Source organism: Streptosporangiales bacterium (assembly GCA_009379955.1).
Lineage (GTDB): Bacteria > Actinomycetota > Actinomycetes > Streptosporangiales > WHST01 > WHST01.
Genome location: WHST01000033.1, coordinates 1 through 54,370 on the forward strand (window position 1 = coordinate 1; position 54,370 = coordinate 54,370).

Annotated in this window: 51 protein-coding genes and 1 tRNA gene; 33 read left to right on the plus strand and 19 right to left on the minus strand. The window is 71.5% G+C overall.

Annotation, left to right across the window (positions count from 1 at the left end):
- Positions 1 to 136: 136 nt before the first annotated feature.
- Positions 137 to 862, minus strand: coding sequence for a hypothetical protein (locus GEV10_12265; protein MQA79230.1), 726 nt, complete (start codon positions 860 to 862; stop codon positions 137 to 139).
- Between the two features lie 207 nt (positions 863 to 1,069).
- Between GEV10_12265 and GEV10_12270 the strand changes: the two genes are divergently transcribed.
- Genes GEV10_12270 through GEV10_12280 form a run of 3 tightly spaced genes read left to right on the plus strand, consistent with a single transcriptional unit; the run spans position 1,070 to position 2,781 of the window.
- The gene (locus GEV10_12270; GenBank protein ID MQA79231.1) at positions 1,070 to 1,552 is read left to right on the plus strand and encodes a CarD family transcriptional regulator; all 483 of its coding nucleotides are present in this window, start codon (positions 1,070 to 1,072) and stop codon (positions 1,550 to 1,552) included.
- A 43-nt stretch (positions 1,553 to 1,595) separates the two neighbouring features.
- Positions 1,596 to 2,297, plus strand: a complete 702-nt coding sequence (locus GEV10_12275; GenBank protein MQA79232.1) for a 2-C-methyl-D-erythritol 4-phosphate cytidylyltransferase — start codon at positions 1,596 to 1,598, stop codon at positions 2,295 to 2,297.
- Complete coding sequence (locus tag GEV10_12280; protein MQA79233.1) at positions 2,287 to 2,781, plus strand: 2-C-methyl-D-erythritol 2,4-cyclodiphosphate synthase; 495 nt, start codon at positions 2,287 to 2,289, stop codon at positions 2,779 to 2,781. The genes GEV10_12275 and GEV10_12280 overlap by 11 nt, the downstream gene beginning before the upstream one ends.
- Positions 2,782 to 2,897: 116 nt before the next feature.
- On the opposite strand, the gene GEV10_12285 is transcribed toward GEV10_12280, so the two are convergent.
- Positions 2,898 to 4,271 carry a flavoprotein oxidoreductase gene (locus GEV10_12285; protein ID MQA79234.1) on the minus strand — a complete coding sequence of 458 codons (1,374 nt, stop codon included), beginning with the start codon at positions 4,269 to 4,271 and terminating at the stop codon, positions 2,898 to 2,900.
- 151 nt (positions 4,272 to 4,422) lie between these two features.
- Between GEV10_12285 and GEV10_12290 the strand changes: the two genes are divergently transcribed.
- Entirely contained in the window at positions 4,423 to 5,718 is a 1,296-nt protein-coding gene (locus tag GEV10_12290; protein ID MQA79235.1) for a tetratricopeptide repeat protein, read from the plus strand.
- On the plus strand, positions 5,715 to 6,791 hold the full coding sequence (locus GEV10_12295; protein ID MQA79236.1) for a tetratricopeptide repeat protein: 1,077 nt from the start codon (positions 5,715 to 5,717) through the stop codon (positions 6,789 to 6,791). The genes GEV10_12290 and GEV10_12295 overlap by 4 nt, the downstream gene beginning before the upstream one ends.
- A gap of 9 nt (positions 6,792 to 6,800) precedes the next feature.
- Here the strand turns inward: GEV10_12295 and GEV10_12300 are convergent, their stop codons facing one another.
- On the minus strand, positions 6,801 to 8,000 hold the full coding sequence (locus tag GEV10_12300; protein MQA79237.1) for an S-adenosylmethionine:tRNA ribosyltransferase-isomerase: 1,200 nt from the start codon (positions 7,998 to 8,000) through the stop codon (positions 6,801 to 6,803).
- Positions 7,997 to 8,710, minus strand: a complete 714-nt coding sequence (locus GEV10_12305) for an SDR family NAD(P)-dependent oxidoreductase (GenBank protein MQA79238.1) — start codon at positions 8,708 to 8,710, stop codon at positions 7,997 to 7,999. Before GEV10_12305 ends, GEV10_12300 begins: the two co-directional genes overlap by 4 nt.
- A gap of 152 nt (positions 8,711 to 8,862) precedes the next feature.
- Here GEV10_12305 and GEV10_12310 point away from each other — a divergent pair, with 152 nt between their 5' ends.
- Together GEV10_12310 and GEV10_12315 are read left to right on the plus strand one after the other, a co-directional pair.
- Positions 8,863 to 10,005 (plus strand): GAF domain-containing protein, encoded by a 1,143-nt coding sequence (locus tag GEV10_12310; protein MQA79239.1) that lies wholly within the window; start codon positions 8,863 to 8,865, stop codon positions 10,003 to 10,005.
- Positions 9,998 to 10,636, plus strand: coding sequence for a response regulator (locus tag GEV10_12315; protein ID MQA79240.1), 639 nt, complete (start codon positions 9,998 to 10,000; stop codon positions 10,634 to 10,636). Before GEV10_12310 ends, GEV10_12315 begins: the two co-directional genes overlap by 8 nt.
- A gap of 10 nt (positions 10,637 to 10,646) precedes the next feature.
- On the opposite strand, the gene GEV10_12320 is transcribed toward GEV10_12315, so the two are convergent.
- Positions 10,647 to 11,657, minus strand: a complete 1,011-nt coding sequence (locus GEV10_12320; GenBank protein MQA79241.1) for a hypothetical protein — start codon at positions 11,655 to 11,657, stop codon at positions 10,647 to 10,649.
- A 240-nt stretch (positions 11,658 to 11,897) separates the two neighbouring features.
- Here GEV10_12320 and GEV10_12325 point away from each other — a divergent pair, with 240 nt between their 5' ends.
- Both GEV10_12325 and GEV10_12330 read left to right on the plus strand, forming a co-directional pair.
- The gene (locus tag GEV10_12325; GenBank protein MQA79242.1) at positions 11,898 to 13,010 is read left to right on the plus strand and encodes a DUF222 domain-containing protein; all 1,113 of its coding nucleotides are present in this window, start codon (positions 11,898 to 11,900) and stop codon (positions 13,008 to 13,010) included.
- The gene (locus tag GEV10_12330; GenBank protein ID MQA79243.1) at positions 12,985 to 13,236 is read left to right on the plus strand and encodes a hypothetical protein; all 252 of its coding nucleotides are present in this window, start codon (positions 12,985 to 12,987) and stop codon (positions 13,234 to 13,236) included. Before GEV10_12325 ends, GEV10_12330 begins: the two co-directional genes overlap by 26 nt.
- Positions 13,237 to 13,271: 35 nt before the next feature.
- Here the strand turns inward: GEV10_12330 and GEV10_12335 are convergent, their stop codons facing one another.
- Both GEV10_12335 and GEV10_12340 read right to left on the minus strand, forming a co-directional pair.
- Positions 13,272 to 14,555, minus strand: coding sequence for a hypothetical protein (locus tag GEV10_12335; protein ID MQA79244.1), 1,284 nt, complete (start codon positions 14,553 to 14,555; stop codon positions 13,272 to 13,274).
- 170 nt (positions 14,556 to 14,725) lie between these two features.
- A complete protein-coding gene (locus GEV10_12340; protein MQA79245.1) occupies positions 14,726 to 15,118 on the minus strand; it encodes a hypothetical protein in 393 nt (130 codons plus the stop codon).
- Positions 15,119 to 15,296: 178 nt separating this feature from the next.
- On the opposite strand from GEV10_12340, the gene GEV10_12345 reads away from it, so the two are divergent.
- From GEV10_12345 to GEV10_12355, 3 genes are read left to right on the plus strand one after another with little or no spacing between them, the layout of a single operon-like run.
- The gene (locus tag GEV10_12345) at positions 15,297 to 17,018 is read left to right on the plus strand and encodes an ATP-binding cassette domain-containing protein (GenBank protein MQA79246.1); all 1,722 of its coding nucleotides are present in this window, start codon (positions 15,297 to 15,299) and stop codon (positions 17,016 to 17,018) included.
- Complete coding sequence (locus GEV10_12350; GenBank protein ID MQA79247.1) at positions 17,015 to 18,772, plus strand: ATP-binding cassette domain-containing protein; 1,758 nt, start codon at positions 17,015 to 17,017, stop codon at positions 18,770 to 18,772. Before GEV10_12345 ends, GEV10_12350 begins: the two co-directional genes overlap by 4 nt.
- 23 nt (positions 18,773 to 18,795) lie before the next feature.
- On the plus strand, positions 18,796 to 19,725 hold the full coding sequence (locus GEV10_12355) for a TIGR03560 family F420-dependent LLM class oxidoreductase (protein MQA79248.1): 930 nt from the start codon (positions 18,796 to 18,798) through the stop codon (positions 19,723 to 19,725).
- 111 nt (positions 19,726 to 19,836) lie between these two features.
- Here GEV10_12355 and GEV10_12360 read toward each other — a convergent pair whose 3' ends face one another.
- Together GEV10_12360 and GEV10_12365 are read right to left on the minus strand one after the other, a co-directional pair.
- Positions 19,837 to 21,063, minus strand: a complete 1,227-nt coding sequence (locus GEV10_12360; GenBank protein ID MQA79249.1) for an aminotransferase class I/II-fold pyridoxal phosphate-dependent enzyme — start codon at positions 21,061 to 21,063, stop codon at positions 19,837 to 19,839.
- A 12-nt stretch (positions 21,064 to 21,075) separates the two neighbouring features.
- A complete protein-coding gene (locus GEV10_12365) occupies positions 21,076 to 21,888 on the minus strand; it encodes an FCD domain-containing protein (GenBank protein ID MQA79250.1) in 813 nt (270 codons plus the stop codon).
- Between the two features lie 112 nt (positions 21,889 to 22,000).
- Between GEV10_12365 and GEV10_12370 the strand changes: the two genes are divergently transcribed.
- From GEV10_12370 to GEV10_12385, 4 genes are read left to right on the plus strand one after another with little or no spacing between them, the layout of a single operon-like run.
- The gene (locus GEV10_12370; protein MQA79251.1) at positions 22,001 to 22,804 is read left to right on the plus strand and encodes a putative hydro-lyase; all 804 of its coding nucleotides are present in this window, start codon (positions 22,001 to 22,003) and stop codon (positions 22,802 to 22,804) included.
- Positions 22,801 to 23,799 carry a DUF4392 domain-containing protein gene (locus GEV10_12375; GenBank protein MQA79252.1) on the plus strand — a complete coding sequence of 333 codons (999 nt, stop codon included), beginning with the start codon at positions 22,801 to 22,803 and terminating at the stop codon, positions 23,797 to 23,799. Before GEV10_12370 ends, GEV10_12375 begins: the two co-directional genes overlap by 4 nt.
- A 4-nt stretch (positions 23,800 to 23,803) precedes the next feature.
- Positions 23,804 to 24,997 (plus strand): M20/M25/M40 family metallo-hydrolase, encoded by a 1,194-nt coding sequence (locus tag GEV10_12380; protein ID MQA79253.1) that lies wholly within the window; start codon positions 23,804 to 23,806, stop codon positions 24,995 to 24,997.
- Positions 24,998 to 25,040: 43 nt separating this feature from the next.
- Positions 25,041 to 26,342: an MFS transporter gene (locus tag GEV10_12385; protein ID MQA79254.1), complete on the plus strand. Its 1,302-nt coding sequence runs from the start codon at positions 25,041 to 25,043 to the stop codon at positions 26,340 to 26,342.
- 13 nt (positions 26,343 to 26,355) lie between these two features.
- Here GEV10_12385 and GEV10_12390 read toward each other — a convergent pair whose 3' ends face one another.
- Positions 26,356 to 28,029 carry a transposase gene (locus GEV10_12390; GenBank protein MQA79255.1) on the minus strand — a complete coding sequence of 558 codons (1,674 nt, stop codon included), beginning with the start codon at positions 28,027 to 28,029 and terminating at the stop codon, positions 26,356 to 26,358.
- 155 nt (positions 28,030 to 28,184) lie between these two features.
- Between GEV10_12390 and GEV10_12395 the strand changes: the two genes are divergently transcribed.
- Both GEV10_12395 and GEV10_12400 read left to right on the plus strand, forming a co-directional pair.
- Positions 28,185 to 30,794, plus strand: coding sequence for a 7,8-didemethyl-8-hydroxy-5-deazariboflavin synthase (locus tag GEV10_12395; GenBank protein MQA79256.1), 2,610 nt, complete (start codon positions 28,185 to 28,187; stop codon positions 30,792 to 30,794).
- Between the two features lie 113 nt (positions 30,795 to 30,907).
- Positions 30,908 to 31,573, plus strand: coding sequence for a hypothetical protein (locus GEV10_12400; protein MQA79257.1), 666 nt, complete (start codon positions 30,908 to 30,910; stop codon positions 31,571 to 31,573).
- Positions 31,574 to 31,630: 57 nt separating this feature from the next.
- Here GEV10_12400 and GEV10_12405 read toward each other — a convergent pair whose 3' ends face one another.
- Positions 31,631 to 32,440, minus strand: coding sequence for a hypothetical protein (locus tag GEV10_12405; protein ID MQA79258.1), 810 nt, complete (start codon positions 32,438 to 32,440; stop codon positions 31,631 to 31,633).
- A 119-nt stretch (positions 32,441 to 32,559) separates the two neighbouring features.
- Between GEV10_12405 and GEV10_12410 the strand changes: the two genes are divergently transcribed.
- Positions 32,560 to 33,771: a homogentisate 1,2-dioxygenase gene (locus GEV10_12410; protein MQA79259.1), complete on the plus strand. Its 1,212-nt coding sequence runs from the start codon at positions 32,560 to 32,562 to the stop codon at positions 33,769 to 33,771.
- Between the two features lie 155 nt (positions 33,772 to 33,926).
- A complete protein-coding gene (locus tag GEV10_12415; GenBank protein ID MQA79260.1) occupies positions 33,927 to 34,625 on the plus strand; it encodes an FCD domain-containing protein in 699 nt (232 codons plus the stop codon).
- A gap of 24 nt (positions 34,626 to 34,649) precedes the next feature.
- Here GEV10_12415 and GEV10_12420 read toward each other — a convergent pair whose 3' ends face one another.
- The 4 genes from GEV10_12420 to GEV10_12435 are packed head-to-tail and all read right to left on the minus strand — an operon-like array spanning position 34,650 to position 38,695.
- A complete protein-coding gene (locus GEV10_12420; GenBank protein ID MQA79261.1) occupies positions 34,650 to 35,633 on the minus strand; it encodes a hypothetical protein in 984 nt (327 codons plus the stop codon).
- Positions 35,630 to 37,186, minus strand: coding sequence for a tripartite tricarboxylate transporter permease (locus GEV10_12425; protein MQA79262.1), 1,557 nt, complete (start codon positions 37,184 to 37,186; stop codon positions 35,630 to 35,632). Before GEV10_12425 ends, GEV10_12420 begins: the two co-directional genes overlap by 4 nt.
- Positions 37,183 to 37,764, minus strand: a complete 582-nt coding sequence (locus GEV10_12430) for a hypothetical protein (GenBank protein MQA79263.1) — start codon at positions 37,762 to 37,764, stop codon at positions 37,183 to 37,185. The genes GEV10_12425 and GEV10_12430 overlap by 4 nt, the downstream gene beginning before the upstream one ends.
- 16 nt (positions 37,765 to 37,780) lie before the next feature.
- Entirely contained in the window at positions 37,781 to 38,695 is a 915-nt protein-coding gene (locus GEV10_12435) for a hypothetical protein (protein MQA79264.1), read from the minus strand.
- A 66-nt stretch (positions 38,696 to 38,761) separates the two neighbouring features.
- Between GEV10_12435 and GEV10_12440 the strand changes: the two genes are divergently transcribed.
- From GEV10_12440 to rlmB, 3 genes are read left to right on the plus strand one after another with little or no spacing between them, the layout of a single operon-like run.
- Complete coding sequence (locus GEV10_12440; GenBank protein ID MQA79265.1) at positions 38,762 to 39,514, plus strand: SDR family oxidoreductase; 753 nt, start codon at positions 38,762 to 38,764, stop codon at positions 39,512 to 39,514.
- A gap of 47 nt (positions 39,515 to 39,561) precedes the next feature.
- Positions 39,562 to 40,962, plus strand: coding sequence for a cysteine--tRNA ligase (locus GEV10_12445; GenBank protein MQA79266.1), 1,401 nt, complete (start codon positions 39,562 to 39,564; stop codon positions 40,960 to 40,962).
- 4 nt (positions 40,963 to 40,966) lie between these two features.
- Positions 40,967 to 41,743, plus strand: coding sequence for a 23S rRNA (guanosine(2251)-2'-O)-methyltransferase RlmB (gene rlmB, locus GEV10_12450; GenBank protein ID MQA79267.1), 777 nt, complete (start codon positions 40,967 to 40,969; stop codon positions 41,741 to 41,743).
- A 111-nt stretch (positions 41,744 to 41,854) separates the two neighbouring features.
- Here rlmB and GEV10_12455 read toward each other — a convergent pair whose 3' ends face one another.
- Positions 41,855 to 43,069: a DUF4032 domain-containing protein gene (locus GEV10_12455; GenBank protein MQA79268.1), complete on the minus strand. Its 1,215-nt coding sequence runs from the start codon at positions 43,067 to 43,069 to the stop codon at positions 41,855 to 41,857.
- Positions 43,070 to 43,134: 65 nt separating this feature from the next.
- Positions 43,135 to 44,133, minus strand: a complete 999-nt coding sequence (locus tag GEV10_12460) for a protein kinase (protein MQA79269.1) — start codon at positions 44,131 to 44,133, stop codon at positions 43,135 to 43,137.
- A 117-nt stretch (positions 44,134 to 44,250) separates the two neighbouring features.
- Here GEV10_12460 and GEV10_12465 point away from each other — a divergent pair, with 117 nt between their 5' ends.
- The 10 genes from GEV10_12465 (at position 44,251) to GEV10_12510 (ending at position 53,234) form a co-directional block, all read left to right on the plus strand.
- The gene (locus GEV10_12465) at positions 44,251 to 45,234 is read left to right on the plus strand and encodes a PhnD/SsuA/transferrin family substrate-binding protein (protein MQA79270.1); all 984 of its coding nucleotides are present in this window, start codon (positions 44,251 to 44,253) and stop codon (positions 45,232 to 45,234) included.
- Position 45,235: 1 nt separating this feature from the next.
- Positions 45,236 to 46,006 carry an ATP-binding cassette domain-containing protein gene (locus tag GEV10_12470; protein ID MQA79271.1) on the plus strand — a complete coding sequence of 257 codons (771 nt, stop codon included), beginning with the start codon at positions 45,236 to 45,238 and terminating at the stop codon, positions 46,004 to 46,006.
- Positions 46,007 to 46,009: 3 nt separating this feature from the next.
- Entirely contained in the window at positions 46,010 to 46,837 is an 828-nt protein-coding gene (locus tag GEV10_12475) for an ABC transporter permease subunit (GenBank protein ID MQA79272.1), read from the plus strand.
- Positions 46,810 to 47,562, plus strand: a complete 753-nt coding sequence (locus tag GEV10_12480) for an FCD domain-containing protein (GenBank protein MQA79273.1) — start codon at positions 46,810 to 46,812, stop codon at positions 47,560 to 47,562. The genes GEV10_12475 and GEV10_12480 overlap by 28 nt, the downstream gene beginning before the upstream one ends.
- Positions 47,559 to 49,913 (plus strand): molybdopterin-dependent oxidoreductase, encoded by a 2,355-nt coding sequence (locus GEV10_12485; protein MQA79274.1) that lies wholly within the window; start codon positions 47,559 to 47,561, stop codon positions 49,911 to 49,913. Before GEV10_12480 ends, GEV10_12485 begins: the two co-directional genes overlap by 4 nt.
- Complete coding sequence (locus tag GEV10_12490; protein MQA79275.1) at positions 49,910 to 50,761, plus strand: xanthine dehydrogenase family protein subunit M; 852 nt, start codon at positions 49,910 to 49,912, stop codon at positions 50,759 to 50,761. Before GEV10_12485 ends, GEV10_12490 begins: the two co-directional genes overlap by 4 nt.
- The gene (locus GEV10_12495; protein ID MQA79276.1) at positions 50,758 to 51,414 is read left to right on the plus strand and encodes a 2Fe-2S iron-sulfur cluster binding domain-containing protein; all 657 of its coding nucleotides are present in this window, start codon (positions 50,758 to 50,760) and stop codon (positions 51,412 to 51,414) included. Before GEV10_12490 ends, GEV10_12495 begins: the two co-directional genes overlap by 4 nt.
- Complete coding sequence (locus tag GEV10_12500; protein ID MQA79277.1) at positions 51,415 to 52,497, plus strand: alpha/beta fold hydrolase; 1,083 nt, start codon at positions 51,415 to 51,417, stop codon at positions 52,495 to 52,497.
- Positions 52,498 to 52,530: 33 nt separating this feature from the next.
- Complete coding sequence (locus GEV10_12505) at positions 52,531 to 53,136, plus strand: hypothetical protein (GenBank protein ID MQA79278.1); 606 nt, start codon at positions 52,531 to 52,533, stop codon at positions 53,134 to 53,136.
- A gap of 25 nt (positions 53,137 to 53,161) precedes the next feature.
- Positions 53,162 to 53,234 (plus strand) — tRNA-Thr (locus tag GEV10_12510).
- Positions 53,235 to 53,257: 23 nt separating this feature from the next.
- Here the strand turns inward: GEV10_12510 and GEV10_12515 are convergent.
- Complete coding sequence (locus GEV10_12515) at positions 53,258 to 54,172, minus strand: aldo/keto reductase (protein MQA79279.1); 915 nt, start codon at positions 54,170 to 54,172, stop codon at positions 53,258 to 53,260.
- Positions 54,173 to 54,231: 59 nt separating this feature from the next.
- A partial coding sequence (locus GEV10_12520; GenBank protein MQA79280.1) for an IS630 family transposase occupies positions 54,232 to 54,370 on the minus strand: 139 nt, incomplete at its 5' end.

Consider the following 54,370-nt stretch of genomic DNA (forward strand, 5'->3'; position numbering starts at 1 on the left):
CGGCGGGAGACCCGTCGACGGTTGCCGTACTCGACATCGGTGAAACTGGCCTGATCGCTGCGCACACCTCATCATTCCGCGATCCCCAGCACCCAGCCAGACGGCACCCCGGACGAACCAGAAAATCAGCGCATCCCTAGGACGCGAGCTCGGTCAGGCGTTGCCGGGACAGGCCGGCGCCGTCCTGCAGGCCGCGGACGACGTCGACGACCGTGCCGTCGCCGGTGACGAGCACGGCGGACAGTCCGGTCGGCCGGTAGCGCTTGGCCAGGGGATCCTGGGCGCCGTCGAGGACGCGTGGGTAGCGCCCGCCGCGGTCGGCGAGCGCGTCGACCTCGCGGTGGTCGCCGCTGAGGTACACGGCGACGCCCGCCGCGCGTGCGGTCGAGGTGAGGTCGTCGACGCTCGTCGTGCAGCGGCAGTCGGCGGGCACCGCGACGACGACGGCGGTGCGGACCGAGGCCAGGTTGCGGCGCGTGCCGTCGACCGTGACGGTGGTGTCGGGCAACGGCCGGCCGACGCCGGTGCCTCCGGTCGACACCGCGCCGTCGCGCGGGGTGTCGCCGACGCGGGCCGGGTTGGCCGACCGCGGGCCGAGCAGGCTCATCACGCCGCCGAGCACGGCCGTGACGATGAGGGCGATCGCGATGACCGGGGCGAGGACGCCGTACGGGCCGAGCCGGCGGAAGCCGGGGACGTAGCGCTGGAGGCGGTCCTGGCGGCGTTGCCTACGTATCTCGCGGCGGTACGCCTGGACCTCGCGGTCGAGCTCACGCAGGTCGTCCGGGACGACGACGTCGACATCGGGCAGACCGTCGTCGTTCCACTCGGACCCACGCCCGAGATCCTCACCGGTCGCCATCGTCCCAGTATGCGCCGTCCGATCCGGGCCCGCACGGCCGGACCCCGCGGGCGGACGGACGGTCGCCGCCGTGGAAGTGGAACCGCGCGCGTGCCATGTGACGCGCTGTTTGTCAAGGCGGCAAACCCGCTCTGACCTGCGGAAACGCAACGAGTACGCGATCCGCGCCGTGGTAGTATTAGAGGCAGCGGAAGGGGAACTTCACACATGACGTTCAAGGTTGGCGATACCGTCGTCTACCCCCATCACGGGGCTGCCCTCATCGAATCCATCGAGAACCGCGTCGTCGCCGGCGAGAACAAGGACTACCTCGTCCTGAAGATCACGCAAGGTGACCTGACGGTCATGGTTCCTGCCGACAACGCGGAGATCGTGGGCGTTCGCGACGTCGTGGGCCGGGACGGGCTGGAGAAGGTGTTCGACGTGCTGCGCGCGCCGCACACCGAGGAGCCGACGAACTGGTCCCGCAGATACAAGGCCAACCTGGAGAAGCTCGCCTCCGGTGACGTCAACAAGGTCGCCGAGGTCGTCCGCGACCTCTGGCGCCGCGACCGGGAGCGCGGTCTCTCCGCCGGAGAGAAGCGCATGCTCGCCAAGGCCAGGCAGATCCTCGTGAGCGAGCTCGCCCTCGCCGAGAACACCAACGAGGACAAGGCCGAGGCCCTGCTCGACGAGGTACTCGCTTCCTGATCAGGTCCACCGTCGTGATCCCGCCCGCTAGCGGCGGGATCTCGTGACTGTCGCCGCCATCGTCCCGGCCGCCGGCCGGGGCGAGCGGCTGGGTCCCGGTGCCCCCAAGGCGTTGCGGACCATCGCCGGCGTCCCGATGCTCGTCCACGCCGTACGGTCGCTCGCCGCCGCCCGACTGGTCGACACCGTCGTGGTCGCCGCACCGCTCGACGAGGTCGCCGCCGTCCGGTCGATGCTCGCCGGACACGAGTTCGCCGCCGACGTCGACGTCATCGCGGGCGGCGACACCCGGCAGGACTCCGTCCGGCTCGCACTGCGGGCCCTCGCCGGTGACGTCGATACCGTGCTCGTCCACGACGCCGCGCGCCCGCTCGCGCCCCCCGAGCTCGCCGACTCCGTGGTCCGCACGATCCGCACCGGGGCCGAGGCGGTGGTCCCGTCCGCGCCGGTGGTCGACACCGTGAAGGAGGTCGACCTCGCCGGACGCGTCGTCCGTACCATCGACCGCACCCAGCTGCGTGCCGCGCAGACACCCCAGGGCTTCCGCCGCGACGTGCTCGAACGCGCCCACGAGGCGGCCGACGCGTCCGCGCCCGCCACCGACGACGCCGGGCTCGTCGAGCGGCTCGGCCGTCCGGTCGTCGTCATCCCGGGCGCCGAGGAGGCGTTCAAGGTGACCAGTCCGGTCGACCTGGTCCTCGCCGAGGTCGTCCTCACCAGGCAGCGCAGCGCCCATGGCCGCTGACGGCCCGCCCGTGCCGCGCGTCGGACTCGGTGTCGACGTCCACCCACTGGTGTCCGACAAGCCGCTCTGGCTCGCCGGCCTGCACTGGCCGGACGAACCCCTCGGGCTGGCCGGCCACTCCGACGGCGACATCGTGGCGCACGCGGCGTGCGACGCCCTGCTCTCCGCGGCCGGGCTCGGTGACCTCGGCACGCAGTACGGCACGTCCGACCCGCGCTGGAGCAGCGCGTCCGGCGAGGCGTTCCTCGTCGAGACCGGTCACCGGGTCCGCGACGCCGGCTTCGTGATCGGCAACGTCGCGGTGCAGCTCGTCGGGGAACGGCCGAAGATCGGTCCGCGCCGCGCGGAGGCGGAGAAGGTCCTCGGCGAGGCGCTCGGCGCGCCCGTCTCGGTCGGCGCGAGCACGACGGAGGGCCTCGGCCTTACCGGCCGCGGCGAGGGCCTCGCCGCCCTCGCGACCGCGATCGTCTGGCAGGCGCCGTAGCGCCGGGGTCCCGGCACCGTTGATCACGGTGACGTGATCAACGTGGACTTCACCCAGCGCCGGGACGAGGTGAAGTCCACCTCGGTGAGGTGAAGCACCGCCGACCTGCCCAGTCGTCAGGACGACGCGACGATGTCGGCGGCCTTGCGGGCGGCGATGAGCACCGGGTCCCACACCGGCGAGAACGGCGGGGCGTACGACAGGTCGACCATGGACAGCTCACCGACGGTCATCTCGTTCCAGAGTGCGAGCGCGCAGGTGTCGATGCGCTTGGCCGCACCCTCGCGGCCGACGATCTGCACGCCGAGCAGCCGCCCGCTGCCGATCTCGGCGAGCACCTTGACGGTGATCGGCCGGGCGCCGGGGAAGTAGCCGGCCCTCGTCGTGGAGTCGACCTTGGCCACGACGTACTCGAAGCCGGCGGCCGTCGCGTCCTTCTCGCGGAGTCCGGTACGCCCGATCTCCAGGTCGCAGACCTTGCTCACCGCCGTGCGCACGATGCCGGGGAAGGTCGCGTACCCACCGCCGATGTTCGTGCCGGCGACCCTGCCCTGCTTGTTGGCGTGGGTGCCGAGCGGGACGTGGGTCCACGACTGCGACACCCGGTCGAACGACTCGACGCAGTCGCCCGCCGCCCAGATGTCGTCCTGACCGGCGACCGTCATCCGCAGGTCGGTGCGGATCGCGCCGCTGTCGCCGAGACGCAGCCCGGCGTCTCGCGCGAGCGCGGTGGCCGGTCGTACGCCGGTGCCGAGCACGACGAGGTCGGCGGGGTACGTCGTGCCGCCCGCCACGACCGCGCTCACCCAGCCGCCGGCGGTCTCGATCCCCTCGACCGCGGTGTCGGTGACGACGTCGATGCCGAGGCCCGTCATGGCGTCGCGGAGCTGGGCGCCCATGTCGGGGTCGAGCGTCGTCATCGGCTGTGGCGCCCGGTCGACGAGCGTCACGTCGAGGCCGTGCCGCAGCATCGCCTCGGCCATCTCCACGCCGATGTAGCCCCCGCCGATCACCACCGCGCGTCGCGGCGCGCGGTCGTCAAGGGCCGCGAGCAGCGCGTACCCGTCGTCGAGCGTCTGCACGCCGAAGACCCCGTCGGAGTCGACGCCGGGAACGGGTGGCCGCGCGGGTGCCGCGCCTGTCGCGACGACGAGCTTGTCGAACGGCTCCGTGTACTCGCGTCCTTCCGCCTGGTCGTAGGCCGTGACCTCGCGGCGGTCGACGTCGATGCCGGTGACCTCGGTGCGCAGCCGGACGTCGATGCCGCGCCTGCGGTGCTCGTCGGGAGAGCGCGCCACCAGGTCGTCGGGCTCGCCCACGTCGCCCGCCACCCAGTACGGGATGCCGCACGCGGAGTACGACGTGAACGCACCCCGCTCGAACGCCACCACCTCGAGCTCGTCGCCGGCCAGTCGGTGCGCCTGGCTGGCGGCGGTCATGCCACCCGCGTCGCCGCCGACGACGACGAGCCGTGTACGCGTCGCTGCCATACGGTGATGATCGCACCCGGGCCGTCCCTGATTCGCCCGCCCGGTCCACGTCTCTGGTTCACTGGCAGACTGGTGGAGGAAACCTTCCGTCCACGGCGGTCGTCGTACCCCGCGCTCCGGTACCGACACCCACGACACAGAGGGATGTTCCATGCCCGACGCGGACTCGCCGCTCATCGCCAGCTTGCGCGCAGCCGTCACCGCCGCACCGGACGACGTGCCGTTGCGTGTCCACCTCGCCGAGCTGCTGCTCGCCGCGGGTGACCAGCAGGGAGCCATCGAGCACGCGGCCGCGGCGTTGCAGCGCGACCCCGGCTCCGACCAGGCGCGCGCCCTGATGACGCGGGCGATGGCCGATCCGGCGTCCTCCTCGTCCGCTCCGTCCCCGGCCCAGGGGGAGCCCCGGCAGCCCACGTCCGGCGACACCGAGGACGGGACCGAGGCGCAGACCGAGCAGCCATCCCGGCAGGACGGCGAGTTCGACTGGGGCAGGCTCGAGGACGAGTTCCGCGGCGTGGTGCAGCCGATGTACGTCGACGAGCAGGGCAACGAGGTGCCCGACGTCTCGGCGTTCGAGGTCGAGCAGGCGGGCATCCGCCTCGCCGACGTCGGCGGCCTGCAGGACGTCAAGGACCGGCTCGAGGCGTCTTTCCTCGCCCCGATGCGCAACCCGGAGCTGCGCAAGCTCTACGGTAAGCAGCTGCGCGGCGGCCTGCTCCTCTACGGGCCGCCCGGCTGCGGCAAGACGTTCATCGCGAGGGCCGTCGCCGGCGAGATGGGCGCGCAGTTCATCTCGGTCTCCATCACCGACGTCCTCGAGATGTGGATCGGGTCGAGCGAGAAGAACCTGCACGAGCTGTTCGAGACCGCCAGGCGCAATACGCCGTGCGTGGTGTTCCTCGACGAGCTCGACGCGATTGGCCAGAAGCGCAGCCACACCCGGTCGTCCGGCATGCGGACGACGGTCAACCAGCTGCTCACCGAGCTCGACGGCGTCGCCAACAACAACGACGGCGTCTTCGTTCTCGGCGCGACCAACGCCCCGTGGGACGTCGACCCCGCGCTGCGCCGGCCGGGCCGGTTCGACCGCGTGGTCCTCGTGCTCCCGCCGGACGAGGACGCGCGCGAGGCGATCGTGAAGTACCACCTGCGGGGCCGCCCGATCGCCGGCGTCGACGCGCGCAGGATCGCCAAGGCGACCGACGGGTACTCCGGCGCCGATCTCGCGCACCTGTGCGACACCGCGGCCGAGCGCGCGCTGCTCGACGCCGTCCGCTCCGGTGAGGCACGGATGGTCGAGATGCGCGACTTCGACGGCGCGCTGCCGGAGGTCAGGCCGTCGATCGGTCCGTGGCTCGACGTCGCGAAGAACGTCGCCCTGTTCGCGAACGAGGGCGGCGCGTACAACGAGCTGCTGCGTTACCTGAAGAAGCGAAAGCTGGCATGAGCGCTGAGCCGACGGGACTCGACCCCGAGGTCGTACGCGCCCGCGTCCTGATCGACGCCGGTCGCTGCGACGAGGCGCGCGTCCTGCTGCAGACCTCGCTCGCCCGCGAACCCGACGACGGCGGGCTGTGGTGCCTCCTCGCCTTGTGCATGGTCAGGCTCGACCAGCCCGGGGAGGCCATCTCGGCGGCCCGCCGCGCCGCCGCGCTCGAGCCGGCCGAGGAGTGGCCGCACCGGCTCGCGAGCATCGCGTACTGCGCGCAGCGCGACTACGCCAACGCCACCGCCGCCGCCCGCGAGGCCGTACGACGCGAGCCGAGTCTGTGGCAGACGCACGCGCAGCTGGCCCTGGCCACTCACGAGCTGAAGGACCGCGCGTCGCTCGACGAGGCCTGGCAGGCGGCGTCGTACGCGACGTCGCTGGCGCCCAACGAGGCCGAGAGCCACTTCGTGATGGGTGTCGTGGCGCAGGAGAGGGGCCAGAACGCCATCGCCGAGAGCGCGTACCACAAGGTGCTCTCCCTCGACCCGAACCACGCGGCCGCGATGAACAACCTCGGCCTCGTCCAGCTGCGCCGCGGCAAGATCCACGAGGCGACCGAGGGCTTCACCTCGTCGCTGCGCAGCGACCCGCGGCTCGACGTCGCGCGTGCCAACGTCGAGTCGGTCGGCTGGCGGTTGATGACGTTCGCGTACTACATCGCGTTCGGCGGCTTCTGGATCCTGCGCATCCTCGTCACCACGTACGCCGATCAGGGAGCGCTCGGCTACGGGCTCCGTGCTGCCGTCGGTGCCGCCCTGCTCGCGGTCTGGGTCGTGCTCGGCGTGAAGATGATCGGCGGGCTGCCCGCCACCGCCCGCGGGTACCTGTTCTCGCTGCCGCGGCGCAACCTCGGCTTCGCGCTGATGTCCCTCGGGGTCAGCGTGTGCGTACTCGGTTCGATGTTCGGCGCGTTCGCACCCGCGTCGCTCGCGATGTACGGCCTCTACGTCGCCATCGTCGCCATCTTCGTCAGCTTCGTCACCTCCTGGGTGGTGACGATCCGCGCCTGGCGCGCCCGCAAGTCCCGCTGACGGCTCACCTCAGGGGATGATGAGGTTGACGTCGCCGAACTCGTGCCACAGGTAGCGCTCGGCCAGGGCGGCGCTGTAGGTGCGGCGCAGCACGCCGCGGCCGGCGACGGCCTCGAGCATCAGCAGGTGGGAGGCCCGCGGCTCGTGCAGGCCGGTGAGCAGGCCGTCGACCGCCCGCACGCCGCGGTCGGGGGTCACCACCAGGTCGGTCCAGCCCGAGCCGGGGGTGACCCGGCCGTACGTGTCCGTCACAGTCTCCAGCGCCCGGACGACGGTGGTGCCGACGGCGACGACGCGGGCGCCGGACGCCCTGGCCGACGCGACGACGCGCGCCGTCGAGGCGGGGACGGAGTACCACTCGGGGTACGGCTTCTCGTGGGCCTCGGGTGAGGCCACGCCGGTGTGCAGGGTCAACGGCGCGACGACAACGCCGCGCGAGACGAGGCGCGTCACCAGCTCCGCGGTGAACGGGCGCGCCGCACTCGGCATCTCCGCGCTGCCCGGCTCGGTGGCGAACACCGTCTGGTACGCGTCGAGCGGCCAGTCCCTGCGGACGTAGCCGTACCTGATCGGACGGCCGTGCCCGGCGAGGTAGGCGGTGACGCTCGGCACGTCGAGCGCACCGACCCAGAGTCGCCCGGGCGAGTACGGCGCGCGGAGCGTCAGGGTGTGCCCGCCGGGCATCGTGATCTCGTCGCCGGCGCGGCCCGTGTCGTCGCGCTCGCCGCCACGGCGGAGCTCGACGACCCAGTCGCCGCCCGGCTGTTCGGTGGAGAAGTTGACCGAGCGGCCGTCCCCGATGTCGACCGCCGCCGGCAGCGTGCCGGACACGTTCACCACCAGGACGTCGCCCGGCGCCAGCTGGTCGGGCAGGTCGGCGAACCGGTGGTGGCTCACCGCGCCGGTGCCGATGCGGCTCACGAGCAGCCGGACGTCGTCGCGTCCGTCGCCACGCGCCTCGGCGGGCTCGTGCGCCTCGAGCTCGGGCGGCAACGTGAAGTCGAGCCGCTCGCCGGCCGCCGCGGACGACGGGATTGTCGCCGGCGGTCCGGTGTCGGGCACGTCGGGACGGGACAGGAGCGTCGGTCTCAGCAGCCCGCGCCCGCTTCCTCGCTCGCCTCCGGCAGGTGTCGCGACAACGCACTGCCCGGTCCCGGCCTCCGACGCGACCCCTACCTGCGGCTCCCTCGTCAGCTCCTGCGCTCTCATGCCGACACTGCCAGCAGGTCGCTCGCCCGGTACCTGCCGCTGGCGGGCCGCTCGGTCACCAGCCGGACGAACGCCGGCACCACGGTCCCGGGCAGCGGACGGTCGGAGATGTCCTCGTCGGGGAACGCCTCCTGGTGCATTCGCGTGCGCAGGTCGCCCGGGTCGACCCACCACACCCGGACGTCCGGCTCCTCCGCGGCGAGGATCGCGGACGCCTGCTCCAGTGCCGCCTTCGTCGCGCCGTACCCGCCCCAGCCCTCGTACGGCTCGACCGCGGCGTCGGACGTCACGTTGACGACGGCGCCCGCGTTCGCCCGGAGGGCTGGCAGCACGCGCTGCGTCAGCGTCCATGGCGCGACGAGGTTCGCCTCGACGACCTCGCGCAGGACATCGGCGGGGTAGTCGGCCACGGACGGCTGCGGGCTCGGCCCGAGGATCCCGGCGCTGTTGACCAGCAGGTGGAGTGAGCCGAGTCCGCCTGCCGCACGCACCAGCTCGGCCTGGTGTGCGGGGTCCCTGACGTCGCCGGGGACCGCGGTCACGCCGGTGATGTCGCCCACCGCCGCGGCCAGCGTCGTCGCGTCGCGCCCGTCGACGACGACCTGCCAGCCGGCCCCGGCGAGCCCTCTGGTCAGGGCGAGCCCGAGTCCGCGCGAGGCGCCCGTCACTATCGCCACCTGTGCCTGTGCCTGTGTCTGTGTCGCAGTCATGTCCGCAGTCTGGGTCGCCGCCCCCGCTCCGGGCAGCGGTCCCTGAGCCCGCCCGTGCTCGGTCGTTCGTCCTAGGACCGCCGTCCGATGACCAGGGGCGTCGCCGCGGGTAGCCTCGGCCAGATGAGCACGGGGATGGGTGGGTCGGCCAGATGAGCACGGGGATGGGTGAGTCGGCGGCGTCGTTGCACGCGCTGAGCTCGGCCGTGCTCGCCCTCAACCAGCACCTCGACGTCCGTGGCGTGCTGCGCATGGTCGTCGAATCGGCGCGTACGCTCCTCGGCGCGCGGTACGCCGCGCTCGGCATCCCAGACGACCACGGCTCGTTCGCGGAGTTCGTGGCTGTCGGCATCCCCGACGAGCAGTGGGACGCCATCGGGCCGCTGCCGCACCAGCACGGCCTGCTCGCGGTGATGCTGACCGACTCGCAGCCGCAGCGCCTCGACGACATCCGTCGGCACCCGAGCTTCGACGGCTGGCCCAAGGCGCACCCGGTGCTGAAGGACTTCCTCGGCATGCCGATCCTCGCCGACGAGCAGATCGTCGGCGCGATCTACCTGGCCAACAAGGAGACCCCCGGCGGCTTCACCAAGGACGACGAGGAGCTGCTGCGCGTCTTCGCCGCCCACGCGGCGATCGCGTTGACGAACGCGCGGCTCCACGAGCGCAACCGCGAGCTCACCGTCGTCGAGGAACGGCACCGGCTGGCCAGGGAGCTGCACGACGCGGTGTCGCAGAAGCTCTTCTCGCTGCGGCTCACCGCGAGTGCCGTCGGTGCGCTCGTCGGCAAGGAGCCCGACCGGGCGAGGACCGAGCTGCAGCGCATCCACGACCTTGCATCAGAGGCGGTCGGCGAGCTGCGTTCGGTGATCTGGGAGCTGCGTCCCGCGGATCTGCGTGACGACGGGCTCGTCGCCGTCCTCCGCCAGCACGTCAAGGTGCTCGACCGCATCCACGAGCCGACGGTCGAGTGGCGGGCACCCTGCGTGCCGCACCTCGACGACGCGCGCGCCACCGTGGTCGTCCGCATCGCGCAGGAGGCGTTGCACAACGCCCTGCGGCACGCCGACCCGAGCCACGTGCAGGTCACCCTCAACTGCCGCGACGGCGGGGGCGCGATGCTCGTGGTCGCCGACGACGGCGTCGGGTTCGACCCGGACGAGGCAGAGCGCAGTTCGCGACGCCTCGGTCTCGGCTCGATGCGCACGCGGGCGGAGGCCGTCGGCGGCGACCTCACCATCACGTCGAGCCCCGGCAAGGGCACGACCGTACGGCTGGAGCTGCCAGATGGGTGACGTGATCCGGGTCCTGGTCGTCGACGACCACCCCGTCGTGCGGCAGGGCCTGCGCGTGTTCCTCGACCTGCAGGACGACCTGGAGGTCGTCGGCGAGGCGGGCGACGGCGCCGAGGCCGTCGACCGGGTCGCGGAACTCCTTCCCGACGTCGTGCTGCTCGACCTGAAGATGCCGGGCGTCGACGGTGTCGAGACGCTGCGCATGCTCCGCGAGCGCGACGTCCGTGCCAAGGTGCTCGTGGTCACGAGCTTCACCGACCCGGCCGCGGTGGTGCCCGCGATCCGTGCGGGCGCCGTCGGCTACCTCTACAAGGACGTCGCGCCCGAGGCGCTCGCGCAGGGCATCAGGTCGGTCCACGCGGGGCACGCCCTCATGGCGCCTGAGGTCGCGACGCTGCTCGCGTCCGGCGAGCCCGAACGAGACCGCGGCCTCGCGAGCCTCACCCAACGCGAGCGCGAGGTGCTCGGCGAGCTCGCGCGCGGGCGGTCCAACAGGGAGATCGCCCGGGCGTTCCGGCTGGCCGAGAAGACGGTCAAGACCCACGTCTCCAGCATCTTGATGAAGCTCGGCGTCGCCGACCGCACCCAGGCGGCCCTCTACGCCCAGCGGCACGGCCTGGGCGAGAGCTGACGCCCTGGCCTCAGCCTCGCGGGTCCGCCGGGAGGCGCGCGAGCAGGAGCGACACGAGGCAGGCGAGCGACGCCGCCGTGCCGAGCAGCACGAGGGCGCCGAGCGTGGGTGGGTACCAGGAGGGCAGCGGTCCTTCGACGAGGTGGTAGCCCTCGAAGTTCTTCCACCCGACCGGGTTGCCGGCCAGGGCCACGAGCATCCACCCCAGGCAGGCCGTGCCGACCAGTCCGCCGAACACGCGCACCGCGCCGGCTCGCCGCGGTGTCTCTCGCCATGCGTACCGTGCGAGGACGATCGCGGCGACCGCGAGGACGACGCCGACCACCGCCAGCGCCGCCGCGACCCCGTAGGCCTCACGGGCGGCCTCCGCGATGTGGTGGCCGCCGCTGCCGGCGACGATCTCGTCCACCCGCAGGCCGTCGACGCGGGCCGCGACGGCGGGGAAGTTGAGGGCCGAGATCGCCAGCGCGGCCGCGGCGGCGATCAGCACCGCGGGCGCGAACGGACGTGGCGAGAGCGGCAGTCGTACGGCGGGACGGTCACGGGCGAGCCACGCGACGGTCGCCGGCCGGGCCAGGACGACGAGGGCGGTGACCGCGCCCGCAGCGGCCAGCAGCACGGGGGCGGTGCGCACCACGGCGTACGGGAGTGGCGCCCCCTCGGTGCCGTAGGCGCAGGCGTCGCCGCCGCCGAAGTCGCAGATCGGTGCCGCCAGTCCCACGAAGAAGAGCATGAGGAACGCCAGGGCCGCGACCACGCCGGTCAGGGTGAGCGCGACACCGGTCGAGCGGCCGCGGCTGCGCAGCATCGACCTGCGGACGAGGACGCAGAACACGACGGGAAGCGCGAGGAACACCGCCTCGGCGAGGATCCCGCCCGCCGCCACCTCCAGGTCGGCGTTCTGCGCGGTGAGCACGTACGCCGCCGCGTCGACGGAGACGATCGCCGCGCAGGCGAGAGGCACGGTCAGGAGGGTGAGTGCCGCGAGGCGGGGTGGGCTCGGTGGGCTCGGCGTCGACATGCGGCCTTCGACCTTCGTCTGTTGCGGACGGTTCCCATCCGCGCGGTGCAGGGTGCTTCGGTCCGCTGCCCGACCCCCAAAAGCGCGCATCTACGGGGTGAGGCAGCTCCCTGGGCGCCGCACTCCCCGCTGGCTGCGTGGTCTCGGAGCGCCTGCTTGCGCGCCTGCTTGCGCGGCTGCGGAACTGTTATTCATCCGTGACATTAAGCCGCTCTCGGGTGTCCGATATTTCCCGATCTCATGTCGGTACCGGGGTCTAGCCTGGGGTTTATGGACGGCGACAAGACCACACCCGGCACCGCGGACGCGGTGTGGGAACGCGCCCTCACCGCCCGGGAAATGGTCGCGTCGTTGGCCGTCACCGACCTCGGTGTCCTCGGCCACGACGACGTCGACGGGGTCCTGGCCGTGGTGGAGGAGACCGCTTGGATGCTGCCGAGTGTGCAGCAGGGTCTGGTGCGGCAGGTCCGCGACCGGGGGATGCACGCCGACCGGCAGTACAAGTCGCCGGTGCCGTACCTGCGAGACCTGCTGCGGATCACCGAACCCGACGCCGCCGCCCGGGTCCGGGCGGTGGAACGGTTCCAGCCCCGCACCACCGTGTCGGGGGAGGTGTTGCCGCCGTTGTTCCCGCGGGTCGCCGCCGCGCAGGTGTGCGGGGTGATCTCCGCTGGGCATGCGTCGGTGATCGCTGAGGCGTTGCGGAAGCTCCCGGCCGCGGTCGACGAGCCGATCAGGGTGGCCGCGGAGGAACGACTCGTGCAGACCGCGGGTGAGGTGGATCCGGTGCGGCTGCGGTCCGCGGCCAAGCACCTGGCCGCGGTGCTGGACCCCGACGGGGTCCTCGCGACCGAGCAGGAGCAGCGGGAGGGTCAGGAGTTCACCCTGACCCCGGACCTGCACGGCATGTACTCACTCCGTGGCCGCCTCGACGCCCCCACCGCCAACGTCGTCTCCCTCGCGGTCGAGGCACTGGCCAAGCCGACACCCAGCGCGGATGGGACCCCGGACCTGCGGACCGCGACCCGGCGCCGCGCCGACGCACTCGGGCGGCTCGCCGCGATGGCGCTGGACCATCCGACGATGCCGACCACGGGTGGGCACCGCCCACAGGTCATCGCCACGGTGACTCTCGCGGAGCTCCAGGCTCGCGTGGGGACCGGGAGGCTGAACAACGGCGCACCCGTCTCCGTCCACGAGCTGCTCAAGACCGCCTGCCAGGCCGACACCACCCTCGCCGTGTTCGGCTCGCAGGGGGAGGTCCTGCACTACGGCCGGTCCCAGCGGCTCGCACCACCCGCACTACGTCGGGCGCTCATCGCCAGGGATCACGGGTGTGGTGGCCGGGTGTGACGCGCCACCGCAGTACACCCAGGCCCACCACGTCACCTGGTGGTCCCGAGGCGGCACCACCGACATCGACAACCTCGCCCTGGTCTGCACCGTCCACCACACCGCCATCCACGACGGCACCGTCGACCTGACCATGAGCAACGGCCGCGCGCACACCATCCCACCTCGGTGGCTCGACCCGACACAGAGACCGAGACTGAACCGCGTCCACGACCGACCACCCTGACGCAGGGCGAGTTGTCAAAGGCAAGGTCCGGTCGGTCAGAGGAAGTAGCGGAGCCAGACGTAGGCGAACGCTAGCGGGACGGTGACGCCGGCGACGACGATGCCGTACTTCGTGAACGTCCAGAAGCTGATCGGATGGCCCTGGCTGCGCGCGACGCCGATGGCCACGACGTTGGCGCTCGCTCCCACGGCCGTCGCGTTGCCGCCTAGGTCGGCGCCGAGCGCGAGCGCCCACCACAGGGCCTCGCGGGTGCCGGCGTCGCCGATCGAGGCGCCGAACTCCTCGACGATCGGCAGCATCGTCGCCACGAACGGGATGGTGTCGATGATCCCGCCGATGATCGTCGAGCCGGCCATCAGGCCGCCCGCCGCGAGCAGGTACCTGTCGCCGACGACGTCAATGGCCGCCTTGCCGACGGCGTCGATCACGCCGGTGTGGACGAGGCCGCCGACGAGGACGAAGAGGCCCATGAAGAAGACGAGCGTCTCCCACTCGACCTCCTCGAGGAACTCGGCCGCGGAGCTGCGGTTCACCAGCACGATGAGACCGGCGCCGAGCATCGCGATGACCGACGGCTCGAGGCCGAGCCTGGTGTGGAGGACGAAGCCGACGATGACCAGACCGATCACCGCCAGGCACTTGACCACGCCGGCGCGATCCTTGAGCGCGGCGTCCTCGTCCATCGCCATCATCGCGGCGACCCGTTCCGGGTGGTACTGCAGCGCGGACCTGAACATGATGCGGCACAGCCCGAGGAACACCAGGAGGAGCACGACGGTGATCGGCGCGAGGTTGACGAGGAAGTCGTCGAACGACAGGCCCGCACGCAGCCCGATCATGATGTTCGGCGGGTCGCCGATGAGGGTCGCGGTGCCGCCGATGTTCGCGGCGAACACCTCGGCGAGCACGAACGGCACCGGCGGCAGGGCGAGGCGTCCGCACACGGCGAACGTCACGGGCGCGACGAGCAGCATCACGGTGACGCTGTCGAGGAACGCCGAGATGAGCGCGGTGACGACCACCAGCATCACCATCAGCCGGAACGGCCGGCCACCGCTGCGCTTGGCGGCCCAGATGGCGAGGTACTCGAACAGTCCCGTCTGCTTGGTGACGCTGACCACCATCATCATGCCGAACAGCAGGAAGATGACGTTCCAGTCGACGCCCGTCTCCTCGGAGAAGAAGGCGGTGTGGGTGTCGACGATGCCGACGACGGACATGGCCGCCACGCCGAGGAGCACGGCGACGACGCGGTTCACGCGTTCGGATGCGATGAGTGCGAACGCGAGGGTGAAGAGGGAAACGGCAACGATGGCCATGGCGGGCTCCTGGAAGGGCTCGCGCGTGCTCACGGCCTCCGCGGGTGCCGGACGTCCGTCCGGGTACGCGAGGAGACGTGGCCCGCAGATGGGCGGGTCACGGGATCTCTCCACGGGATGCGTGAGCACGGGCACGCGTGGCGTGCCCGTGGGATGTCAGCCCGCGGAGATCAGCGGGCCGGGGGAGCGCGGTGCCTGGGCAGGCCGACCGCGAAGACGCGCCGGGGCGGCACGGGACGCCGCGGACGCGCCGCCGTCAGTCGGGCCAGCAGGGCGAGCAGTGCGGCGCTCATGCCGACGGTCGCCAGCGGGAGCAGGCCCGACGCGCCGGGCAGCAGGTCGCCCGCGGTTATCTGCGGGGGCGTGAGCGGCGGGCGGTCGGTGTCGGACGGCGCGGTGATCACCGGACCGGCGGTCGACGATCTCGTGCCGGGGTCGGCGCGGGACACGGACGGGACCGCGACGCCCACGACGGCGCACGCGAGCAGGACCGCGGCGAGCAGGTGGAGCACCCCGCGGGCTCGCGAGGACACGAAGCGGGCGACGGCGAGGTCTGCGCCCATGGCGTCTCCCCTCGTCGCGGGCCCGACGTTCCTGCCGCTACTTTACCTTTCCATTACCATGCCACCAAACCCGCGGCTCCCGGCGGCGTCGGCCGGAGACGAACGGTGACGTCGGCGGTCGATGGCTCGAAAACCCTTTGCTCAGAGGCCTTTGGGCTCCGTAGCGTCGTTGCCTGCCATGAAGACACTCCCCCTGCCGGATCCCGGCCATGCCGACGTGCGCTCACCCGCGCGGTACCTCGCGTGGGTGGGGCGGAAGCAGCTGGTCACGATCGCGGGCGGGTCGGCGTTCGGCATCGTCTGGATGGTCGCGCAGGCGGTCATGCCGGCGATCATCGGTCGCGGTGTCGACGACGGTGTCACCGGCCGCGACCTGGGGGCGTTGCTCGGCTGGGGGGCGGTACTGCTGCTCGCCGGCGGCGTGCAGGCGGGCGCCGGCATCGCGCGGCACCGCTTCGCCGTCACCAACTGGCTGACGGCGGCGTACCGCACCGTGCAGCTCGTCGTCCGGCATGCGACGGGTCTCGGCGCCACCCTGCCGAAGCGGGTCGCGACCGGGGAGGTCGTGAGCGTCGGCGCGACCGACATCGCCTACATCGGCAACGCGATGGAGGTGACCGGACGCCTCGCGGGAGCGGTGGTCTCGTTCGTGGTCGTCGCGTTTATCCTGCTGGGGTCTTCGATGGTGCTTGGTCTCGTCGTGCTGATCGGCGTCCCCGTGCTCGTCGTCGCGCTCGGCCCGATCCTGCGCCCGCTGCACCGCAGGCAGGCCGAGCAACGCGAGCTCACCGGCAGGCTCAACACCCTGGCGGGCGACATCGTCGCCGGGCTGCGCGTCGTCCGCGGCATCGGCGGCGAGGACACGTTCAACGGGCGCTACCACGCCGCGTCCCAGCGGGTACGCGCGTCGGGTGTCCGGGTCGCGCGGGTGCACTCGGTGCTCGACGCGCTGCAGATCCTGCTGCCCGGCGTGTTCGTCGTGTTCGTCACCTGGCTCGGCGCCAGGTTCGCGGTCGCCGGGCAGATCTCCGCGGGTGAGCTCGTCGCGTTCTACGGGTACGCGGCGTTCCTCGTCATGCCGCTCACGACGGCGACGGAGGCGGTGCACAAGGTCACCCGTGCGCTCGTGGCGTCCCGCCGTGTCGTCGACATCCTGCGGATCGAGCCCGAGGTGCACGACACGGCGCGGCAGGCGCCGCCGCCCGCCGACTCGGTGCTCGTCGACGTCGCGTCGGGCGTGCGGATCGAGGCGGGGCTGCTCACGGTCGTCGCGACGGCGCAGCCGGCCGAGGGCGCGGCGATCGCCGACCGGCTCGGCCGGTACGTCGACGCCGACGTGCGCTGGGGCGAGGTGCCCCTCGCCGACGTGGCGGTCGACGAGGTGCGGCGGCGCATCGTCGTCCACGACACGGAGAGCCGGTTGTTCACCGGTCGGCTGCGTGACGAGCTCGACCCGACCGGCGCGGCGATGGGCGAGGACGTGCTCGCGGCGCTGCGGACGGCGTCCGCCGAGGACGTCCTCGAGGCCCTCGACGGTGGCGTCGAGGCGCAGGTCGAGGAGCGCGGCCGGACGTTCTCCGGCGGGCAGCGGCAGCGGCTGATGCTCGCGCGGGTGCTGGTCGCCGACCCCGAGGTGCTGGTGCTCGTGGAGCCGACGTCGGCGGTCGACGCCCACACCGAGGCGCGGATCGCCGGACGTCTCGGTGCGGCGCGCGCCGGACGTACGACGGTGGTCGTGTCGTCCAGCCCGCTGGTGCTCGACCGCGCCGACCGGGTCGTCCTCGTCGAGGACGGCCGCGTGACGCACGAGGGCACCCACCGCGGGCTGCTCGCGGAGTCGCAGCACTACCGCGCCGTGGTGACGCGGGAGGAGACCGAGGAAGAGGAGGTGACGGCGTGAGCAGGAAGCTGCCCGTCGCGAGCGGCAGGGACGTGCGCGCGTACGTCCGGTCGCTGGCGCGCCGGCATCCGCGCGCGCTCGCCGGCACCGTTGCGCTGCACGGCCTCGCCGCCGTCAGCGGACTCGCCGGTCCCTATCTCCTCGGCCGGCTGGTCCAGGGCGTCGTCGACGGCACGTCGACGACGCGGGTCGACATGTTCGCCCTGGTGCTCGCGTCGTTCCTGCTGGTGCAGACCGTCCTCACCCGGATGGCGCGGTTCGCGTCGCTCGCGTTCGGCGAGCGGGTGATGGCCGAGCTGCGCGAGGACTTCGTGTCGAGCGCGCTGTCGCTGCCGCTCGGCACGGTGGAGAGCGCGGGCACCGGTGACCTCACCACCCGTTCGTCGCGTGACGTCGAGTCGCTCGCGCGCAGCGTCAGGTACGCCGTGCCGGAGACCGCGATCGCGATCGTCACGGTCGTGTTCACCCTCGGCGCGCTGGTATTCGTCGGCCTGCTCGTGGCGCTGCCGTGCGTGCTCGGCGTACCGATCCTGTGGGCGAGCACGCGGTGGTACCTGCGTCGTGCGCCCGCCGGCTACCTGCGTGAGGACGCCGCGTACGCAGAGATCAACGCGAGCCTCGCCGAGACGGTCGAGGGTGCGCGCACCGTCGAGGCACTGCGGCTGCGGCAGCGGCGCATCGACCGCACCGACGACGACATCCGTGAGTCGTACAATGCCGAGCGCTACACGCTGTTCCTGCGCACGGTGTGGTTCCCGACCGTGGAGGTCGCGTACATCCTCCCCGTCGTCGCCACGCTGGTGCTCGGCGGCGTGCTGTACGCGTACGACCTGGCCACGATCGCGCAGGTCACGACGGCCACGCTGTACGTGCAGCAGCTCGTCGACCCGGTCGACCGGCTGATCTCCTGGCTCGACGAGTTCCAGGTCGGCGCGGCCTCGCTCGCCCGGTTGCTCGGTGTGCGGGTCGTGCCCGACGACCGCGAGGAGACGGGTCGGCAGCCGGCGGGCGACCACCTGGTGGCCACGGACGTGCGGTTCTCGTACACGCCGGGACGCGAGGTGCTGCACGGCATCGACCTCGACGTCCGTACCGGCGAGCGCCTCGCGGTGGTCGGGCCGAGCGGCGCGGGCAAGTCCACCCTCGGACGCCTGCTCGCCGGCATCCACCCGCCGGGCGACGGCGCGGTGACCATGGGTGGCGTCGGGCTCACCGAGCTGCCGCTCGACGACCTGCGCAGGCGCGTGGCCCTGGTGACCCAGGAGCACCACGTGTTCGTCGGGTCGGTACGCGACAACCTCGTGATGGCGATCCCCGACGCGTCCGACGCGTCCGACGCCGCCGTCCGCCGGGCACTCGACGCGGTCGACGCGATGGACTGGGTCGACGCGCTGCCCGACGGTCTCGACACCGCGGTCGGCTCCGGCGGGCGCGTCCTCACCCCCGCGCAGGCGCAGCAGCTCGCGCTGGCGCGGCTGGTCCTCGCCGACCCGCACACGTTGGTGCTCGACGAGGCCACGTCGCTCATCGACCCGCGGGCGGCGCGGCACCTGGAGCGCTCGCTCGGCGCGGTGCTCGACGGCCGCACGGTCGTCGCGATCGCCCACCGGCTGCAGACCGCCCACGACGCCGACCGCGTCGCGGTCGTCGAGGACGGCCGGCTGTCCGAGCTGGGCAGCCACGACGAGCTCGTCGCCGCCGGCGGCCCGTACGCCGCGCTCTGGCGCTCCTGGCACGGCGACGACACGTCGTAGGCCAGGTGCGACAGGATGGCGGCATGGATCTTCGCATCTTCATCGAGCCGCAGCAGGGCGCCACTTACGACGACCAGCTCCGGGTCGCCAAGGCGACCGAGGAGCTCGGGTTCGACGCGTTCTTCCGGTCCGACCACTACCTGCACATGGGGGGCGTCGACCCGCTGCCCGGGCCTACCGACTCGTGGGTCACGCTCGCGGGCCTCGCCAGGGAGACCGAGCGGATCAGGCTCGGCACCCTGGTCACCTCGGCGACGTTCCGGCACCCGGGACCGCTCGCCATCGCGGTGGCGCAGGTCGACCAGATGAGCGGCGGGCGCGTCGAGCTGGGGCTCGGCGCCGGCTGGTTCGCGGCGGAGCACCAGGCGTACGCGATCCCGTTCCCCGACATCCGGGAGCGGTTCGACCGGCTGGAGGAGCAGCTCGCGATCGTGCTGGGACTGTGGGACAACCCGACCGGTGAGACCTTCGGCTATCGCGGCACGCACCACGAGGTCAGCGGGTCACCCGGGCTGCCCAAGCCGACCCAGCGACCGCATCCGCCGGTGATCATCGGCGGGAGCGGCAGGACCCGGACACCGGCGCTCGCGGCGTCGTACGCCGACGAGTTCAACGCGAACTTCATGACGGTCGAGCGCACGCAGCAGCAGTACGCGCGCGTGCACCAGGCGTGCGAGGCGATCGACCGCGATCCGTCGACGCTCATCTACTCGGTCGCGCTGCCGGTCTTCGCCGGCAAGGACGACGCGACGGTGACCCGCCGCCTGGAGTTCGCCGGACGCGACCGCGCCGATGCGGCTGTCACCGGGCTCGTCGGTACGGGAGCCGAGATCGTCGACCGGATCGGCGCCTACGCCGGCGCGGGCGCCTCGCGCGTCTACCTCCAGGTGCTCGACCTGGCCGACCACGACCACCTGGAGTACCTGGCCGCCGAGGTGCTCGCACAGGTCTGAGCGCCGGCGGCACCCCAGCCGCATACCTGGTGAAGGGCACCCTCACCGGGCCAGAACACGGTGAGGGTGCCCCTCACGGGTTGCTGTTGGTCGCGACCCATGAGGACGTGCTCAGAGGCGGCCTTCGGCGATGCCGGTCAGGGTGTCGGCGATGCGGTCGAGGGTCACCGACCACACGCTCTCCTCCTGGGCGAAGCAGATGCGAAACGATCCGACGCCACGGGGACCGAACTGGTAGCCGGGGTTGACGATCACGCGCGCCTGCTCCAGCAGGATCCGTGCGACGTCCTGGTCGGAGCGGCCGAGTGCCTTCACGCTGGGGAACATGTACGACGTGCCCTGGGCGCGGTGGATCTCCACCATGTCGAGCGCGCTCAGCCGTTCGTACGCCATGTCGCGGACCGCCTGGTACTCCTCGATGCGCTGCTCGAGGAACTCGGTGTCCTCGCGGAGCCAGCGGCGCAGGATGTGCTGCGCGTAGGCGGGAGCGCGGATCGCGGTGATCGACTGGACGTCCTCGATCCGGTTCAGCACCTCGGGTGGCGCGACGACGCAGCCCACCCGGAAGCCGGACATCTGCTCCGTCTTCGACGGGCCGAGCAGCGTGATCGTGCGCTCCCTCATGCCGGGGAGCGCGGTCAGGTGGTGGAACGGGCGGCCGTCGTAGACGAGTCGCGAGTAGAGCTGGTCGACGAGGACGACGACGTCGTGTGCGAGCGCGATCTCGCCGATCCTGCGCACCGTGGCGTCGTCGTAGACGGCGCCGGTCGGGTTGTTGGGGTGCGAGAGCACGAGCAGGCGCAGCCCGGCCCGGGCCGCCGACTCCAGGGCGTCGAGGTCGACGACGGGCCCCTGCGGGGTCAGCTCGAGCGCGACGTGGACGACCTCGGCGCCGCAGAAGCGCAGCATCCGCTCCGTCGAGAGGTACTCGGGGTCGAGGAGTGCGACCCGGTCGCCCTCCTCGACCAGCGCGGAGACGGCGCCGAACAGTCCGGCCTGGGTGCCTGGTGTCAGCGCCAGGTCGGTGTCCGGGTCGATCGCGATGCCGAGGAAGCGCGTGATCGAGTCGGCCACGTCGGCGCGGACGATCCTGCTGCCGCGGTAGGGCGTGTAGGCCTCGGCGCCGCCCTCGGCCGCCCGGACGAAGTCGGGGACGACCCACGACGGCGGCGGGTAGCGCTTGGTGTCGGCGTACGTGAGGTTCAGCAGCTGCTGACCGTCGGCGAAGATCTCGAACGCTCGCTCGGCTTCGCCCACCGACATGCCGATCTGGTCGGCTCGTTCGGGCAGCTGCAGGCGATCGACGCGGAGCGGGCGTCGCGCGATCTCGATGGTCATCAGGCAGCCTCCTCAGGCGCTGTCGTCACGTGTCAGGTCGCCGTCGGTCTGTGCGGCTGCGCCGTCGGCGCCCACGGTCGCGCCCTCGTCGGCGAGCTGCAACATCACCGTCGCCCCGCGGGCGATGTGCGCGTCGGTCAGGGCGCGCACCTCCTCGGCGTCGCGGCGGCGGCAGGCGTTCAGGATGGCGTCGTGCTCGCTCAGCGAGCTCGACGCGCCGTCGCGGTACGAGGCGAACGCGAGGATGTAGCGGTCGGACGCGTCGCGCAGTCGCTCGACCTCGGCGACGGCCCTGCTGTAGCCGGACCCCTCGTAGATCGTGCGGTGGAACGCGCGGTCGAGTGTCACGAACCGCCGCCAGTCGGCGGCGACGGTGGCCGCGGCCATGTAGCCGAGGAGGGCGTCGAGCGTCGCGAACGCCCGGTCGTCGAGCTTGTCGCCGCCCGCGGCCGCGAGCATGCCCTCCAGCGCGCGGCGCATCGCGTAGAGCTCCTCGATCGCGTTGTGCGAGAGGGGCGCGACGATCGCGGAGTGGTGCGGGCGCAGCTGGATGAGCCCGTCGCTCTCGAGCTTGAGCAGCGCCTGGCGCAGCGGCATCCGGCTCACCGCGAGCGACTCGGCGAGCTGGTCCTGGTCGAGCCGGGCTCCGGGAGCCAGCTCGCCGGTCAGGACGAGCTCGCGGAGCCGCTGGTAGGCGAACTCCGCCTTCGTCTGGAAGGCCCGCGCACCGGCGGACTCGCCTGCGGAGAAGGGGAGATCGGACGGGGTCATGGCCGGCAGCCTACAAGACTTGATCCAATATCTGAACCCGCCTATGACGGACATCGCTGCAGCATATGGAGAGACGGCCGAACCGGCGAAGGAGAAGAGCGCTGGTCTTGAGCCAAATATTGGATCAATGATATAACCGGTCGAACGTCCAGGCCGGGAGGTGCAGATGACCGTCACCGCTGGCGCACGCCTCAGTCCCGAGCAGGTCAGGACGCTCGAGCCTGCGGGGCTGCGCGAGGCGTTCCGCGCCGGCCGCTGGACGGAGCCGACGGGTGGGATGGCGCCCGGGCGGCTGCAGGCCAACCTGGTGATCCTGCCCCGCGACGAGGCGCTGGAGTTCCTCATCTTCTGCCAGCGCAACCCGAAGCCGTGTCCGCTGGTCGGGGTGACGGAACCCGGTGTGCTCGAGGCGCCGGACGCACCGGGCTCGGACCTGCGCACCGACCTGCCGCGCTACCGCGTGTTCACCGACGGCGTCGTCCGCGACGAACCGACCGACATCACGGCCTGGTGGCGCCCCGACCTCGTCGGCATGCTGCTCGGCTGCTCCGTGACCTTCGAGGACGCGCTCGTCAGTGCGGGCGTGCCGGTACGCCATCTCGAGGCGGGGCAGACCTGCCCGATGTACGTGACCTCGCGCCGGTGCGTACCCGTGGGCAGGTTCCACGGCCCGCTCGTGGTCACCATGCGGAGCATCCCGGCCGCGCTGGTCCCGCTCGCCGTCGAGGTCACCGCCCGGCTGCCGGAGGCACACGGCGCACCCGTCCAGGTCGGTGACCCGGCGCAGCTCGGGATCGATCTCGACCGGCCCGACTTCGGCGACCCGCCGATCGTGCGTCCAGGCGACGTCCCGGTGTTCTGGGCCTGCGGGGTCACGCCGCAACTCGTCTGCGAACGGTCACGGCCCAGCCTGATGGTGACGCACTACCCGGGTTGCATGTTCATCACCGACCGACGGGCGGACACGTGAGCACGACCATCACCCATTTCGCCGGTCAGCCGGTCGGCGACGCCACGTTCGAGAACCTCGACCACCTGCTCCAGCTCGAGATGCGACCGTACGGCCTCACCCAGGGCGTCATCCCCCACCTCTACCGACTCGCCCGCCCCAGCGGAGCCGCCGCCCTGTCCAGGCAGGCGGCGGCCGAGATCCTGTACCGCCCCGGGGTGCGTGTCGCGATCTTCACCGGGCTGTTCATCCCCGACTACATGCCGCACGGTGAGACCGACGGGCCGCTCGGAGCCGTGGTGCTCGCCCGCGCGCTGAACCGCCTCGGCTACACCACGACCATCGTCACCGAGCCGGAGATCACCGGGGTCGTGCGCGGAGTCGCGCAGGTGATCGGTGAGGACGACATCGACGTGCTCGACTCGTCGAGTCACGAGACCGAGGAGGAAGCGCTCGCGTTCGCGAGCGGAGTCTCCCTCGGGATCGCGATCGAGAAGCTCGGCGTGAACAGCAGGGGCGTACGCCATACGGTCGGCGGCAACGCCGTCGTCACCGGCGACCCGTGGGCCGAGACCTGCATCGAGGCGATCCGCCGGCAGGGCGGCTACACCGTCGGCATCGGCGACAACGGCAACGAGATCGGCTTCGGCGGCATCGCTCCGCTGATCCGGTCGCTCGTCCCTCGTGGCGAGACGTGCCGGTGCGGGTGTGGTGACGGCATCGTCACGGCGCAGGGCACGGACCTCGTCGTCCCGTGTGCCGTGTCCAACTACGGCGGTTACGCGATCACCGCCGCTCTCGCCTGCCTCGCCGAGCGGCCCGACCTGCTCGTCACCGGGGACGAGGTCGAGCGCATGCTGCGCCGCGCCCTCGACCTCGGCTGCGTCAACGGAGGACTCGAGGAGGACGGCTTCGTCGGCGACGACGGCGTACCTCTCGACGCCGCGATCGCATACGTGACCCTGATCGCGACGGTCGCCAGGCAGTACTTCGTCCGCGTCGGCGACCACCACTGACGCGATGCCCAACCGACGGAAGGCAGTGCCGGTGAACACCACACGCTCCCGAGTCGATGCCCTGCGCGACTTCGTCGCCGACCGTCGAGAGGAGATGGTCGACCTCCTCCGCACCCTCGTCGACATCGAGAGTCCGACCGACCATCCCAAGGGGACGACCGAGGTCGCCACCCTGCTGGGCGAGCGGCTGGCGGACCTGTCCTTCGACGTCCGCCGGCTGCCCTCGGAACGGTACGGCGAGCATCTCGTCGCGGACGGCGGCGACGCCGACGGGAGCCGGCTGTTCGCCGTCGGACACGTTGACACCGTGTTCCCACTCGGCACCGGTTGGGGCTTCAGCATCGACGGTCCCCGTGCGTACGGGCCTGGTGTCATCGACATGAAGTCGGGCGACGTCGCGCTCGTCTACGCCCTGCGGGCGTTGCACGAGACCGGTGGGATCCCGTTGCCGGTGCGGATGTTCTACAACACCGACGAGGAGCCCGGGTCGCCCGAGTCACGGAACCTGATACCCGGCCTGCTCGAGGGATGCGACCAGGCGTTCGTGCTCGAGCCGTCGGAGCCGGACGGCACCGCCGTCGTGCGACGCAAGGGCGTCGCCATCTTCGACGTCGCCGTCACCGGCAGGGCCGCGCACGCCGGCCAGGAACCGGAGCGCGGCATCTCCGCGAACCGCGAGCTCTGCGCCCTGGTGCTCGAGGCCGAGGCGCTGGCGTCGAAGGAGACCGGCACGACCGTCAACGCCGGGATCATCGCGGGCGGCACGGCGGCGTACGTCATCCCGGAGCACGCCTCCTGCAAGCTCGACGTCAGGGTTCCCGACGTGTCCGAGCAGCGACGCATCGAGCAGAGGCTCGCCGAGATCTGTGCGGTCCGCCGGGAGCCCGGCACGGACATCAGGCTCACCGGCGGATTCCACCGTCCGCCGATGGCGCCTCGGGACGGCACCCAACGACTCCTCGACGCCTACCAACGTGCGGGAGAGGTCGCCGGGCAGGCCATCACGTTCGACCTGTCGGGTGCGGCGTCCGACGGCAACACCATCGCCGGCTGCGGGGTGCCGGTGATCGACGGACTGGGTGGCATCGGGGGCCGGGCTCACTCGTCCGAGGAGTACCTGGAGTTGGAGAGCCTCTTCGACCGCACGCTCCTCCTCGCCCATGCGATCGAGCAGCTCGCGCTCGTGCCACGTACGTGACCACCGCCTGACCGTTCAACGGGGGCAGAGAGGGTGCGACGCCATGCAGAGCACCGATGCCAGCGCAACCGGCACGTCGGAGAGCGAGATCCGTCGCATCGCGGCCGCCTCGTTCATCGGCACCGTGATCGAGTGGTACGACTTCTTCCTCTACGGACTCCTCACGGCGCTGATCTTCAACGAGCTGTTCTTCCCGTCGCTCTCGCCGGCGGTGGGGACGACGGCTGCCTTCGGGTCGTTCGCCGTGGGATTCGTCGCTCGCCCACTGGGCGCGATCGTCTTCGGCCACCTGGGAGACCGGTACGGCCGGAAGTCCATGCTCATCGTCACGGTGGTCATGATGAGCACCTGCACGGGAGTGATCGGTCTGCTCCCGACCTACGCCTCCATCGGTGTGGCCGCGCCGATCATCGTCACCGTGCTGCGGTTCGTGCAGGGTCTCTCGATCGGCGGCGAATGGGGCGGTGCCGCCCTCCTCACGATCGAGCATGCACCCGCGGCCAGGCGCAACAGGTACGCGTCCTGGGTGCAGCAGGGCGCGCCCGTCGGCGCCATCGTCGCGACCGTGGCGATCGCGATCGCACAGCTGCTGCCGCATGCCCAGTTCGTCTCCTGGGGCTGGCGCATCCCCTTCCTCTTCGCCTTCCCCCTTCTCGGCATCGCCCTCTACCTCCGGTTGCGGATCGAGGAGAGCCCGCTGTTCCACCGCGCGCTCGTGGAGCAGCGCGCCCAGCGGCTCCCCCTGGTCGCGTTGCTGCGTGACGCGCCGGCACGGATGGCCATCGGGGTCGCCGCGCCGTTCGTCGTCATCGCGGGGCCTTACCTCTATCTCACCTTCATGGTCAGCTACGGCACCGACCATCTCGGCCTGTCCGCCACGCTGCTGCTCGGAGCGGTCACGGCGGGTCGGGCCGTGGAGTGCATCGTCCTGGTGGTCTTCGGCCGCCTCGCCGACCGCTACTCGCACGTGCGGGTGTGCACGGTGGGTGCGCTGCTCTCGGCGATCGTCGCGGTCCCCGCGGTCGCCCTCATCGACACGCGTGTCTCCGCGCTCGTGGTGGGCGGGATCATCCTCGGCACCGTCATGATGTCCATCACCTACGCGCCCATCGGGACGTTGCTGTCGTCGCTGTTCCCGTCCGAGACGAGGTACAGCGGCGTCGCGGTGTCGTACAACCTCGGCGGTGTGCTCGCCGGCTTCATGCCGCTCATCACGCAGGCCGTGTTCACCGCGTCTGGTCAGCAGCCGTGGATCGTGGGTGTCCTCTTCGTCCTCGTCGCGCTGGTGAGCCTGGTCGGGTGCATGGCGGCCGGCAAGGCACTGCGCAACCGGCAGTACGTGTGACGCCTGTCGCCGGTCAGCTCCGGGGGGCGTAGGCGGTCAGGTCGAACAGGTCGACGAGGCTGCGGGCGGTGTCGCCGTGCTCGGCGAGGACGTGGCGGGTGCGGGGGCGGCCACCCGTCGACGGGTAGCGGAGCCTGGTCTCCTCGACGTCGGCGAGCCGGCGGAAGAGCTCGCGGACGGACAGGTCGAGGCCGACGCGCTGGGCGCGGCGCCGCATCAGGTGGGCGACGGTCGTCGCCAGTACCGTGACGAGGCCGTGCACCTCGACGTCGTCGTCGGTCCAGCGCCAGGCAGGCGTCGGCGCAGGCACCAGGGGGCCGCCGAGGTGGGTCAGCGTCGACTCCAGGTGGTATCTCGCCCGGTACGCGGTGATCACCTGCGGCACCGACCAGTCGTCGTGGTCCGTCGTCAGCAGCTGCTTGCCGAACAGCTCGCTGCGCAGCCGGGCGTACGCGCGCTCGTCCACGTGCCAGGTGAGTGTGAGGCCGCCTCCCGACGTCCGGTCGAGGCGGGTGGAGAGCACCCGGTCGCTCCATCGGAACCGCGCGATGCGTGCGACCTCCGCGGCGATCTCGGCGCGGGGCCTGTCGACGACGCCGAGGCGCAGGGCGGAGGCGAGCTCGTCGAGCCGGCGCGTCGCGTGGGCGAGGTCCTGCGCGAGGGCGCGGGTCTGCGCGGCCTGCAGGTTGGTCGAGTGCACGCGGATGACGCGCCGGTCGACGCCTGCGACGCGCGCGCGGCCGTCGAGCGCGGTCACCCCGGGCAGGTGTGCGGGGTTCACGGCGCGCGGGACGGTGAGGCGGGCGGCGATGAGGTCCGGGTGCTCGCTCGACGGGAGCGGCCCGACGAAGTGCGGCCCGCCCGCGTGGTTCTGCGGCGCCGCCTGGTCGGCGCCGGTGACCACGGTGAGCGGGGTGTCGCCGCCGAGGGCGGCGCGGAAGCGGTCGGTCAGCTCGGCCGTCAGGGCCGGGAACGACGTGTCGTCGCCGCGCAGGTGCTGGTACGAGCGGGCGACCAGCGGCACCGCGCCGTCGAGGGTCACGACCACGGCCAGCCCGGCCATCCGAGCGCGCGGCCCGCGGTCGCCATGGGGCGACGGGTCGGCGTCGGCGTGCGGATTCGTGCCGTCGAGGAACGTCGCGAAACCGGGCAGGTCGAGCACGAGTGACGGTCCGTGGCTGCCCAGCTCGTTCCGCACCCGCACCAGCAGTGCTGCCTCGATGTCCTCGCGATGACCGCCCGCGAGCCGCCCGAGCGCGCGCCGTACGCGACGGCGTTCCAGTGCGGCGGCGGGCAGGCGTGGGCGGACGAACCGCGGCGCCGCCGTCGTCGGCCACCATGCGGCGAGGCCGGTCTCGGACCCGGGCGCGACGAGGCGGTGCAGGACGGCGAGCGCGAGGTACGTGCCCGCCGACACCTCCGCGCGCTGCCTACCCACGATGCCGTCCACGAGGTCCGGCAGGCCGAGGTCGGTCAGCACCCGCCACCCGGCGGCGACGTCGCCGAACGCCAGGTGCGTGCTGTCGACAGGTGCACCGCCGGGCCTCGCTCGCACCGCCGCCGCGATGTCGTCGGCGCTGCCGAGGTATCGCTGCGACACGATGCGGGGCTCGCCGCGTACCCGCGCGGACTCCGCCAGGTAGTAGTACGTGCGTCCGCCGACCCGCTTGCCCACCACCGACGCCATCTTTAGGTAATACCGCTCACGTGGCGAGATCGCAAGTGCGTACAAGGCGTTGAGCAGCGCGGACACCGGTGCGTGCGCCGTCCGCCGCGACCTCGTACCCATGCAGCAGGCGCGACCCTGGTCGCGTCGGTGATCGCCGACCTAGTGTGCCGAGGGTGACCGATGCCCCGTCCTCCACGCCCCAGCCGAACGCGTCCGCCATGCGTCGTGCCCTCGCCAGGGCACGCGACGGCAAGACGCTCGACGTCGACGAGGTCACCGTGCTGCTGCACGCGCGTGACGCCGACCTCGACACGCTGACCGGCCACGCGAGTCGCGTTCGCGACGCGGGCCTCGCCGCGGCCGGACGCGCCGGCGTGGTGACGTACAGCCGCAAGGTGTTCATCCCGCTCACCCGGCTGTGCCGGGACCGTTGTGGCTACTGCACGTTCGTCACCGTGCCGCACAAGCTGCCGGCCCCGTACCTGAGCCCCGACGAGGTGCTCGAGATCGCCAGGCAGGGTGCGGCGCTCGGCTGCAAGGAGGCGCTGTTCACCCTCGGCGACCGGCCGGAGGACCGGTGGCGCGCCGCGCGCGAGTGGCTCGACGAGGCGGGGTACGACGACACGCTCTCGTACGTCCGCGCGATGGCGATCCGGGTGCTGGAGGAGACCGGGCTGCTCCCGCACCTCAACCCTGGCGTGCTCACCTGGCAGGACCTGCAGCGGCTGAAGCCGGTCGCGCCGTCGATGGGGATGATGCTGGAGACGACCGCGCGGCGGTTGTACACCGAGCGCGGCGGCCCGCACTTCGGGTCGCCGGACAAGGATCCGGACGTACGCCTGCGGGTGCTCGAGGACGCGGGCCGCAGCGCGGTGCCGTTCACGACCGGCATCCTCGTCGGCATCGGCGAGAACCTGCGCGAGCGCGCCGAGTCGCTGTTCGCGATCCGCAAGGTCGCGACGGCGTACGGCGGCGTGCAGGAGGTCATCGTGCAGAACTTCCGTGCCAAGCCGGACACGAAGATGCGCCGCACGCCCGATACCGACCTGCAGGAGCTCGCGGCCACGATCGCGGTCGCGCGACTCGTCCTCGGTCCGCGGATGCGGATCCAGGCGCCGCCGAACCTCATCGGCGACGAGTACGACCTCATGCTGCGTGCCGGCATCGACGACTGGGGCGGGGTGTCGCCGCTCACCCCTGACCACGTGAACCCCGAGTACGCCTGGCCGCAGATCGACGAGCTCGCCGAGCGAACGGCGGCGGGCGGGTTCGAGCTGCGCGAGCGGTTGACCGTCTACCCCGAGTACGTGCGCGCGGGCGAGCCGTGGCTCGACCCGCGGGTGGCCGGGCACGTCGCGGCGCTCGCCGACCCCGCGACCGGGTTGGCGCGTTCCGATGCAGTGGTCACGGGGCGGCCGTGGCAGGAGCCCGACGGCGGCTGGCCGGCCGACGCCGGTACCGGGCGCACCGACCTGCACGTCACGGTCGACACCGTCGGGCGTACCGACGACAGGCGCGGCGACTTCGACTCGGTGTACGGCGACTGGGACGAGGTGGCGGGCCGGATCCACAGCTCGCCCACCCGCGCCGACGCCGATGTCCGCGCCGCCCTGCGGCACGCCGAGCGCGATCCGGCCGGCATCAGTGACGACGAGGCGCTCGCGCTGCTGAACGCCGACGGTGACGACCTCGACGCGCTCACGCGCCTCGCGGACGGCCTGCGCCGCGACGTCGCCGGCGACGACGTGACGTTCGTCGTCACGCGCAACATCAACTTCACCAACGTCTGCTACACCGGCTGCCGGTTCTGCGCGTTCGCGCAGCGCCGCACCGACGCAGACGCGTACACGCTCTCACTGTCGCAGGTCGGCGACCGGGTCGACGAGGCGTGGCAGGCGGGCGCGACCGAGGTGTGCATGCAGGGCGGCATCCACCCCGACCTGCCGGGCACCGCGTACTTCGACCTCGCCGCCGAGGTGAAGCGCCGGCAGCCGGACATCCACCTGCACGCGTTCAGCCCGATGGAGGTCGTGAACGGCGCGTCGCGCACCGACCTGCCGATCCGCGAGTGGCTGGTGCGGGCGCGCGAGGCGGGCGTCGACTCGCTGCCGGGTACGGCCGCGGAGATCCTCGATGACGACGTCCGGTGGGTGCTCACCAAGGGCAAGCTGCCGACGGCGTCCTGGGTCGAGGTGATCGGCACCGCGCACGAGCTGGGCATCCCGACGACGTCGACGATGATGTACGGCCACGTCGACGAGCCGGCGCACTGGGTCGCGCACCTGCGGCTGCTCGCCGGCATGCAGCGCCGCGCGCTGGAGTCGACCGGCCGGCGCGGGTTCACCGAGTTCGTGCTGCTGCCGTTCGTCCACACCAGCGCGCCGATCTACCTCGCCGGCCTCGCGCGCCCCGGCCCGACGCCGCGGGAGAACCGCGCCGTCCACGCGGTCGCGCGGCTGCTGCTGCACGGGTTGATCGACAACATCCAGTGCTCCTGGGTGAAGCTCGGTACGGAGCTGTGCGCAGAGGTGCTCGACGGCGGGGTGAACGATCTCGGCGGGACGCTGATGGAGGAGACCATCAGCCGGATGGCGGGCGCGGGCCACGGGTCGTACAAGACGATCACCGACCTGCGCGCGATCGCCGACGTCGCCGGGCGGCCGCTGCGTCAGCGCACCACGGGGTACGGCACGCCGACACCCGAACGGGTCGCGGCGGCGACCGCCAGCGACGGCGTCTGCACGTCGGTGCGTACGGCGCTGCCGCTCGCGATGGACAGCTGAGCCGCGACCGGACCGTGCGGGGCACCCCGACCGGGTCAGGGCACGGTGGGGGTGCCCCCGACGGGTCCGTATGGCAATCTGAGAGCGACGGCGGTTCGCGTAGGAGGTGGGGCGTGGCGAAGAGCGGGCGGGGCGGTCCCCCTGACCAGGTACAGGCGGAGGCGGCCCAGGCATGGCAGGCGGCCTGCGAGCTCTACCGTCATCTCGCCTCGGGCGGTGAGCTGGTCCCCAGGCCCAGCATGATGATCCTGCAGGAAGGCGAGGTGCCGTACGCCGAGCTCATGCTCACGTTCTCGCGCTACTTCAGCACGGACGTGCGGGCGCAGCAGTCGTCCGGCTTCTACTTCGGCTCACCGGCGTTCGTGGCGGCCGGCATGATCGGCAACGCGGTCTCCAACTCCAACGCGCGCGCCCGGGCGGAGCAGATGGGTGTCGCGCAGTGGCGCTACAACGTGCCGACGGCCGTCGCGATCACCAACCGGCGCGTCCTCACCATGTTCGAGGGCCAGTGGATCCAGTTCCCGTACGCGAACGTCATGTCGTTCTTCGCCGAGCCGACGCAGTACGCGTTCGTTCTCACGTTCGGTGACGCCGGCCCGCTGCGCCTCACCGGCCCCTGGGCGCCGTGGGCGAGTCTGATGACGGCCGCCTTCATCTACGGGCGTGAGCGGGTCGCGCACCTGCCGGCGTTCCAGATCTTCCGCGACCAGGTCACCGACGTCGTCAGTATCCAGGGCGAGCAGCCCCGGGCGATCGAACGCCCCGACGGGCGCCCCTGAGTCCCTTGCGTCCGAGCAGCCGGTGGCGATGGCCACCACTCCTTCGGACGTCACGCCTCAGATCAGGGCGAGGCGTTGGAGGTCCTCGACCGGCTCGACGACACTGCACGAGCCGAAGCCGTGGAACGCGCTGCGGACGGCCTTGACGTCGACGTCGTCCGTGGGGAGGGCGGCGACGGCCCCCTCCGCGCGGGTCTGCTCGAGGCGGTCGACGATGTCGCCGGTGGTGCCGCCCTGGACGGCGGCGTGCACGGCGCCGAGCAGGTTGACGAAACCGTGGTGCCAGCCGAGGGTCGGGTCCTGCCAGCGCAGGGCGCGGTGCAGGCCAGCCGTGCACTTGAAGGGCAGCGAGCGTTCGACGCAGCCGCGGATGAACGCGGCGACGCCCGCCGCCGCGGGGAACGCGTCGGGCGTGGGGCCGCCGGTGCGGAGCTTGGCGTATCGGCCGGCGGACGCGAGGACGTCGAGCACGTTGCGCCAGCCGGCCTGCCTGGGTACCTCGACGTAGGCCGGGAGGTCGGGCAGCGTGCCGACGAGACGCCGTGCGGCCGGGCCGAGCTTGGCGTCGTCGGCAGGGAGTCGCATCTCGACCGCCTGGATCACCGGCCGCCGGCTCCTGGCCGCGAACTCGAGCATCGCGGCGAGGTCGGCCGCGTGGGTGTCGACGATCAGGGAGACGCCGAGCCGGGCGTCACCGGACAGCTCGGCCGCGCACTCGGGCAGCCGGGTGCCCGGGCAGCAGAACCTGCCGACGACGTGCGCGCACGGCGTGCCGGCATGTCGTACGTGGTTGCGTACCGCCGCAGGCATCGCGGCGTTGCCCGGAGGGAAGACCGCCGCATCGTCCACGAGAGCGTCGAACAGCATGCCGCCGACGGTAGCAACCGGCGGGCCCGCCGGTTGACGGCAGTCTCCGAGGGGGACGACGCTGTCGCAAGACCGCCGTGGCAGCCAACACGGTGCCGGGACAGTCGAGAGGGGACACCATGCCGTACTACCGTGCCGTCGGGGAGCTGCCGCGCAAGCGGCACCAGGTCTTCGCCAAGCCCGACGGGGGGCTCTACAACGAGGAGCTGATGGGCGAGGAGGGCTTCTCCTCCGACGCGTCGCTGCTGTACCACGTCAACCTGCCGACGGCGATCGTCAAGTCCGAGGCGGTCGAGCGGCCGGCCGCCCTCGACGAGACCCAGCCGAACTATCCGCTGCTCCCGCGCGGCTACCAGACGCAGAACCTCCCGGTGGGCGGCGATGTCGTCGCCGACCGGCAGCTGCTGTTCGCGAACGAGGACATCCGCATCTCCTTCGTCGCGGCCGACAGGCCCAACGAGCTGTACCGCAACGCGGTCGGCCACGAGATCCTCTACGTCCAGGCCGGTGACGCGCGGTTCGAGAGCGTGTACGGCGCGATGGACGTCGGCGCCGGCGACTACGTCGTCGTCCCCGCATCGACCACGTACCGCCTCGTCCCGAGCGACGGCGACACGACCCGGGTCATGACGTTCGAGGCACGCGGTCACGTACGCCCGCCGCGCCGCTACCTGTCGCAGTACGGCCAGATGCTCGAGCACGCGCCGTACTCCGAGCGCGACTTCCGCGCGCCGACCGAGCCGCTGGTGGTCGACGAGGGCGAGACCCAGGTGCTCGTACGCCACCGCGCCGGTCTCACCAGGCTCACCTATGCGGGTCACCCGTTCGACGTGGTGGGCTGGGACGGCTACCTGTACCCGTACGTCTTCAACATCAACGACTTCGAGCCGATCGTGAAGCGGTTCCACGCGCCACCGCCGGTGCACCAGACGTTCGAGGGACCGAACTTCGTCGTGTGCTCGTTCTGCCCGCGCACCCTCGACTTCGACGAGACCGCGGTCCGCGTCCCGTACAACCACGCCAACGTCGACTCCGACGAGATGATGTTCTACGTCGGCGGCGACTACTCGGCGCGCAAGGGGTCCGGCATCGACATCGGTTCGATCTCGCTGCACCCCAGTGGCGTCACCCACGGCCCGCAGCCCGGCAGCGTCGAGGCGTCGATCGGCAAGCCGTCGACCGACGAGATGGCCGTCATGGTCGACACGTTCCGCCCGCTGCACCTCGGACCCGCCGCCCGCGCCTGCGAGGACACCGAGTACGGCACCTCGTGGGCACGCAACCAGCAGACCCGGCACCTCGGCGAGACCGGCCCGGGCCTCACGGCCTGAGTCCAGGGATGCACGGACGCCGGAATCCCGCTATTTCGGCAGCCGCAGATTATTCGGACGGTAATGGTTCGCCGGAAAGTCGCGACCGGCCGAGCATGCGTCGACCGTACTCCCTATAATGCAGGAAACGATCTGGTGTCGGAGAGGGAGGGCTCATGTCGCCTCGGCCGAAGGCTCGCGGTTATCCGCCTGACGACTCATCGGTCTCCCTCTACGAGAGGCTGAAGCGGGCGATCATCACGGGTGAGCTGGAGCCCGGCCAACCACTCGTCGAGGCGACGCTGGCGGAGTGGTACGGCGTCAGTCGTACGCCGGTGAGAGAGGCGCTGACCCGACTCGACCAGGACGGTCTCGTCAGCCGTACCGAGCGCGGGCTCGTCGTGCGTGAGCGCAGCCACGAGGAGATACTCGACATCTACGAGATCCGCATCGTGCTCGAGTCGATGGCCGCCCGGGTGGCGGCCGCCCGCCGCAGCGCGCTCGACGTGATGAACCTCCGGAACCAGTTGGCGGCCCTCGAGGCGTTGGAGCCCGACGACGAGCACGCCGTCACGGACGCGAACAGCGCGCTGCACCGCGCCATCTGGCTGGCCGGCCACAACGGTCCGCTCGTCGAGATCCTCGACCGGCTCAACCATCACGTCTCGGCCAGATACCCCAAGACGACCCTTTCGCACCCCGGGCGGTGGGAAGAGGCCAACAAGGAGCACGACGCGATCGTCGACGCGATCGAGCGACAGGACATGACCCTGGCGAGTGAGCTCGCCGCGTCGCACTTCAGCGCCGCGCGCGACGTACGGCTGCGGATCTGGACGGACGAGCCCGGCGGCGCCCCGTCGACCAGCAGGGGTTGACGGGACGCCTGCCGCCGCTCGTCGCTAAATTCCGAAGTTCTTGGACGCAGTCTTGACGAGTTTCTCCTGGTCTGTCCAGAACTCGATGAACTTCGGTCCGTCGAGAAACTGACGCTCGACGAAAGTCGACTCGTTCCGCTTTGCATAGGCGGAATCCTTGCTGACGTTCCGCATGGCGTCCTCGAGTCCCTTTCTGATGTTCTCCGGCGTCCCCTTCGACATCGTGATCCCGAACCTGTTGGGCGAGAGGATCTCGACGCCCTGTTCCTTGGCGGTGGGCGCGTCGGGGACGAGCGTGCTGCGCTTCTCGTCGAACACGGCGAGAACGCGGAACTTCCCCGACTTGACCTGGGGCATCACGCCGGACAGTGCGCCGCAGTAGAAGTCCACGTCTCCCGCCATCAGCGCCTGGACCTTCTCCGACCCGCCGTTGAACGTGACCGTGTTGAAGGTCACGCCCTCCGTGCTCTTGAGCTGGCTGTAGACGACGGCGTCGTCGGCCGCGCCGTCGAACGCCGCGTTGAGCTTGCCCGGCTTGGCCTTCGCGGCCTTGATCACGTCCTGCAGGCTCTTGTACGGCGAGTCGGTCCTGGCGACGAGGGTGTTGGGTGTGTAGCCGAGGGCACCGACCGGGAGGAAGTCGCTGCGGTCGAACGGCGCCTTCTCGCCGGTGTAGACGTAGTTGAGCCCGCTCGGCATGCCGATGACGGAGATCGTCGAACCGTTCTTGGGCTGTCCGAGCATGTACGACTGGGCGATCTGGGTGCCGGCACCGGGCTTGTTGACCACCTGGAACCGTGCGCCGGTCTCCTTGCTCAGGCCGTCGGCGAGTACCCGGGCCCACGTGTCGGTCGTGCCTCCCGGGGAGAAGCCGACGATCATCTGGACGGTCTGGCCCTTGCGTGGGTAGGCGGCCGCACCGTCCTTCGTCGCGCCGCCACCTGTCGCGCCGCCGCAGCCCGCGGCGAGGAGACACAACGCCAGCAGCGCCGTGAGGGATCGCTTCATTGCGGATCTCCGTTTCTGTCGAGCTCACTCGTTCGTGCCTCGTCGTCGACCTGCGACGCCGAGGCGATGGATCGGTGTGCGTTCCTCCCGCGGATCGTGGTGACGACCTTCGCGATCACCACCGCGCCGAGCAGGCCGTACGCCACGACGCAGACCGGGCCGGCGAGGAGGCCGGTGTAGTCGCCGTGCTGGATCGACAGCGCACGGCGGAAGTTCGACTCCAGCAGCGGTCCGAGCACGAGCGTGAGGGCGAGCGGGGCCACAGGGACCTCGATCCGCCGCAGGGCGAAGCCGACCAGCCCGGCGATCCACATGACCAGCACGTCGAACATGCTGTTGTTGATGCTGTACGTGCCGAGTGTCATGAACACGAGCGTCACGCAGTACAGGACCTGGGTGGGTATCCGCAGGAAGTGCACCCACACCCGGACGAGCGGCAGGCTCAGCACGAGCAGGATCACGTTGGACACGAAGAGGCTCGCGATGAGCCCCCAGGCGATGTCGGGATGCTGCGCGAAGAGCAGCGGGCCGGGCTGGAGTCCGTTGATCGTGAACGCGCCGAGGAGGATCGCCATCGTCGTGGACGACGGGATGCCGAGGGTGAGCAGCGGGATGTAGTTGGACATGCCGAGCGCGTTGTTCGTCGTCTCCGGTCCCGCGACGCCCTGGATCGCGCCGCGGCCGAACCGCTCCGGGTGCTTCGAGACCCGCTTCTCGATCACGTAGGAGATGAACGTCCCCGCGGCGGCCGGTGACCCGGGCACGAGCCCGAAGAAGAAGCCGAGGACGGTGCCACGGGCGATCGAGCCGCTCGACTCCTTCAGGTCCTGCCTCGTCATGCGGACCGGACCGATGTTGCCGGAGAAGTCGATCGCGGCCTTGCGCCCGATGCTCTCCAGGATCTCCGCCAGGCCGATGATGCCGATCGCCACCGTGATGAACGAGATGCCGTCCTGCAGGTCGAGGCCGCCTCCGGTGAACCTGGGTGTGCCCGTCACCGGGTCGAGTCCCACGATGCCCACGAACAGGCCGAGGCCCGCGGCGACGAGACCCTTCACGACGGAGCGCCCGGTGAGCGCGACGACGAGCGACAGCGCCAGCAGGCTGAGCGCGAAGAGCTCGGGCGGACGCAGCTCCAGCGCGACGCTGGCGAAGTGCGTGGAGAACACCAGCCCCACGAACGCGACGGTGCCACCGACGAACGAGCCGACGGCGGCGATCGCCAGCGCCTTGCCCGCCTTGCCCTGCTTGGTCATCTGGTAGCCGTCGATGCAGGTCGCCACCGAGGAGACCTCGCCGGGAACGTTCAGCAGCACCGACGTGATCGTGCCGCCGTACATCGACCCGTAGTAGATCGCCGCGATCATGATGGTCGACCCCGTCGGTCCGACGACGAAGGCGAGCGGCAGCAGCAGTGAGGTGGCCGCGGCAGGGCCGAATCCCGGGATGACGCCGGTCAGCATTCCGAGGAGGCAGCCCAGCATCGCGAACGCCAGGTTCGCGGGCGTCAGGATGTGCTCGAAACCCGCGAGGAGAAGGTCGAGGGTGCTCATGGTCCGATGCCCAACCGTGTCAGCACGGTCAGCAGACCGAACGGATCGGGCAGGAAGATGCCGAGCACCTGCAGGCCGTAACAGGCCACCAGCGTCCCGACGAGCGAGAGCACGAAGCTACGGACCGGGCGGGCGCGGGCCACGACGATGAGCAGGCCGGTGAGGTACACGGTGAGGACGGGAACGATGCCGAGCCGTTCGGTGAACGCCGCCGTGAGGCCGCTCCAGACCACGACGAAGAGGATCCGCACCCGACCGCCATCGTCGATGCTCTCGTCCGTGGACGCGGTGGCGTCGTCGTCCTCGGTGACGGGGCGGCGTGCCGCGACGTTCCCCTGGAGGAGCCAGATCACGGACAGGACGCCGAGCATGGCCGAGACGAGGGCGGGGAAGAAGCCGGGGCCGATCTGGTTACCGCTGCGCAGGCCGTAGCCGACGGACACGACGAGGGCGAGGGCGGACGCGACGAGCACGACCGCCGCCGCGATGCGGTCGGCCGTGTGCGGACCGGTGTGCCGGCCCACCCGCTCGGTGAGTCTGGCCACCCACGTCGTGACCGCCGTCGTCCTCGTCGGCATCGAGGTGGACCTGTGCCTATGCCTGCGCCGGCGTCCGGAACAGGTCGCCCACCGCGGTGCCCGTGCGGGACACCAGGGTGGGGAAGAGGGAGTACCCGACCTCGCTGCCGATCCCGTGACGGAACGGTTCGAGCTTCGACGGCACGTGGAACGGTGCGATGTTGGGGCCGAGGTTGACCTCCGGGCCCAGCGTCTCGATCAGCCACACCTGGTGCGCCAGGGTCTCCGCCTCGAACACGAGGTGCTGGAGACCGACCCGCTCCGCGAGCTCCGCGACCCGGGGTGCGGTGTCGCTCTCGCCCGCCGGTCCGAGCGCGGCGTCGAGCTGCCAGCGTTCGACGATGATGCGGTGCGCGCCGGCGTCCAGCAGGCGCCCGATGTCATGGGCGGCCTCGTCGACGTCGAGCGCCGTGCGCTGGAACTTCTTGCCGTACTCGTACAGCACCTCGAACCCGCGCTGCGCGGCGAGCCCGATCACGGCCGCGAGCTGCTCGGTGTCGAGCGGCACCATCGAGCTCGAGACCTCGACGGCCGTCAGCCCGTAGTCGGTCATCGTGTCGAGTGCCTGTTCCGTCCGGCCGTGCAGGTGCGCGGCCTCGAGGACCGTGCCACCGAGGAAGGTCCGTACCTGCGCGTCCGTGCACAGCCGTATCTTCGCGCGCAGCTCGTCGGGAGGCAGGTACCAGGTCACGAACTGGCGGAACTTCAGGTAGTCGAGCACGTGCCCATAGCTGCCGAGCAGGCCGTCGAGCTCGGCAGTGGGCATGCCGTCGTCCCTGACCATGGTGATCCCTGTCGAGCGGGGCTTGCCCGGACGTACGGGCAGGTGCTCGAAGAACAACGGGTTGTCCATCGCACTCCTGTCGGGCTCGAGACTGCGGGATACTGTCCGGCAATCTGTGCACACCGAACTGTACGCTTCGTATACCATGTGCGCTACGGCTCTGGCACCGGATTTCGCGGCCCGGCCGTGCCGGCCCCTCGGAGAGGTGGACTGATGGAGCTCGACATCGACGGACGCGCCGGCCTGGTCACCGGAGCAACGAGCGGCATCGGTCGTGCCACGGCCGTCGCGCTGGCGGCCGAAGGCGTCCGCCTCGCCGTCCAGGGCAGGCGCAAGGAGCAGCTCGACGAGCTCGCCGGCGAGATCGAGGCGAGTGGCGGTCGCCGCCCGGCCGTCGTCGTGTGCGAGCTGCTGGACGCCGACGCCGCGGAGGTCGTCGCGCGCGCGGCGACGGAGGCCCTCGGCTCGGTCGACATCCTGGTGAACAACGCCGGGGGCAGCAGGCCGCTGGGGGTCGATGCCACCGACGAGGCGTGGGACGAGGCGACCACGCTCAACTTCACCCGCCACCGCCAGCTCGCCACGAGGCTCCTGCCCGCGATGCGGTCGGCGGGCTGGGGCCGGATCATCAACATCACGGGCAAGTCCGAGCCGCCCACCGTCAACGGAGCGGTCGTGGCCAAGGCCGCGGTGATGTCCTGGTCGAAGGGTCTGTCGCGCGACGTCGGCCACGACGGGGTCACCGTGAACTGCGTGGCGCCGGGGAAGATCATGAGCGACCAGATCCTGCGCAACTACAGCCCCGAGTTTCGCGAACGCCAGGCCGCCGACGACATCCCCGTCGGCAGGTACGGTCAGCCTGTGGACGTCGCGAACCTCGTCTGCTATCTGGCGTCCGAGCGGGCCGCGTACCTCACGGGCATCGTGGTCCCCGTCGACGGAGGCATGCGCCGCCACTCGTTCTGAGCACGGGGGCCGACCGGCGACGTGGCGGTGCTCGTACCCTTGTGCGCGTGAGCCTACGTCTGTACGACACCGGTACCCGGTCCGTGCGCGGCTTCGAGCCGCTGAACCCGCCCACGGTGACGATGTACCTGTGTGGTGACACGGTCTACGCGCCGCCCCACATCGGGCACGCGCGCAGCAAGGTCGTGTTCGACGTGCTCGCGCGGTGGCTCGCGTTCTCCGGCCACGAGGTCGTGTTCGCGCGCAACATCACCGACATCGACGACAAGATCATCATGCGGGCCGCCGAGGAGCAGGTGCCCTGGTGGCAGGTGTCGCAGCGCAACATCCACGACATGCGGAGGGCGTACGACCTGCTGGGTCTCGCGCCGCCGACCGTGGAGCCACTGGCGACCGCGCACATCCCGCAGATGATCGAGCTGATCCAGCGTCTCGTCGACAAGGGCCACGCGTACGCCAGCGGCGGCGACGTGTACTTCGACGTGCAGTCGCTGCCGGAGTACGGCAGCCTGTCCGGGCAGCGCCCCGACCAGATGGTCGAGACGGAGAGGACCGACCCGGAGCGGTCGAAGCGTAACCCGCTCGACTTCGCGCTGTGGAAGAGCGAACGGCCCGGCGAGCCCGCCTGGGACACCCCGTGGGGACGCGGCCGACCCGGGTGGCACCTGGAGTGCTCGGCGATGGTGACGACGTACCTCGGTCCCGAGTTCGACATCCACGGCGGCGGCACCGACATCGTCTTCCCGCACCACGAGAACGAGGTCGCGCAGTCGCACGGCGCGGGAGACGCGTTCGCGCGCTTCTGGCTGCACAACGGCATGCTCAACCTCGGCTCGCGGAAGATGAGCAAGTCGCTCGGCAACACCCTGCTCATCACCGAGCTGGCCAAGAGGTGGCGCCCGGCCGAGCTGCGCTACTACCTCGTCGCGCCGCACTACCGCTCGTCGGTCGAGTACGCGGAGGAGCTGCTCGACGAGTCGGCCGCCGCGTACCGGCGCATCGAGGGGTATCTCGTCCGCGCGGTCGAGCTGGTGGGCGACGTCGAGCCGGCGGCCGAGGTGCCGCAGGGGTTCCGCGAGGCGATGGACGACGACCTTGGCACGCCGCAGGCGATGGCCACGGTGCACAACGCGGTCCGCGACGGCAACGCCGCACTCGCGGCGGGCGACAAGGACACCACGGTGCGGTTGGTCGGCGAGCTGCGCGCGATGCTCGGCGTGCTCGGGCTCGACCCGTTCGCGAGCCCCTGGGTCGACCAGGGCGGCGACGACTCGCGGCTGCGCGAGGCACTCGGTCGCCTCGTCGAGGTCACGCTCGACCAGCGTCAGCAGGCCAGGGCACGCAAGGACTTCGCGACGGCCGACGCGCTGCGTGACGGCCTCGCGTCCGCGGGCGTCGTGGTCGAGGACACCCCGAACGGACCCCGCTGGTCCCTCGGAGACGGCTGAACCCATGGCGTCTCCCAGGGGACGCCCGTCGCGGTCGTCACCCCGCGGGAGCGACGGCGGCGGCGACGTCGTCGCCGGCCGTAACCCGGTGGTCGAGGCGCTGCGATCGGCCGTCCCCGCGAAGGCGTTGTACGTCACCGACGACGGCGACGTGCGGGTCGCCGAGGCGGTACGACTGGCGCGCGGAGCGGGCGTCGACGTCCGCCAGGTGTCCCGTCCCGAGCTCGACCGCCGCGCCGACGGCGTCCCGCACCAGGGCGTGCTCCTCGCCGTGCGGCCCTACGCGTACGCCGATCCAGGCGACCTGCTCCGCCGTGCCGGGGACGCCACAGCACTCGTCGTCGCGCTCGACGGCGTGACCGACCCGCACAACCTCGGAGCGATCGTGCGGTCGGCGGCGGCGTTCGGCGCGCACGGTGTGGTCGTGCCGGAACGCCGCGCCGCGGGCGTGACACCCGCGGTGTGGAAGGCGTCTGCGGGCACCGTCGCGAACCTGCCGGTCGCCCGCACGGTCAACCTGGTCAGGCAGCTGAGGGCGTACCAGCGCGACGGGCTGTTCGTGGTCGGGCTCGCCGGCGAGGCACGCACCGCACTCGCCGACTCGCGCCTCCTCGACGGGCCGCTGGTCCTCGTCGTCGGCGCCGAGGGTGCCGGCCTCTCGCGGCTGGTCCGCGAGGCCTGCGACGAGCTCGTCCACGTGCCCATCGCGCCCGCCGCCGAGTCGCTCAACGCGAGCGTCGCCGCCGGCGTCGCGCTGTACGAGATCGCCCGCGCCCGCTAGCCAGCACCGGCCGCCCTTGTCCCGTTGATCACGTCAACGTGATCAACAACGACTTCACCTCGTGCCGGGACGAGGTGAAGTCCACGTTCGCGAGGTGAGGCTCGGTGCGGCCTAGCCCGCCGCGCCGAGGACGGCCTTCTCGTCGGGCTTGTGCACGAGAACGTCGCGCACGTACGACGCGACGGCCGCCTCCAGGCCGACGTTGTGGCCCTGCTCCTCCGAGAGGTACCACCGGTGCTCGAGCGCCTCGTGGAACACCTCGGCCGGCTCGAGCTTGCCGCGCAGGTCGCGGGGGACGGCCTCGACCGTGGGAACGAAGCTCTCGATGAGCCAGCGGTGCGCCACGACGAGCGGCGACGGTGCGTCGCCGTCGGGGTACTTGGCGGCCCGGAACGCACGGATGTCGCTCATCAGCCGCCGTGCCTGGCGCTCCTGAACCGCGAGCCCGGTGAGCTCGTGCAACCGGCGCGCGTGCAGGCCAGGCTGGACGACCTCGGTGCGCACGACGAGGCGGCGTCCGGTGTCGTCGGTGCTGACCTGCAGCTCGGCCACGTCGTAGCCGAGGTCGTTGAGCCGGCGGACGCGCGAGTCGATCAGGTGTCGCTCGTCGGCGTCGAGCACCTCGACGCGGGTGAGCTCGCTCCACAGCTCGCTGTAGAGCCGTTCGAGCTCGGTCGCCGTGTCCAGCGGGTCGAGGCGCTCGTCGAGGAGCCCGGCCGCCTCGAGGTCGAGCAGGTCGCCGCTGATGTTCTCGGTCGCGATGGTGAGGTCGTTGCCGCGCATGCCGTCGCCGAGGTTGCCCTTCAGCTCCCCGGTCTCGGCGTCGACGAGGTAGGCGGCGAGCGCTCCCGCGTCGCGGCGGAACAGGGTGTTGGACAGCGAGCAGTCGGCCCAGTAGAAGCCGGTGAGGTGCAGCCGGACGAGCAGCTCGGCGAGCGCCTCGAGCAGGTTCTGTGCCGCGCTCGGGCGCAGGACCTGGGAGAACAGCGCGCGGTACGGCAACGAGAAGGTCAGGTGCCGGGTCACCAGCGCCGCGTCGAGCGGCTTCCCGTCGTCGTCGGTGCGGTCGGTGACGACGGCCACCGCCTCGACCGCGGGGATATCACGCCCGGCGAGGGCGCGGAGCAGCCGGAACTCGCGCTCCGCGGCGTGCTGCGAGGTCTCCTTGACGGCATAGACGACGCCGGCGTTGCGCACGAACCGGACGATGTGCCTGGACAGCCCACGGGGGTACGCGACGAGGTGGTCGGCGGGCCACTCCTCGAGCGGCACCGACCACGGGAGGTCGAGCAACGCCGGGTCGGAAGGCCCAGCCGTCAGGTGCAGTCTCACGTCTGTCCAACGCCCCCGGCCGAGAGGGGCATTCCATCCGGGGAGAACCCGGTGGCCGATCAGCCGCGGTCGGCAGGTGGTCGGCTGGACCGCAGCGGGAGGCGGGGCGGCGTGATCGGGGCCGCCGGCGGGTCGGCGTCGGCGGCGGCGTCCTCCTGCGCCCGACCGGGGGAGGACAGCGGCAACCGCCCCGGCTGCGGGGTGCGTTCCCAGGACGGACCCGCGCCCTCGAGCAGGCCGGGCATGCCCTGGGCGAGCACTACGAACAGGCTGCGGCGCACGTCATCGTGGCTGGGACGACGCTTCGGGTCCTTGGAGAGCATCCGGTGGAACAGCGGCGCCAGCGGACCGGCCAGCCGCGGGACGGTCGGCGGCTCCTCGATGACGGCGCGGACGGCGTCGCGCCAGTCGGCGCGGTCGAACGGGCCCCTGGCCTCGGCGGCGAAGAACAGGGTCGCGCCGAGGCTGAACACGTCGCTCGCCGACGTGACGCTGCGCTGCTCGGCCTGCTCAGGCGACATGTAGCCGGGGGTGCCCCCGGCGACGCCCGACCGCGCCCGACCGGTGCGGTCGACGAGCATGGCGACGCCGAAGTCGGCGAGGCACGTACGCCCGTCGCCGGTCACCATGACGTTCGACGGCTTGAGGTCGCGGTGGACGATGCCGTTGGCGTGCGCGGCCTCCAGCGTGTCGACGAGCTGGATGCCCAGCGCCGCCACGAACTCCGGCGGCAGGTTGCCGACGGCGGCGACGCGTTCGGTCAGGGTCGGCGCCCTGATGAACTCCATGACGATCAGCACCTGCTCGGCGTCGGTGACGACGTCGTAGATCGGGACCGCTCCGGGGTGCTGCACGCGTGCCGCCGTCCGCGCCTCGCGCATCACGCGGCGCCGCTCCTCGAGGCCGAGGTGCGGCGGCATCATCAGTTCCTTCACCGCGACCTCGCGCTGCAGAGCAGGGTCGTACGCGCGCCACACGCTCGCCGCGCCGCCCCGTCCGATCAGCGACATGATCTCGTAGCGGCCGGCGATGACCCGCCCCTCGGTCAGATCCGGCATGTCCGCACCGTACCGGGCCGGGTCCGACAGCTACGGGCCCGCGCCTATGAGCGGGTGTTGACATCTGAAATATCACATGTCAGAGTCGCCTTCATTGGATGCACCCGAGGAGGGCTCATGCCTCGACGTCGAGGTCTCTCATGGTTCGTCGGTCTGACCCTGGTCGCCACGCTGCTGGCGACCACGGCCTGCGCGGGCGAGGACAGCGGGCTGAAGAAGCTCGAGGTGTACTACTCGGCCGCCCAGCCGAACCTCTCCGACATCCAGCTCTACGTCGCGCAGGACAAGGGCCTGTTCGAGAAGCACGGCCTCGACGTCGAGATCAAGACGACCGACGGTGACGCGCCGACCTTCCAGGCGCTGGTGGCCGGACGTGCCGACGTCGCGTTCGTCGACTCGGGCCAGCTCTACACCGGCGTCGCCGAGGGCGCGCCGTTGCAGATCATCCTCGACCCCACGCCGACGAACCTCTACTACCTGCTCGCCGACCCGAAGATCAAGACGTGGCAGGACCTCGCGCACGCGCGGATCGGCATCTCGGCGCCCGGCACCCTGAGTGAGCGCATCGTCGAGATGGCGATGGCGAAGGAGAACGTCCCGACCAAGGACGTCACCTGGCTGGCGGTCGGCGGGTCGAGTGGCCGGCTGAAGGCGTTGCAGAGCAACCGCATCGACGCGGGGATCGGATTCTCCGCGCACGTGATCGCCTCGCAGAAGGCCGGCGACAAGGTGTTCTCGAACCTTGCCGAGGAGCTGCCGCAGCTGCAGGGCTACATGTGGGGTGCGCAGCAGCGGACCGTCGAGGACAAGCGCGAGGAGCTCGTGGCGTTCGACGCCGCGATGATCGAGGCGACGCGCATGGTCGTCGACGACAAGGACGTGGCGATCAGCACGTACGTGAAGCACAACAGCGGCACGAACGAGGCCGACGCGACCAAGGAGTACTCGATGTTGAAGGGTGCGTGGCACCCCGACGGCGGTATGACGAAGGGGCCGTTCGCGTACACGACGCGCGCGCTGGTCGAGTCGGGTGCGGTGAAGAAGGCACCCTCGTTCGACCAGGTGATGGCGACGGACATCCGCGACGAAGCGTTGAAGTGAGGTGCGCGTGCTGGCGATCGACGGTCTGGCCAAGACGTACGAGGGGGCGCCTGCGCCCGTCCTCAGCGACGTCGACCTCAGCGTGCCCGAGGGTCAGTTCATCTGCGTGCTGGGCCCGAGTGGGTGCGGCAAGACCACGCTCATCAGGATCGTGTCGCAGCTCATCGACCCCGACACCGGCACGGTGCAGGTCGCGGGCAGCGACACGTACCGCCCGGGCGAGGACGTCTGCATGGTCTTCCAGGACCACGGGCTCTTCCCCTGGTACACGGTCGCGAAGAACATCGAGTACGGCCTGCGGATCCGCCACTTCCCGGCGCAGGAGCGCAAGGCGCGGGTCGACAGGTACCTGGAGCTGATCGGGCTCACCGGGTTCGGGGGCAGGTACCCCGACCAGCTCTCCGGCGGCATGCGGCAGCGGGTGGGGCTCGCCCGCGCGCTCGCGTGCGAGCCGCGCGTGCTGCTCCTCGACGAGCCGTTCGCCGCGGTCGACGCGCAGACGCGCGAGCGGTTGCAGGACGAGCTGCTCGGGCTGTGGGAGCAGCAGAAGATGACCGTGCTGTTCGTCACGCACAGCATCGACGAGGCCGCGTACCTCTCCGACCGGGTCATCGTGCTGCGGACCCTGGCGCGGCAGGAGACGGACGACCTGTCGCCGTCGATCTGCGACGACGTCGTCTCCGAGCTGCCGAGGCCACGTGACCGCACCACGGAGGCGTACCGCGAGATGCTCGTCCGGCTGCGCGCGTCGCTCGAGAGAGCGGGGGGCTGACCGGTGGTCGCATCGTCGACGCGACGTCCCACCGCGGCTCTGCCCGGTGGTGCCATACGTCCCCGCCGCAAGGCGAGCGCGCGGGCGTGGGCGCTTCGCCTCGGCTCGGTCGTCGTGCTGCTGGTGGCGTGGGAGTTCTACGGCCGCAGCGTGAACCCGTTGCTCCTCGCCTCGCCCACGTCGATCATGGCGGCGCTCTGGGAGCTCGTCCGCGACGGCACCCTGGTGCACGCGTTCGCGGAGAGCATGCAGCCGTTCCTCGTCGGCCTCGTCCTCTCGGTGGTCGCCGGCGTGGTCATCGGCGTGCTGCTGGGCCGGTTCGCCGTGGTCGAGGAGTCGTTGCTGCACCTGCTCAACGCGTTCTACACCGTGCCGGCGGTGGCGCTGGTGCCCGTCGTCATCCTGTGGTTCGGACTCGGGTTCACCGCCAAGGTCGCCATCATCGTCATCATCGCGATCTTCCCCATCCTCTTCACGACACACGACGGCATCCGCGCGATCAGCCAGCAGCACGTCGACGTCGCCCGCGCGTACGGCGCGAGCGGGTGGGACACGCTGCGGTCGGTCATGATCCCTGCGGCGCTGCCGTTCATCATGTCGGGGTTCCGGCAGAGTGCCGGCCGCGCGCTCATCGGCCTGATCGTCGCGGAGCTCTTCACCGGACTCTCCGGCCTCGGTGCGCTGATCGCCAAGTACACCAACAGCCTGCAGACCGACCGGGTGCTCGCGGTGGTCGTCGTGCTCGGCGTGATCGGCAGTGGCCTCATCGCCGGCGGCTCGTGGCTCGAACGACGGGTCACGCCGTGGAAGCCGAGCAGGCGGTCCTGGTGACGGCGAAGGCGGACGGCGGCGAGCGTCCACGCCGGCAGGTGAGCCGCGAGCTGCTGTCGGCCAAGGAATGGTGCGTCGACCACATCCGCGCGATGATCTACGCGGGCGAGCTCGAGCCTGCGCGCAAGATCCTCATCGACGAGCTCGCGCGTGACCTCGGCGTCAGCCGCACGCCCGTCCGCGACGCGCTCTGGCACCTCCAGCGCGAGGGCCTCGTCACCGTCGCGCCCCGGGTGGGGGTGTACGTGCGGGAGATCTCCAGGCGCGAGGTCGAGGACATCTACCAGCTCAAGGTGGCCATCGAGCCGCTGATGGCGCAGTGGGCGGCCGAGCGCGGGACGGCCGACGACAAGGCCGCGTACCGCGAGGCGATCGCGCGGCTGGTGGCGCTGGGCGGGTCCGGCGACGTGGAGCAGTACGTCGAGCACCTGCAGGACTGTCGCCGGCTGCTCATCCGGCTCGCCGGCAGTGACGCGCTGACCGACATGAACGACGTCGTCGACGGCCGGGTGCGGCTGCTGCGGTTCCGCAACCTCAGCCAGGCCGGTGAGCTCGGCCGCTCGGCGCGCCAGCACGAGCGGGTGGCCGAGGCGATCGTCCACGGCGACGGCGCCGGAGCGCACGACGCCATGCGCGACCACATGGCCGACGCCGCGACGAGGATCAGGCGGCTGTTGAAGGCCAGGGAGGACGAGCAGTCGGTCGGCGAGGAGCAGCCGGCGTGAGCAGTCGTCCCGGCGGTGACGCGGAGCCGCGACACGGCTGGATCGGCTCACCGGTCGACCAGCTGGAGTTCGACCGGTTGCTGCGCGGCGCCGGCACGTTCGTCGCCGATCTGCGTCCAGGTGCCACGCTGCACGCGGCGTTCGTCCGCAGCACCGTCGCGGCGGGGCGGGTCGCGAACGTCGACGCCGCCGAGGCGCGACGGTCGCCAGGCGTCGTCGCGGTGCTCACGGGCGCCGAGCTCGCCGAGGAGACCGTGCCCATGGCGCCGATGAGCCGGCCGCAGGAACGCTTCAAGGAGGAGCTGCACGTCGAGGTCTTCCCCCGCCACGTGCGCTGTCTCGCGGTCGACGCGGTGACGTACGTCGGTGAGCCGCTCGCGGTTGTCGTCGCGGCGGACCGCTACCTCGCCGAGGACGCTGCCGGTCTGGTCGTCGTCGACATCGACCCGACGGACGCCGTGGTCGACGCTGAGTTCGCACTGCGGCCGGACGCGACCAGGGTGCACGCAGAGAGCCGCGACAACGTCGCCGTCAGCCTGCGCTACGAGAAGGGCGACGTCGACGAGGCGCTCGCCCGCGACGACGTCATCGTCGTCGAGGGCGCGTACACGATCGGCCGGCAGACGGCGGTGTCGGTCGAGTGTCGCGGGGTGCTCGCCGCGCCGGGCGACGACGGGCGTACGGAGGTGTGGAGCTCCACCCAGGCGCCGTTGCTGGTGAAGCGGGTCATCGCAGAGGTGACCGGGTGGGATCCGGAGTCGGTCCGGGTCAGGAGCCCGGACGTCGGCGGCGGCTTCGGGCCGAAGGTGGCGGTGTACGGCGAGGAGGTCGTCGTCGCGTTCCTCGCCAGGCGGCTCGGCCGGAGCGTCACGTGGGTGGAGGACAGGTACGAGAACCTGGTGAGCGCCGCTCAGGCTCGCGACCAGGTGCACCGCTCGCGGCTCGTCGTCGACCGCGGCGGTCAGCTCGTCGCCTGGGACGACGACTTCACCGTCGACGTCGGCGTGCACAACCCGTGGATGGTGGGCGTCGTCGCGAACACGGCGCTGCACCTGCTCGGGCCGTACCGCATCCCGTCGGTCCGGGTGCGCGGCACGGCCGCGTACACGAACAAGACGCCGACCTCGCAGTACCGGGGCGCCGGGCGTCCCGAGGCGTGCTTCGCGCTGGAGCGCAGCCTCGACGAGGCGTCGCGACGGCTCGGCATGGAGGCGTGGAAGGTGCGCGAGGTCAACATCCTCGGCGCCGGCGACCTGCCGTACGAGCAGGGTCTGCCGTACCGCGACGGTGTCGACGTGGTGTACGACGGCCGCGACTACGCGAGCGTGCTGACGGCGGCGCGCGATCTCGTCCCCGAGGAGGCGGTCGCCGAGTTGGAGCGACTGCGCGACGAGTCGTCGCGGATCGGCTTCGGGATGGCCGCGTACATGGAGGCGACGGCGCGTGGACCGACGGAGCCGGAGAGTGCGCGTATCGCGTTGACCCCGGGCGGACGGCTCGTCGCCCGCGCCGCGACGGGTGCGTCCGGCCAGGCGCACGAGACGATGCTGACCCAGGTCGCCGCCGAGACCGCGCGGGTGCGTCCAGACCGCGTCGACGTCGTAACCGGCGACACCGACGACTCGAGCATCGGCTCAGGCACGTTCGCCAGCCGTACGGCGGTGCTCGTCGGCTCGGCGTTGCACCGCGCGACGCTGGCGCTCGTCGCGCAGGCGCGGCTGGCGGTCGCCGAGGTCCTGCGCGTCGACGGCGCCGAGCACGTCGACGGCGGGTTCGCCGCGCGGGACGGCGAGCCGGTGACGTGGGCCGAGGTGGCCGCCTGGTTCGAGCCCGGCGGTCCGCTCGCGGGTCGTACGCCGCCGGCGGCGTACGAGAGCTTCGCACCGCCGACGGTGACCTGGACCATGGGCGTGCACGTCGTCGCCCTGTCCGTCGACGTCGACACCGGAGCGGTGCGGGTGCTGCGTTATGGCGTCGCGCACGAGGGCGGTCGGGCGATCAACCCGCGGGTCGTCGACGGGCAGATCCGCGGCGGGGTCGCGCAGGGCATCGGTGGGGCGCTGTTCGAGGAGGTGCGCTACGACGCGAGCGGGCAGCCCGTGACGGCGACGCTCGCCGACTACCTCGTGCCAGGCGCCGGTGAGGTGCCGCCGGTGCGGCTGGCGCACCAGGAGGTGCACAGTGAGCTGAACCCGCTCGGCGCCCGCGGTGTCGGCGAGAGCGGGATCATCGCGAGCGGTGCCGCGATCGCGTCGGCGATCGACGACGCCCTGGCCGAGTTCGGCGTACGCGTCGACCGCACGCCGATGACGTCCGAGTACCTCCTCGCGCGGCTCCCGGACCGCGCATGAAGCCGGCACCGTTCCGCCTCGAACGCGTCCGTTCGGTCGACGAGTGCCTCGACGCGCTCACCGGTGACGACGTCAAGGTCATCGCGGGAGGACAGAGCCTGATTCCGTTGATGGCGCTGCGGTTGGCGGACCCGCGGTTGCTGGTCGACGTCAACGGCGTCACCGGGCTCGACGGCGTCGCGATGTCCGGTGGATACCTGTATCTCGGTTCCCTGGTACGACACACGCGGCTGGCGACCGACGAGCGGATCGGCGGGATGCTGCCGCTGCTGCGGGAGGCCGCGAGCCACATCGGCCACGTCGCGATCCGCAACCGCGGCACGCTCGGCGGCAGCCTGGCACACGCGGACGCCGCCGCCGAGCTGCCGGCAGCGATGGTGCTGCTCGGCGCGACGATGGTCTGCGTGGCGCGCCGCGGCGGGCGTCGCGAGATCCCGGCGGCGGAGTTCTTCGTCGGCCCGTACACGACGGCGCTGCGCGACGACGAGCTGCTGGCAGGTGTCCGCGTTCCGGTGCCGGCGGCGGACGTACGGTTCGGGTTCGTGGAGTTCGCGCCGCGGCACGGCGACTTCGCCCGCGCGGGCTGCGCGTGTGCCGTCGAGGTCGACGAGGGCGGACGGCTCGCGGGCCTCCGCGCGGTCGTGTTCGCGGTGACGTCCTGCCCGGTCGACGTGGCGCGCGGAGCCGCACTCCCGTTCGGTGAGCCGGTGGGTGACGTCGACTGGCGTGGTCTCGCGCGCGCCCTCACCGAGGACGTACGCGCGTCCGCCGGCGACGAGCACCGGGCACGGCTCGCGCCGGTGGCTGTCGAACGCGCGATACGCCAGGCGATCGGAGGTGTGGCATGACCGGTGTCGACGTCGCCGTCAGCGTCAACGGGGAGCTGCGGCGTGATCGCGTGCCGGCACGGTTGACGCTCGCCGACTACCTGCGCGAGGTGCGCGGTCGTACCGGTACGCACCTGGGATGCGAACAGGGAGTCTGTGGGGCGTGCACCGTTCTCGTCGACGGTGCGTCGGTGCGTTCCTGCCTGATGTTCGCGGCGCAGGCCGACGGCAGCGAGGTGTCGACCGTCGAGGGCCTCGCGGCCGACGGCGAACCGCTTGGCCGGCTGCAGCGCGCGTTCGCCGACCGCGACGCGTTGCAATGCGGCTTCTGCACGCCCGGGTTGCTGATGGCGTGCCGCGAGCTGCTCGCCGAGCCGGTGCTCGACGACACCGCGGTACGTGAGGCGGTCAGCGGCAACCTGTGCCGTTGCACCGGCTACGACGGCATCGTCACGGCGGTGCTCGACGTCCACGCAGAGACACCAGCCGTGGTGAAGCGGCCGGCCTGGTCGGTGGGAGAAGCGCCGCCGTCCTGGGCCGTGGAACCGTCTGCGCCGCCGGTCGGTGGTCGGCGCGATCTCGTGCGCCGCGCCTGGCGTCCGGTCGCCGCCGGCGCGGGTGTCGTGCTGGCGGTGTGGTTGGTGCGGCGGGTTCTGGTTCGCAGGCGACGATAGATGACGGGTGCCATGGCTGAAGACATCGATGTGAGATCCCTGGCGAGCCACTGGACGGCCCGCTGCGTCGAGAACGGCGTGCCGATGGACGACTACGCCAGGATCACCGGCGGGGTGGAGTCGTGGGAGCGGTGGTGTGCCGGCTGGGAGTCGGTCGCGGACCTCAGGTGCCGTGACGCCGACGCGGCCGAGGAGCGTGGCGCGACGTTGACGGCCGCCGAGCTCCGGCTGGTGGCGACGCTGGAGTACCACTTCGGGAAGTTCTTGTTCGTCCATGACCTACCCGTCCTGCGTGCCGTGCACGCGAAGGCGGTGCAGAGCTACCGGCAGGCGATGGTCGCGCTGCCCTGGCCGGGCCGCCGCCTCGACGTCCCGTACGAGGGCACCGAGCTGTCCGGCGTGCTCCGGCTGCCCGACGGGGACGGGCGCCCGAGCCCCACGGTCGTCGTCGTGCCCGGCCTCGACGCGACGAAGGAGGAGATGCACCGGCTGCAGGAGGTGTTCCTGCGGCGCGGCATGGCCACGTACTCCTTCGACGGGCCGGGCCAGGGCGAGGCCGAGTTCGACCTTCCGCTGCGTACCGACTGGGAGGCGGTGGCGAGCGCGGCCGTCGACGCGCTGGTGAGGGAGCCGACGGTCGACGCGGACCGGCTCGCGGTCGTCGGAGTGAGCCTCGGCGGCTACTTCGCGGCGCGCGCTGCATCCGTGGAGCCGCGGTTCGTCGCCGGCGCGAGTGTCGGCGGCTGCTACAGCATGGGCGAGTGCTGGTCGCGGCTGCCGCTGCTCACCCGGCGGGCGTTCGTCGTACGGTCGGGTGCGTCCAGCGACGCGGAGGGACACGAGCGCGCGGACACCTTCACCCTGGCCGATCTCGAGGCGTTGGGCGGCACCCCGTTCCTGGTGATGCACGGCGGGAGGGACCGCCTGTTCGGCGACGACCAGGCGCGACGGCTGACGACCCACTTCGGCGACGACGCGGAGCTGGTGGTCGAGCCCGACGGCAACCATGTGTTGCACAACCTCGCGTACCGCGTGCGTCCCGCGGTGGCCGACTGGGTGGCGCGGCGGCTCGTCGTAGGGTGAGGTGGTGGACGACGCGAGCGGGAAGGTGGGACCGTGACTGCTGCGGACGAGCTCGACTACCAGAGCCACGCGGCTACGCCCGAGGAGTGGCGCAGGCATCGTGAGGAGCACCGCAAGAAGCGTGAGCAGACCGGCGACAACACCGGCCGCCGCGGCTCGCTGCCCGAGCGTCTCGTCCGCGCCTACTTCGACGAGGCCGACCCGCTGACCGAGACCCTGCTCCTGTCGTGGGCGTCGTTCGGCGTGACGTTCGGCCTGTGCCGACTGGTGACGCACAGCATCAAGCGCAAGTGGCGCTGGCTCCCGGTCGGCAACATCAGGCCCGGCGGCCTTCACCTGCACCATTACAACTGGGGCATCGCGATGCTGACGGGCGTCGCCCTGCAGGCCGTACGAGGCACGCCGAGACCAGGCCACCGCCCGTTCACCGGCATCGCCTTCGGCGCCGGCGCCGCACTGATCGCCGACGAGGCGGCTCTGCTGCTGAACCTCGAAGACGTCTACTGGGCCGACAAGGGCCGCACCAGCATCAACGTCGTGGTAGGCATCCTGACCGCCCTCGGCATCTACGTGGTGGCGGAACCCTTCTTCGACGACGCCGCCCGCGAGATCCGCCGAGGCATCCGCCGCATCCGCTAGCGTCCCGATACCCTGGTGGAGCCTCGCCGGCATAGCTCAGTTGGCAGAGCAGCCGCCTTGTAAGCGGCAGGTCGTCGGTTCGAATCCGACTGCCGGCTCCCACCACATCCCGCTCGGCACCTCACGATGGGGGCGTCGTCCCGTCCAGGACGGCCAGCTCCTCGTCGGTGAGCCGCAATGCGCCCGCGGCGACGTTCTGCACCAGGTGGTCCGGGTCGCCCGTACCGGGGATGGCCAGCACATGTGGTCCCTGGTGCAGGGTCCACGCGAGGCGCACCTGGTGCTCGGACACGCCGTGTGCCTGCGCCACCGCGCGGATCGCCTCCGAGTGATCCGAGGTCGCGCCCTTCTCGCGGTTCGCGCCGGCCAGGGCGAAGAAGGGGACGTACGCGATGCCGCGTTCGCCGCAGGCGTGCAGGAGTGCGTCGTCCGTGCGGTTGTTGTCGAGTGCGTAGTTGTTCTGCACGCACACCACGGGGGCGATCGTTGCTGCTTCGTCGATGTGGTCGGCCCGGACGTTCGACAGCCCGAGGTGCCTGATGAGACCCGCGGCGCGCATGTCCGCCAGCGCGCCGAAGCGTTCCGCGACCGAGTCGCGGCTCGGACGCTTGACGATGCGGAGGTTCACCACGTCCAGGTGGTCGCGGCCCAGGCGGCGGAGGTTCTCCTCCACCTGACTGCGCAGATCCTCCGGCGTACACACCTCGCTGACGCCGTTCGCCTGGTTGGCGGCGAAGCCGACCTTGGTGGTGATGACCAGGTCGTCCGGGTACGGTGCGAGGGCCTCGCGGATCAGGTCGGTCGCGTAGCGGGGCAGGCCGGTGCCGACGCCGAGCGTGCCTCCCGGCGAGACGTAGAACGTGGCGGTGTCGACGTGGTTCACGCCGAGTTCGATCGCCGTGCGCAGCACGCGGATCGCGCGCTCGCGGTCGGGGTCGGCCGTCAATCGCATCGAGCCGAAGCCCATGCGACTGACGGTACGGTCGCCGAGAGTCCAGGTACCCGCGGCGGCCGCGGTGATCTCGCCCAGGGGCATCGGTCGACGTCGTCCCTCCTGTGGGTCGAGCCGTCCGCCGGCTCGGTGGCCACGCGAGACTAGTGTCGCCCGCCGGAAATTCGTGTGATATATCGTGCGAGGGAGTCGAGGATTTCCTCCGCGGTCTTCTTCCACACGAACGGTTTCGGGTCCTCGTTCCACATCTTGATCCATTCGCGGACGTCTTTCTCCAGTGCC

What these genes read in the sequence shown, in the direction of transcription:
- GEV10_12265 (MQA79230.1), bottom strand. Translation starts at nt 862, where the DNA reads ATGGCGACCGGTGAGGATCTCGGGCGTGGGTCCGAGTGGAACGACGAC.
- GEV10_12270 (MQA79231.1), top strand. Translation starts at nt 1,070, where the DNA reads ATGACGTTCAAGGTTGGCGATACCGTCGTCTACCCCCATCACGGGGCT.
- GEV10_12280 (MQA79233.1), top strand. Translation starts at nt 2,287, where the DNA reads ATGGCCGCTGACGGCCCGCCCGTGCCGCGCGTCGGACTCGGTGTCGAC.
- GEV10_12285 (MQA79234.1), bottom strand. Translation starts at nt 4,271, where the DNA reads ATGGCAGCGACGCGTACACGGCTCGTCGTCGTCGGCGGCGACGCGGGT.
- GEV10_12290 (MQA79235.1), top strand. Translation starts at nt 4,423, where the DNA reads ATGCCCGACGCGGACTCGCCGCTCATCGCCAGCTTGCGCGCAGCCGTC.
- GEV10_12295 (MQA79236.1), top strand. Translation starts at nt 5,715, where the DNA reads ATGAGCGCTGAGCCGACGGGACTCGACCCCGAGGTCGTACGCGCCCGC.
- GEV10_12300 (MQA79237.1), bottom strand. Translation starts at nt 8,000, where the DNA reads ATGAGAGCGCAGGAGCTGACGAGGGAGCCGCAGGTAGGGGTCGCGTCG.
- GEV10_12305 (MQA79238.1), bottom strand. Translation starts at nt 8,710, where the DNA reads ATGACTGCGACACAGACACAGGCACAGGCACAGGTGGCGATAGTGACG.
- GEV10_12310 (MQA79239.1), top strand. Translation starts at nt 8,863, where the DNA reads ATGAGCACGGGGATGGGTGAGTCGGCGGCGTCGTTGCACGCGCTGAGC.
- GEV10_12315 (MQA79240.1), top strand. Translation starts at nt 9,998, where the DNA reads ATGGGTGACGTGATCCGGGTCCTGGTCGTCGACGACCACCCCGTCGTG.
- GEV10_12320 (MQA79241.1), bottom strand. Translation starts at nt 11,657, where the DNA reads ATGTCGACGCCGAGCCCACCGAGCCCACCCCGCCTCGCGGCACTCACC.
- GEV10_12325 (MQA79242.1), top strand. Translation starts at nt 11,898, where the DNA reads ATGTCGGTACCGGGGTCTAGCCTGGGGTTTATGGACGGCGACAAGACC.
- GEV10_12335 (MQA79244.1), bottom strand. Translation starts at nt 14,555, where the DNA reads ATGGCCATCGTTGCCGTTTCCCTCTTCACCCTCGCGTTCGCACTCATC.
- GEV10_12340 (MQA79245.1), bottom strand. Translation starts at nt 15,118, where the DNA reads ATGGGCGCAGACCTCGCCGTCGCCCGCTTCGTGTCCTCGCGAGCCCGC.
- GEV10_12345 (MQA79246.1), top strand. Translation starts at nt 15,297, where the DNA reads ATGAAGACACTCCCCCTGCCGGATCCCGGCCATGCCGACGTGCGCTCA.
- GEV10_12355 (MQA79248.1), top strand. Translation starts at nt 18,796, where the DNA reads ATGGATCTTCGCATCTTCATCGAGCCGCAGCAGGGCGCCACTTACGAC.
- GEV10_12360 (MQA79249.1), bottom strand. Translation starts at nt 21,063, where the DNA reads ATGACCATCGAGATCGCGCGACGCCCGCTCCGCGTCGATCGCCTGCAG.
- GEV10_12365 (MQA79250.1), bottom strand. Translation starts at nt 21,888, where the DNA reads ATGTCCGTCATAGGCGGGTTCAGATATTGGATCAAGTCTTGTAGGCTG.
- GEV10_12370 (MQA79251.1), top strand. Translation starts at nt 22,001, where the DNA reads ATGACCGTCACCGCTGGCGCACGCCTCAGTCCCGAGCAGGTCAGGACG.
- GEV10_12380 (MQA79253.1), top strand. Translation starts at nt 23,804, where the DNA reads ATGCCCAACCGACGGAAGGCAGTGCCGGTGAACACCACACGCTCCCGA.
- GEV10_12385 (MQA79254.1), top strand. Translation starts at nt 25,041, where the DNA reads ATGCAGAGCACCGATGCCAGCGCAACCGGCACGTCGGAGAGCGAGATC.
- GEV10_12390 (MQA79255.1), bottom strand. Translation starts at nt 28,029, where the DNA reads ATGGCGTCGGTGGTGGGCAAGCGGGTCGGCGGACGCACGTACTACTAC.
- GEV10_12405 (MQA79258.1), bottom strand. Translation starts at nt 32,440, where the DNA reads ATGCTGTTCGACGCTCTCGTGGACGATGCGGCGGTCTTCCCTCCGGGC.
- GEV10_12410 (MQA79259.1), top strand. Translation starts at nt 32,560, where the DNA reads ATGCCGTACTACCGTGCCGTCGGGGAGCTGCCGCGCAAGCGGCACCAG.
- GEV10_12415 (MQA79260.1), top strand. Translation starts at nt 33,927, where the DNA reads ATGTCGCCTCGGCCGAAGGCTCGCGGTTATCCGCCTGACGACTCATCG.
- GEV10_12420 (MQA79261.1), bottom strand. Translation starts at nt 35,633, where the DNA reads ATGAAGCGATCCCTCACGGCGCTGCTGGCGTTGTGTCTCCTCGCCGCG.
- GEV10_12425 (MQA79262.1), bottom strand. Translation starts at nt 37,186, where the DNA reads ATGAGCACCCTCGACCTTCTCCTCGCGGGTTTCGAGCACATCCTGACG.
- GEV10_12430 (MQA79263.1), bottom strand. Translation starts at nt 37,764, where the DNA reads ATGCCGACGAGGACGACGGCGGTCACGACGTGGGTGGCCAGACTCACC.
- GEV10_12435 (MQA79264.1), bottom strand. Translation starts at nt 38,695, where the DNA reads ATGGTATACGAAGCGTACAGTTCGGTGTGCACAGATTGCCGGACAGTA.
- GEV10_12440 (MQA79265.1), top strand. Translation starts at nt 38,762, where the DNA reads ATGGAGCTCGACATCGACGGACGCGCCGGCCTGGTCACCGGAGCAACG.
- rlmB (MQA79267.1), top strand. Translation starts at nt 40,967, where the DNA reads ATGGCGTCTCCCAGGGGACGCCCGTCGCGGTCGTCACCCCGCGGGAGC.
- GEV10_12460 (MQA79269.1), bottom strand. Translation starts at nt 44,133, where the DNA reads ATGCCGGATCTGACCGAGGGGCGGGTCATCGCCGGCCGCTACGAGATC.
- GEV10_12465 (MQA79270.1), top strand. Translation starts at nt 44,251, where the DNA reads ATGCCTCGACGTCGAGGTCTCTCATGGTTCGTCGGTCTGACCCTGGTC.
- GEV10_12490 (MQA79275.1), top strand. Translation starts at nt 49,910, where the DNA reads ATGAAGCCGGCACCGTTCCGCCTCGAACGCGTCCGTTCGGTCGACGAG.
- GEV10_12495 (MQA79276.1), top strand. Translation starts at nt 50,758, where the DNA reads ATGACCGGTGTCGACGTCGCCGTCAGCGTCAACGGGGAGCTGCGGCGT.
- GEV10_12500 (MQA79277.1), top strand. Translation starts at nt 51,415, where the DNA reads ATGACGGGTGCCATGGCTGAAGACATCGATGTGAGATCCCTGGCGAGC.
- GEV10_12515 (MQA79279.1), bottom strand. Translation starts at nt 54,172, where the DNA reads ATGCCCCTGGGCGAGATCACCGCGGCCGCCGCGGGTACCTGGACTCTC.